This window comes from Cupriavidus consociatus (assembly GCF_017814975.1).
GTDB lineage: Bacteria > Pseudomonadota > Gammaproteobacteria > Burkholderiales > Burkholderiaceae > Cupriavidus > Cupriavidus consociatus.
The window spans coordinates 1-41393 of the sequence record NZ_JAGIQA010000041.1 but is presented as its reverse complement, the minus strand read 5'-3'; the positions used below and the strand labels follow the sequence as shown (position 1 = coordinate 41393).

Annotated in this window: 34 protein-coding genes; 13 read left to right on the top strand and 21 right to left on the bottom strand. The window is 68.1% G+C overall.

What is annotated here, in order from left to right:
• Nucleotides 1–184 precede the first annotated feature (184 nt).
• Entirely contained in the window at nt 185–1591 is a 1407-nt protein-coding gene (locus J8I82_RS34130; RefSeq protein ID WP_209764131.1) for an SLC13 family permease, read from the bottom strand.
• 467 nt (nt 1592–2058) lie between these two features.
• Between J8I82_RS34130 and J8I82_RS34125 the strand changes: the two genes are divergently transcribed.
• On the top strand, nt 2059–3672 hold the full coding sequence (locus tag J8I82_RS34125; protein WP_209764128.1) for an alkaline phosphatase D family protein: 1614 nt from the start codon (nt 2059–2061) through the stop codon (nt 3670–3672).
• Nucleotides 3673–3800: 128 nt separating this feature from the next.
• Here J8I82_RS34125 and J8I82_RS34120 read toward each other — a convergent pair whose 3' ends face one another.
• Genes J8I82_RS34120 through J8I82_RS34100 form a run of 5 tightly spaced genes read right to left on the bottom strand, consistent with a single transcriptional unit; the run spans nt 3801 to nt 10071 of the window.
• Entirely contained in the window at nt 3801–5531 is a 1731-nt protein-coding gene (locus J8I82_RS34120) for an acetyl/propionyl/methylcrotonyl-CoA carboxylase subunit alpha (RefSeq protein ID WP_209764123.1), read from the bottom strand.
• Nucleotides 5532–5536: 5 nt separating this feature from the next.
• Nucleotides 5537–7141, bottom strand: a complete 1605-nt coding sequence (locus J8I82_RS34115; RefSeq protein WP_209764121.1) for a 5-oxoprolinase subunit B/C family protein — start codon at nt 7139–7141, stop codon at nt 5537–5539.
• Between the two features lie 38 nt (nt 7142–7179).
• Nucleotides 7180–7992: a putative hydro-lyase gene (locus tag J8I82_RS34110; protein ID WP_209764120.1), complete on the bottom strand. Its 813-nt coding sequence runs from the start codon at nt 7990–7992 to the stop codon at nt 7180–7182.
• Nucleotides 7993–8024: 32 nt separating this feature from the next.
• Entirely contained in the window at nt 8025–8780 is a 756-nt protein-coding gene (locus tag J8I82_RS34105; protein ID WP_209764119.1) for a LamB/YcsF family protein, read from the bottom strand.
• A 4-nt stretch (nt 8781–8784) separates the two neighbouring features.
• The gene (locus J8I82_RS34100) at nt 8785–10071 is read right to left on the bottom strand and encodes an MFS transporter (RefSeq protein ID WP_209764118.1); all 1287 of its coding nucleotides are present in this window, start codon (nt 10069–10071) and stop codon (nt 8785–8787) included.
• A gap of 300 nt (nt 10072–10371) precedes the next feature.
• Here J8I82_RS34100 and J8I82_RS34095 point away from each other — a divergent pair, with 300 nt between their 5' ends.
• The 3 genes from J8I82_RS34095 (at nt 10372) to J8I82_RS34085 (ending at nt 12536) form a co-directional block, all read left to right on the top strand.
• On the top strand, nt 10372–11040 hold the full coding sequence (locus J8I82_RS34095) for a GntR family transcriptional regulator (protein ID WP_063239015.1): 669 nt from the start codon (nt 10372–10374) through the stop codon (nt 11038–11040).
• A gap of 162 nt (nt 11041–11202) precedes the next feature.
• Nucleotides 11203–11793 carry a helix-turn-helix transcriptional regulator gene (locus tag J8I82_RS34090; protein WP_209764117.1) on the top strand — a complete coding sequence of 197 codons (591 nt, stop codon included), beginning with the start codon at nt 11203–11205 and terminating at the stop codon, nt 11791–11793.
• 59 nt (nt 11794–11852) lie between these two features.
• The gene (locus J8I82_RS34085) at nt 11853–12536 is read left to right on the top strand and encodes a ProQ/FinO family protein (protein WP_209764116.1); all 684 of its coding nucleotides are present in this window, start codon (nt 11853–11855) and stop codon (nt 12534–12536) included.
• Between the two features lie 66 nt (nt 12537–12602).
• On the opposite strand, the gene J8I82_RS34080 is transcribed toward J8I82_RS34085, so the two are convergent.
• The gene (locus tag J8I82_RS34080) at nt 12603–13448 is read right to left on the bottom strand and encodes a class II glutamine amidotransferase (RefSeq protein WP_209764115.1); all 846 of its coding nucleotides are present in this window, start codon (nt 13446–13448) and stop codon (nt 12603–12605) included.
• Nucleotides 13449–13963: 515 nt separating this feature from the next.
• Between J8I82_RS34080 and J8I82_RS34075 the strand changes: the two genes are divergently transcribed.
• Complete coding sequence (locus tag J8I82_RS34075; RefSeq protein WP_209764114.1) at nt 13964–14269, top strand: DUF2188 domain-containing protein; 306 nt, start codon at nt 13964–13966, stop codon at nt 14267–14269.
• 29 nt (nt 14270–14298) lie between these two features.
• Here the strand turns inward: J8I82_RS34075 and J8I82_RS34070 are convergent, their stop codons facing one another.
• From J8I82_RS34070 to araD, 8 genes are all read right to left on the bottom strand, one after another.
• Nucleotides 14299–15609, bottom strand: coding sequence for an NAD(P)/FAD-dependent oxidoreductase (locus J8I82_RS34070; protein WP_209764113.1), 1311 nt, complete (start codon nt 15607–15609; stop codon nt 14299–14301).
• Between the two features lie 44 nt (nt 15610–15653).
• Complete coding sequence (locus J8I82_RS34065; protein WP_209764111.1) at nt 15654–17081, bottom strand: homospermidine synthase; 1428 nt, start codon at nt 17079–17081, stop codon at nt 15654–15656.
• Between the two features lie 307 nt (nt 17082–17388).
• Nucleotides 17389–18330, bottom strand: a complete 942-nt coding sequence (locus J8I82_RS34060; RefSeq protein ID WP_209764109.1) for a 2-hydroxyacid dehydrogenase — start codon at nt 18328–18330, stop codon at nt 17389–17391.
• A gap of 33 nt (nt 18331–18363) precedes the next feature.
• Complete coding sequence (locus J8I82_RS34055) at nt 18364–19365, bottom strand: Bug family tripartite tricarboxylate transporter substrate binding protein (protein ID WP_209764107.1); 1002 nt, start codon at nt 19363–19365, stop codon at nt 18364–18366.
• Between the two features lie 44 nt (nt 19366–19409).
• On the bottom strand, nt 19410–20417 hold the full coding sequence (locus J8I82_RS34050) for a tripartite tricarboxylate transporter substrate binding protein (protein WP_209764105.1): 1008 nt from the start codon (nt 20415–20417) through the stop codon (nt 19410–19412).
• 137 nt (nt 20418–20554) lie between these two features.
• Nucleotides 20555–21556, bottom strand: coding sequence for a Bug family tripartite tricarboxylate transporter substrate binding protein (locus J8I82_RS34045; protein WP_209764103.1), 1002 nt, complete (start codon nt 21554–21556; stop codon nt 20555–20557).
• A 71-nt stretch (nt 21557–21627) separates the two neighbouring features.
• On the bottom strand, nt 21628–22347 hold the full coding sequence (locus J8I82_RS34040) for a ribonuclease activity regulator RraA (protein WP_029049079.1): 720 nt from the start codon (nt 22345–22347) through the stop codon (nt 21628–21630).
• Between the two features lie 25 nt (nt 22348–22372).
• Nucleotides 22373–24112, bottom strand: coding sequence for an L-arabinonate dehydratase (gene araD, locus J8I82_RS34035; protein WP_209764101.1), 1740 nt, complete (start codon nt 24110–24112; stop codon nt 22373–22375).
• A 187-nt stretch (nt 24113–24299) separates the two neighbouring features.
• Between araD and J8I82_RS34030 the strand changes: the two genes are divergently transcribed.
• Entirely contained in the window at nt 24300–25001 is a 702-nt protein-coding gene (locus J8I82_RS34030) for a GntR family transcriptional regulator (protein ID WP_209764099.1), read from the top strand.
• Between the two features lie 37 nt (nt 25002–25038).
• On the opposite strand, the gene J8I82_RS34025 is transcribed toward J8I82_RS34030, so the two are convergent.
• Entirely contained in the window at nt 25039–26748 is a 1710-nt protein-coding gene (locus J8I82_RS34025) for a thiamine pyrophosphate-binding protein (RefSeq protein WP_209764098.1), read from the bottom strand.
• A gap of 207 nt (nt 26749–26955) precedes the next feature.
• On the opposite strand from J8I82_RS34025, the gene J8I82_RS34020 reads away from it, so the two are divergent.
• Nucleotides 26956–28047, top strand: a complete 1092-nt coding sequence (locus tag J8I82_RS34020; RefSeq protein WP_209764096.1) for a malate/lactate/ureidoglycolate dehydrogenase — start codon at nt 26956–26958, stop codon at nt 28045–28047.
• 38 nt (nt 28048–28085) lie between these two features.
• Nucleotides 28086–28880, top strand: a complete 795-nt coding sequence (gene garL, locus J8I82_RS34015) for a 2-dehydro-3-deoxyglucarate aldolase (RefSeq protein WP_209764095.1) — start codon at nt 28086–28088, stop codon at nt 28878–28880.
• A 25-nt stretch (nt 28881–28905) separates the two neighbouring features.
• Here garL and J8I82_RS34010 read toward each other — a convergent pair whose 3' ends face one another.
• Genes J8I82_RS34010 through J8I82_RS34000 form a run of 3 tightly spaced genes read right to left on the bottom strand, consistent with a single transcriptional unit; the run spans nt 28906 to nt 31088 of the window.
• On the bottom strand, nt 28906–29856 hold the full coding sequence (locus tag J8I82_RS34010; RefSeq protein WP_284183243.1) for a LysR family transcriptional regulator: 951 nt from the start codon (nt 29854–29856) through the stop codon (nt 28906–28908).
• Nucleotides 29853–30830: a pseudouridine-5'-phosphate glycosidase gene (locus J8I82_RS34005; RefSeq protein WP_209764093.1), complete on the bottom strand. Its 978-nt coding sequence runs from the start codon at nt 30828–30830 to the stop codon at nt 29853–29855. Before J8I82_RS34005 ends, J8I82_RS34010 begins: the two co-directional genes overlap by 4 nt.
• Nucleotides 30831–30860: 30 nt before the next feature.
• Nucleotides 30861–31088: a hypothetical protein gene (locus J8I82_RS34000; RefSeq protein ID WP_209764091.1), complete on the bottom strand. Its 228-nt coding sequence runs from the start codon at nt 31086–31088 to the stop codon at nt 30861–30863.
• Nucleotides 31089–31505: 417 nt separating this feature from the next.
• On the opposite strand from J8I82_RS34000, the gene rpoD reads away from it, so the two are divergent.
• The 5 genes from rpoD to J8I82_RS33975 all read left to right on the top strand — a co-directional run bounded on the left by rpoD (nt 31506) and on the right by J8I82_RS33975 (nt 39424).
• Entirely contained in the window at nt 31506–33482 is a 1977-nt protein-coding gene (gene rpoD / locus J8I82_RS33995) for an RNA polymerase sigma factor RpoD (protein WP_209764089.1), read from the top strand.
• Nucleotides 33483–33617: 135 nt separating this feature from the next.
• Nucleotides 33618–34193 carry a DUF2760 domain-containing protein gene (locus tag J8I82_RS33990; protein ID WP_209764088.1) on the top strand — a complete coding sequence of 192 codons (576 nt, stop codon included), beginning with the start codon at nt 33618–33620 and terminating at the stop codon, nt 34191–34193.
• Nucleotides 34190–36037 (top strand): Hsp70 family protein, encoded by a 1848-nt coding sequence (locus tag J8I82_RS33985; protein WP_209764087.1) that lies wholly within the window; start codon nt 34190–34192, stop codon nt 36035–36037. Before J8I82_RS33990 ends, J8I82_RS33985 begins: the two co-directional genes overlap by 4 nt.
• Nucleotides 36030–38837 carry an Hsp70 family protein gene (locus tag J8I82_RS33980; protein WP_209764086.1) on the top strand — a complete coding sequence of 936 codons (2808 nt, stop codon included), beginning with the start codon at nt 36030–36032 and terminating at the stop codon, nt 38835–38837. The genes J8I82_RS33985 and J8I82_RS33980 overlap by 8 nt, the downstream gene beginning before the upstream one ends.
• Before the next feature lie 149 nt (nt 38838–38986).
• On the top strand, nt 38987–39424 hold the full coding sequence (locus J8I82_RS33975) for a YciI family protein (RefSeq protein ID WP_209764085.1): 438 nt from the start codon (nt 38987–38989) through the stop codon (nt 39422–39424).
• A 6-nt stretch (nt 39425–39430) separates the two neighbouring features.
• Here the strand turns inward: J8I82_RS33975 and J8I82_RS33970 are convergent, their stop codons facing one another.
• On the bottom strand, nt 39431–40450 hold the full coding sequence (locus tag J8I82_RS33970; RefSeq protein ID WP_209764084.1) for an FUSC family protein: 1020 nt from the start codon (nt 40448–40450) through the stop codon (nt 39431–39433).
• 584 nt (nt 40451–41034) lie between these two features.
• Nucleotides 41035–41393, bottom strand: a 359-nt coding sequence (locus J8I82_RS33965) for a hypothetical protein (RefSeq protein WP_209764082.1), incomplete at its 5' end; no start/stop codon positions are given.

Genomic DNA, 41393 nt, shown 5'->3' with positions numbered 1-41393 from the left:
CGGGCGTGGCGCGCCCAGAAGCCTTCGTAGTCGCGTTCGGCTTCGTCGCACAGCGCCTGGTAGGCCTCCATGCTGGGGATCGCGGCCTGGCTGGCCGGGACCCGCGCCGGCCGGATGGCCTGCTGGGCGGGCATGACGGATTCAAGCAGTTTCATGGTGAGTAGTCAGGTAGCGGCAACAGTAATCAAAGCACGACGAAGACGAACCACAGCACGACCGGTGCGATCACGGTGACCAGCGCGCCATAGATCAGCAGCGTGCGGAAGAAGGCCTGCCGGTCCACGCCCTGCGCGTTGGCGAGCACCAGCGCGCCGTTGGTCGAGAACGGGCTGACGTCGACGATGGTCGAGGACACCGCCATCGCGGCGATAAAGCCGATGGCGCTCACGTCCGAGCCTTGCTGCAGGAACGGCACGGCCAGCGGGATCAGCGAACCCAGCACGGCTGTGGACGAGGCGAACGCCGACACTACTGCCCCGACCACGCACAGCAGCAGCGCGGCCATCAGCGGCGAAGTCAGGCCGGCCACGCTGTGGCCGACAAAATCGATGGTGCCCATCTTGTCCATCACCCCGACGAAGGTGCTGACGCCGACGATCAGCATGATCTCGGGCCATGACACCTGGCTCAGCGCCCGCTTCTGCAGCTCCGGCGCCATCAGCGTGAGCAGCAGCGCGATGGTCAGCGAGACAAAGCCGATATCGAGCTTGAAATAGAGCGTCAGCACCGCCAGCGCGGCCAGGCCGACCACGGTCAGGTACTGGTAGAGCCCGGCAGGGGCTTCGGCGGCAGCTTCCGGTTCGCTGCCGAGCAGTGAAGCGCGGTCGCGCGCCATCGTCTTCTGCTCTTCCATGCCGGCCTCGGCCTCCGCATCGCCGTAGATCTGCGCCCCCTGTGCCGGCACGGTGCGCGCACCAAACGGCGCACCCATGGCCAGCGCGCCGCCGGCAACCGGTTGCGGCGCGGCCACCGCCGGTGCCGATTGCCGCATCAGGCGCAGCCCGCCCAGCGCAACGAAGAGGCCGGCAGCCACGGCCAGGTTCACGCCCAGGCTGGCGAACGCCGTCGCCATCTCGTTGAGCGGAAGCCCTGCCTTCTGCACGATCTTGTTGGTAATGCCGCCATAGATGCTGATCGGCGAGAAACCGCCACCCTGCGCGCCGTGGATGACCATCAGGCCCATCAGCAGCGGGTTGATGCCGTAGCGCGCGGCAAAGCCCAGCGCAATCGGCGCGATGATGGCCACCGCCGCCGGGCTGACCGCACCGACCGACGTCAGCAGCGCCGCGATCATGAACATGATCCAGGGAATGGCGGCGATCCTGCCGCCCACGGCCCGCACCGCTAGCCGCACCAGCCAGTCGATGGTGCCGTTGTTCTGCGCCACGGCGAACAGGTAGGTGATGCCGACCAGGGTCAGGAACAGGTCGGCGGGAAAGCCGGCAAGGATCGCCTTGGCCGGCATGGCCGCGACCAGGGTGCCGACCAGGAAGGCACCGACAAAGGCAAGTGCGCCCATGTTGATAGGAAGGACCGTGGCGATGACAAACATCAGCCCGAGTACCGAGATGGAAATGACGTGTGACGACATAACGGCTCCGTCGCGGCATGCGCGCGTCTGCGCACGCCGCCTGGCAAGGAAATCAGGGGAATCCGGCAGCACTGGTGCCTGGCCGGAGATACGGATCTGCCGCTATGGCAACGTCTGGAAGGGATGGGCCATGATGTCTTGTCTCCTTGTTTGTGAGGCCGCATGGGAACGGCACCGGTCTTTGTTGGTTTGGCTGAACGATATGGCGCCGGCGCGCGGCCATCAATTAAGCGCTCGGGCCGATCCTTACGGAAAGCGGAAAACAGGCGCTCACGAAAGCGGTGGCCGGTCAGCAGAACGACGGATGCCTTGCCCCGGAAGGCCATTGACTGCACGGCCGTGATCTGCCCCCAAGGCCGGCCAGGTGCACCCAAGACGACTTCTGAATAGCCGAAACCGGCTGACCCGTTTCGCTATAGTTCTGCACATCGACAGCGCGTCACGAACTCCGAGATCCCGGAACCGGCATGCAAAGAAGAACCTTCCTGAAGCTGGCAGCGGCCTCCGCCCTTGCCTCCCAGTTGCCCCGCTGGGCCCTTTCCGCCACGCTGCGCGAGCGCGACCTGTTCTCGCTGGGCGTGGCCAGCGGCGCGCCGGCGCCGGACGGATTTGTGCTGTGGACGCGCCTGCTCGGCGGCGCGATCCCTGGCACGCCGCAGGCCGACGCCCATGGCACCAGGCCGCTGCAGGGACCGCTGACCGTCCAGTGGGAAGTCGCCGAGGACGAAGCATTCCGGCGCATCGTGCGCCGCGGACACGCGCAGGCGCTGCCCGAGCTGGGGCATTCCGTTCATGTGGAAGTCGATGGGCTGCGCCCCGACGGCTGGTACTTCTACCGTTTCATGCACGGCGACGCAGTTACCACCCCGGCGCGCACACGCACCGCGCCGGCGTCCGACACGCTGGCGCCGCGCGTGCGCTTTGCCTTTGCCTCCTGCCAGCGCTGGGAGCAAGGCCACTACGCCGCGTACCGGCAGATGCGGCAGGAAGACCTGGACCTGGTGGTATTCCTGGGTGACTACATCTACGAAGCCGCGGTGCCAGCCAACGCGCGCGCGCGCCTGCCGCGCACGCACAGCCTGCCCACCGCGACCAGCCTGCAGGACTTCCGCGACCGCTACGCGCTGTACAAGAGCGACCCGCTGCTGCAGGCCATGCATGCCGCGTGCCCCTGGCTGGCAACGTGGGACGACCATGAAGTGCAGAACGACTATGCGGGACGCGCGGGCAGCGAGCCAGCGGCCGCGTTTCTCGCGCGGCGGACGGCCGGCTACCAGGCGTTCTATGAAAACATGCCGATCCGCGCGAGCGCGCTGGTGCATGGCATGGCGGGCCTGGGCACGCCGGATGCGCTGAGCATCCACGCGCGCCACCGCTGGGGCCGGCTGGTCGATTTCCATCTGCTGGACGATCGCCAGTATCGCGATATCCAGCCCTGCCGCGAACCGGGGCAATTACGCAAAGGCTCCGTGTCCCCCGGCGATTGCAGCGCGCTCGGCGACCCGCGCCGCACCATGCTGGGCAGCGCGCAGGAACAATGGCTGGCACAGGGACTGGTGCAGGACCAGCGCGACCAGACGCGCTGGAGCGCGATTGCGCAGCAGACCATCTTCTCGCGGCGCAACTACAAGGCGCCGCCGCAGGAAGCCTTCCACAGCGACACCTGGGACGGCTATCCGGCCGCGCGCCAGCGCCTGCTCGACAGCATCGCGGCGGCGGCGCCGCGCAATACCGTGTTCATCGGCGGCGATATCCACCAGAACTACGCCTGCAATGTGCTGGCGGACTTCAGCGATCCGTCATCCCGCGTGATCGCCAGCGAGTTCTGCACCACCTCCATCGCCTCGGCCTCGGGCAGCAGCGAGCAGAGTGCCGCAGAAATCATGGCCCGCAATCCGCATATCTTGCATGCGCGGCCGGACCAGCGCGGCTACACGGTGGTCGAGGCCACGCCGGCACGTTGGGCCACCACGTTGCGCGCCGTGGAAGACGTGACGCGCGCGGACAGCATGGTCGGCACGCAGGCGGCGTTCGTGGTGGAGGACCGGCGCCCCGGCGTACAGCGGACCGGGGCTGGCTAGGCTGGCGAAGGCCGAAGCTGCGCCTTGCGGCAAGTGCCGGCGCGTGGCGCTTGCCCCTGGAAGATGGCTCCGGGCACTGCCAGGCATTGCATGCAGTGATCCGTGGGTTTAGCGGCGCCTGGCCGCGCTCACTCCACGCTGGCCAGCCGCGCGCCTGCAGCCAGGAACACCCCCGATTCAGCCTGCCATGCGACACGGCCGCTGCGATGGGCGTGGACCTGCATCTCCATCTTCATCGCTTCCATCACGGCGATCAGGTCGCCTTCGTTGACCTCGTCACCGACGTTGACCTTCCAGGCCTGCACCGTGCCGGCGATCGGCGAGGGCAGGTCGGCGTCATTCGCAGTGGCAGCCGGCGCGGCGGCGACCGCACCGCCCTGCCCCGGCGCTTCGGCCAGGCCGCGCAGCAGTTGCGCGGGCAGGCCCAGCACCATGCGGCGGCCGTCGATCTCGATCGCGGTGCGCAGCAGGCTGCCATCCGGCTGCGGCTCGGCGCGCACGGCGGCGGCCAGCGGCTCGGTGAAATCGGACTCGATCCAGCGCGTATGGACCTTGAAGCCGTCGGCGCCAAGGAAATCGGCATGATCGATCACGGCGCGGTGGAACGGCAGCACCGAGGCCACGCCCTCGATCCGGAACTCGCGCAGCGCGCGGCGCGCACGCGCCAGCGCCTGCTCGCGCGTGGCGCCGGTCACGATCAGCTTGGCCATCAGCGAGTCGAAAGTGCCGGGCACCACCGAGCCGGTCTGCACGCCCGAATCGACGCGCACACCCGGGCCCGACGGGGCGTCGAAGCGCTGCACCGGGCCCGGGGTGGGCAGGAAGCCGCGGCCAACATCTTCCGCGTTGATGCGGAATTCGATCGAATGGCCCAGCGGCGCCGGCGTTTCGGTGATCGACAGCGGCAGGCCGTCGGCCACGCGCAGCTGCTCGACCACCAGGTCGACGCCGGTGGTCTGCTCGGTCACCGGGTGCTCGACCTGCAGGCGGGTGTTGACCTCCAGGAACGAGATCGCGCCGCCGGCGCTGAGCAGGAATTCGACGGTGCCGGCGCTGGTGTAGCCCGCGGCGGCGCAGATGTCGCGCGCGGCGGCGTGGATGCGGGCGCGCTGCTCGTCACTCAGGAACGGCGCCGGGGCCTCTTCCACCAGCTTCTGGTTGCGCCGCTGCAGCGAGCAGTCGCGCGTGCCGAGCACCACCACGTTGCCATGCTTGTCGGCCAGAACCTGGGCTTCGATATGGCGCGGCTTGTCGAGGAACTGCTCGACGAAGCATTCGCCGCGGCCAAAGGCGGTGACCGCCTCGCGCACGGCCGATGCGTACAGCTCTTCGACCTCATCCATGCGCCAGGCTATCTTCATGCCACGGCCGCCGCCGCCGAACGCCGCCTTGATGATGATGGGCAGGCCATGGCGCTCGGCAAAGGCCAGCACTTCGTTGGCATCGGTCACCGGGTCGGGCGTGCCGGCCACCAGCGGCGCGCCCACCTGCAGCGCGATCTTGCGGGCTTCCACCTTGTCGCCCAGCCGCGCGATGGTTTCCGGCGACGGGCCGATCCAGGTCAGGCCGGCATCGATCACCGCCCGGGCGAAGGCTTCGCTTTCCGACAGGAAGCCATAGCCCGGGTGCACGGCGTCGGCGCCGCTGCGGCGCGCGATCTCGAGCAGCTTGGGGATATTCAGGTAGGTGTCCGCCGGGCGGTCGCCGTCGAGGCCGTAGGCTTCGTCGGCCAGGCGCGCGTGGATCGCGTCGATATCGGCATTGGCATAGACGGCGACGGAGGCCACGCCATAGTCGGCGCAGGCGCGGATGATGCGAACGGCGATCTCGCCACGGTTGGCAATCAGGACTTTCTTCATGGCAGTTACGGTTGCAGTTCTTCGAAGGCGCCTACGGGATGGAAGCGCAGCCAGGCACCGACCGGGATCTGTCCGGCGCGGTCGAGGTGATAAGGCGCCACGGCACCGATCACGGGATAGCCGCCGGTCAGCGGATGGTCGGCCAGGAACAGGACGGGCTGGCCGCTAGGCGGCACCTGCAGCGCCCCGAGCGCGGTGCCTTCGCTGGGCAGCTCGCCGGCGATGGCACGCTCCAGCGCCACTTCGCCGGCCAGGCGCAGGCCCACGCGGTTGGATTGCGGCGTGACCTGCCAGCGCTGCGCGGCCAGCCGTTGTACGGATTCGGCGGTGAACCAGTCGGTGCGGGGGCCGAGCACCACGTCCAGCACGACCTCCTGCTCGACCGAGGGCAGGTTCTCGGCGGGCATCGCGGGGGCGCCGACGACGGCACCGGCCGGAGCCTGCCGCAAGTCGATCACATCGCCCACCGCCAGCGGCTCGGGGCCAACCCTGGCCAGCGTGTCGGTGGCGCAGCTGCCCAGCACCGGCGCGACCGCAAACCCGCCGCGTGCGGCAACGTAGCAGCGCGCACCAGCCAGCGGCTGGCCGACGGCCAGCGTGTCGCCATCGGCCAGGGCCACGGCCTGGTGGTTCGGGATCTCCCATTGACGGCCATCGGCGGTGCGCACCGTCAGCGGCGCATCGGCGCCGGTGACCGCCAGCACGCTCTCGCCGACGCTCTGCAGCTGCAGGCCGCCGCCGATGGTCTCGAGCGCCGCGGCATCGCTGGCGTTGCCCACCAGCCGGTTGGCGGCCTTGAGCGCCGCCTGGTCCATCGCGCCCGAGGCCGAGACGCCCTGCCCCGCCTGGCCGTGCCGGCCCAGGTCCTGGAACAGGGTCTGCAGGCCAGTGCCCTTCACCTTCAACGACGCGGAAGCAGGCGCCTGGTCCGCCGGCTTTGCCGTGCGCTGCGGCGCGACGGCAGCAATGGCGCCGGTGGGATGCGCCACGCCATTGCGCCTCGCGATATCGACAAAGCGCACGCGATAGCCGGGCTGCAGCAGCGCGGGCTGCTCGCGATCCAGGTCCCACATCGGCACCGGCGTCACGCCGATGATCTGCCAGCCACCGGGGCTGGCCTGGGGATACACGCCGCTGAAGGTGCCCGCCAGGCCGACGGCGCCGGCGGGAATACGCGTGCGCGGCGTACTGCGGCGCGGCACATCGAAGCTGGGATGGCCGCCGCTCAGGTAGGCAAAGCCCGGGGCAAAGCCGGTAAAGGCCACCGTGTATTCGCTGCCAGTGTGGCGGCGCACGACTTCCTCCGGCGTGATGCCGAGCAGCCCGGCGACCTCGGCCAGGTCCTCGCCGTCATAGTGCACGGGGATCTCGACCAGGATATCGCTGCGCTCGACGCGCTGCGACAGGTCGCGCGCGGCGATGGCCCGCACCAGCGCGGTGGCGCTGGTCGCCGACGGGCGGAAGTGAACGAGGATGGTGCGCGCGGCGGGCACCAGCTCGGCCACGCCATGCAGCGGATCGCGCTGCAGCGAGGCCAGCAGGGCCAGGGCCTGGTCGAGATCGGCCAGCTCTACCAGCAGGGCATTCGAGGTGACGGGCAGGAAACGCAAGACTAGCTCCGCAAAAGACCCGGCGAGACCCGGCGGTCTCAGACGTGGTACGTGCTGTCCGGCACGTCGGTGATGAACATATGGCCCGGCGCGTGGGTCACGGCGAACGGCACGCCGGACGCCATCACGGCCGCCTGGGGCGTCACGCCACAAGCCCAGAACACGGGGATCTCGCCCGGCTCGATGCGCACGGCGTCGCCGAAGTCCGGCTTGCCGATGTCGGCGATGCCCAGCGCGGCCGGATCGCCCACGTGGACCGGCGCGCCGTGCACCGAGGGAAAACGCCCGCTGATGGAAACGGCATCGGCAACGCGGTGCGCGGGGATGGGCCGCATCGACACCACCAGCTCGCCATGCAGGCGGCCGGCGGGACGGCACTGGCGGCTGGTGCGGTACATCGGCACATTGGAGCCGTCGGCGATGTGGCGCACCTCGATGCCGGCCTCTTGCAGCGGCGTCTCGAAGGTGAAGCTGCAGCCGATCAGGAAGGTGACCAGGTCCGGATGCTCGGCCCACAGCGGCGTGGCATCGGCCACCTCTTCCACCAGCCTGCCGTCGCGCCAGACGCGGTACAGCGGGATGTCGGTGCGCACGTCCGCGCCTTCGGCCAGCATGGTCTGGTGCGCGCCCGCCTCGATCACGTCGAGCACGGGGCAGGCCTTGGGATTGCGCTGCGCGTACAGCAGGAAATCCCAGGCCCAGTCGCGCGGCAAGGCGATCATGTTGGCCTGCGTCATGCCCGGCGCAATGCCGGCGGTCGGCTGCACGCTGCCGGCGCGATAGCTCGCGCGCGCTTCGCGGGCGGCGTTCACCGCAGCGATGCGGGCGCGTTCCAGTGCGGATGCTTGCATGTGTTTCTCCAGTGAGTTCAGTGCCGGGCGGCTCAGGCGAAGGCGCGAATCGCGATGCCGTCGCGCTCCAGCGTGGCGCGCACGGCGCGCGCCATCTCGAGCGCGCCGTCGCTGTCGCCATGCACGCAGATCGATTGCGCTTCCACGCGCGCCACGCTGCCGTCAATGGCCTGCACCGTGCCTTCGCGCACCAGGCGCAGCATGCGCTGCGCCACGTCGGCGGCATCGTGCAGGACCGCGCCCTTCTCGCGGCGCGACACCAGGGTGCCCTGCGGCGTGTAGGCGCGGTCGGCGAACGCTTCGGCAACGACGCGCAGCCCGGCCTCGCGCGCCCAGCCCACCAGCGGCGAGCCCGCCAGCGCCACCAGCGCCAGCTCCGGGTTCACCGCGCGGATCGCGGCGATCACGTCGCGCGCCTGGCGTTCGTCGCTGGCAATGGTGTTGTAGAGCGCGCCGTGCGGCTTGACATAGCGCACCTTGGTGCCGACGGTAGCGGCCATGCCCGACAGCGCACTGATCTGGTAGATCACGTCGGCCACCAGGTCGGCGCTGGCCACATCCATGTTGCGGCGGCCGAAGCCCTGCAGGTCGGGGTACGAAACGTGCGCGCCCACGGCGACGCCGCGCGCCGCCGCGGCCTTCAGCGTCTGCAGGATGCCTGCCGGATCGCCGGCGTGGAAGCCGCAGGCCACGTTGGCGCTGCTGACGATATCCAGCATGGCGGCATCGTTGCCCATGCTCCAGGCGCCGAAGCTCTCGCCGAGGTCGCTGTTCAGATCGATATGCATGGCGTCAGGCTGCCGTCCGCGAAGTTGCTGCGCCAGCCGGTCCTTCCGTGCCAGCCTCGGTCTGGCCGAGTAGTTCGCGTCCCTGTGTTTCCGGCAACAGCAGGCACGCGATAACGACCAGCCCATAGGCGCCCGCGGCAAGATAGCCGATGGCCACGCCCAGCGACATCGATGCGCTCATGTGCCCGATCATGGCCGGGAACACCGAGCCGACCGCGCGCCCGAAGTTGTAGGTAAAGCCTTGTCCTGAGCCACGGATATGGCTCGGGTACAGCTCCGTCAGGTAAGCGCCCATGCCCGAAAAGATGCCAGACAGGAAGAATCCCAGGGGGAAGCCAAGCAGCAGCATCGCCGAGTCGGTGATCGGCAGCTGCGTATAGCAGATCACGAGGATGGCTGCGCTCACTGCGAACAGCATGAAGCAGCGCCGGCGTCCCAGGCGATCGGACAGCCAGGCGCTGGTCAGATAGCCGGCAAACGAGCCTGCGATCAGCACCATCAGATAGCCGCTGGTATTGAGCACGGACAGGTTGCGCTCCATCTTGAGATAGGTCGGCAGCCAGGTCGTCACCGAATAGTAGGCACCTTGCATGCCAGTCGCGAGCAGGCTGGCCAGCACCGTGGTGCGCAGCACGCCGGGCTTGAAGATCAGCATGAAGTTATTGCTTTGCCCGGTGCGGGCCAGCTTGGCCTTGGTTTCCTGATACACCTCGGGTTCTGCGATATTGCGGCGGATGTAGAGGATAAAGATCGCCGGCAGCACGCCGATCCAGAACAGCACTCGCCATGCGTATTGCTGCTCGAACGCGGCATAGACCGCCCAGAACGCGATCGCCGAAAGTCCCCAGCCGACCGCCCAGCTGCTTTGCACCAGCCCGACGGCCTTGCCGCGGTGGCGGGCGCGGATCATCTCCGCGATCAGCACCGAGCCGACCGACCATTCGCCGCCGAAGCCCAGGCCTTGCAGCATGCGCGTGACGAACAGCTGCTCGGGAGAATTGGTGAACCCGCTCAGGAAGGTGAAGAAGCTGAACCACAGCACGGTCAGCTGCAGGATCCGCACGCGGCCGTACTTGTCGGCAAGGATGCCGGCCAGCCAGCCGCCGACGGCCGAGCTGATCAGCGCGCCGGTCGCGATATAGCCGGCTTCGGCCTTGGTCATGCCCCACACGAGAATGAACGTGGGGATCATGAAGGTGTAGATCATGTAGTCGAAGGCATCGACGCCATAGCCGACGAAGGCGGCAAAGAGCGTCTTGCGCTCTGCTCCGGTAGTTTCTTTAAGCCACATGGTTGCGCTCACTAGGACAAGGACAAAGCGTGGGAAAAAGCTCGTCGCACTGACTCGCGACGATTTCGTTTTCATCGGCGTTGTTTAGCAAATCGCATGCCATGTTGACCTATCGGCACGTATCACTCAACCACCGCACTAGTATTGTTGAACAATCTTTGGCGTTGATCGATCATGGTATACACCTAAGGCACAATGGCGGCCATCGAGCGCACCAATCCAGTGCAAATTGTTGAACAAAGTGCGTTAACATTCAGTCACGGGCCCCACCGGAATGAGCCGGTGCCCGATCCAGCCACCATGTCTTCAACACCTGACGTCAAGAACCTTGCCGAGCGGGTCACGGAACAGATCCGCCAGCGCATCGTGCATGGCGAGTTCGAGCCGGGACAGCGCCTGTCGGAAGCGGCGCTGAGCGAAAGCCTGCAGATTTCCCGCAACACCCTGCGCGAGACCTTCCGCGTGCTGACCAAGGAAGGCCTGCTCAAGCACGAGCCCAACCGGGGCGTGTCGGTGGCGATTCCGAGCATTGCGTCGATCATCGACATCTATCGGGTGCGCCGGCTGATCGAATGCCAGGCCATCGCCCAGGCCTATCCCAGCCATCCGGCCCGCAAGCACCTGCGCGCAGCGGTGGAGACAGGGCTGCGCTGCCGCGACAGCGGCGACTGGCAGGGCGCGGGCACCGCCAATATGGAATTCCACATGGCGATCGTGGAGCTGGCCGACAGCGAGCGCCTGAACGTGATGTTCTCCCACCTGCTCGCGGAACTGCGCCTGGCGTTCGGCATGCTGCATGACCCGGAATTCCTGCACGGCCCTTACGTCGAGATGAACCAGCACATCCTGGAGCTGTTCGAGGCGGGCAAGCTGGCCGAATGCGCGGTGGCGCTGAACGATTACCTGACGCAGTCCGAGCGCATCGTGCTCTCGGTGTGCGCGCGGCACCCGGTGTTCAAGGGGCGCTGAAGCAGCGGCCTTTGTCGCCCTCCGGCCCTTCCCCGGACCGCTTCCTGCCCCATTGGCGTTATTTACAGGGGCGACGACGTCGTCTAGTCTTCACCTCCATGGGAACCCGGCGGCACGCGGGTCGGCGCTGCGCCGCAGCAGCGGTATTTTTTCCAGACTGCCATGGGGAACGAGATCGGGAAGGGCCGCACGGAATTCGCGGATCATATGCTGGATGCCATGTTCCTGGTCGATACCAGCGGCCGCATCCAGTACGTCAGCGCGGCCTGCGAGGGCATCCTTGGCTACACGCCAAAGGAAATCACCGGCCAGTCCATCATCGACCTGGTGGTGCAGGACGACCGCGACCGCACCCTTCTCGAGGCCAAGGAAGTCATGGCCGGCAAGAAGCGGATCGGCTTCGAGAACCGCTACCGGCACAAGGGCGGCAACGAGGTCCATATCATGTGGTCGGCTGGCTGGCTGCAATCGGAACGGATGCGCGTCGGCGTCGCGCGCGATGTCACGGCATTGCGGCAGAAGAGCATGGTCGAGCTCGGGCTGGCCCTGTCGCCGGTGCCGCTCGCGCCCCATGAGCAGAAGGTCCTGCAGCTGCTGCTGACCGACGCTTCCGAGAAGCAGATCGCCCAGCGCCTGGGGCTCGCGGTCTCCACCACCCATTCCTACGTCACCACGATCTTCCGCAAATTCGGCGTCAGGGGCCGGGCCGGGCTGATGAGCCTGTGGCTCGAAAACCTGTCGCGCGAGCGCTGATGCCGTGATCCAGGACGGCTCCCTGATACAATGCCGCCACGTTTACATGTCTTGAGAAAATGGGCTTCGAACAACTGGCGGCGCTGAAGGCAAAACTCGTGCAACAGGCTAAGGCCGAAAAGGCGGCCGAGTCTGCAAAGCGAACCAAGAGCACCAACGGCAACAAGGGTAGCAGCGGCACCAAGGCCACTAAAGGTTCCAGTGGCACCACTGGCACGCCTGGCACCAAGGGCGCCAGGGGCAACAAGCCGGCGCGCGCACGCGATGCCACGCCGGCCACGCCGGAAAAGCCGGTCGATCCGGTGATCCTCGCCATCTCCAGGCTGCAAAAGCGCTTCCCCGCCGTGTTCCCGAAGAACCCGGCGCCGAAAGTGCCGCTCAAGGTCGGCATCTTCCAGGACCTGGTGCAGCACGCGCAGGAACTGAAGCTGACCGAGGCCGAGCTGCGCGACGCGATCCGGACCTGGTGCCGCGGCGCTCGCTACTGGAACGGCATGGTGGAAGGCGCGGCACGCGTGGATCTTGCGGGCGAACCCGCGGGACAGGTCACCGAAGCCGATGCCCGGCGCGCGCGGCAATTGCAGCGCAGCCGTGCCGCCCGGCCGCAATCCAAGCAACCGGCGCCGCAGGCTCAGCAAGCACAGCAGGCTCAGCAAGCACAGCAGGCTCAGGAAGCACAGCAGGCTCAGCAGGAACAGCCGGCACAGGCGACGGAACCGTCGCCGGCCGACAAGACTGCCTGAGCATCGCCGCCCTGCCGGCAAGGCGCCTTTGTTTTCTGGCGCTGTCGCTGACGCTGACGTTGACGACTACGCGGACGCCTCGGGCAGCCTCGGTACAAAGCGCTTGTGCTCGATCTGGCCATCCCGGGCAACCAGGATGGTCGCTTCCGGGATCTCCTCCCAAACCCCCTGCACATCGATCAGCGGCTCCGACAACACCAGGAACGCATCGTCGCCGGCGGCGATGATGCGCGGGTCCTGCGGATAGAGCGCGCGCAGTTGCCGGAACGAGGTGCTGTGGAACAGCGAGCGCGACTCCGTCTCGCTCGAATAGCGCACCGCCACGACCTGCTGCCCATCCGTGACGCACACCGTCATATTGAGCGGGAACTGCACGTCGTAGCGATGGCCGACCTCCTCGATCAGCCCCGCCATCTGCTCCAGCGCGCCGCGCGGGTCGCGCTCCAGTCCGAAGCTAAGCGCGAGGAAGAACATCACCTCAGAGTCGGTCGATCCCTCGATCCAGCGGAACAGGTGCGGCGCCACGGCCATCATCAGGTCGCGCCGCAGCAGCGGATATTCACGAATCAGCCCGTTATGCACGAACAGCCAGCGTCCGAAGCGGAACGGATGGCAGTTGGTCTCCTGCGTAGGCGTACCGGTGGCCGCGCGCACATGGGCCAGGAACAGCGGCGCCCGCACCGCGCGCGCGGTCTCGCGCAGGTTGGTGTCGCTCCATGCCGGATGCAGGCAGCGGTAGCGGAACGGCACCTCGGAATGCCTGCCGTACCAGCCGACGCCAAAGCCGTCGCCATTGGTGGTGGTGTGGCCAAGCCTCGAATTCAGGCTCTGGTCGATCAATGAATGTTCCGGCTGGAACAGCACCGCTTCCAGAGGAACGGACCTGCCCGAGTACGCCAGCCAGCGGCACATGATGTGTCTCCTCGACAAGTGCGGCCCGGTGCCTTTCCGGCCCATTCTCCTGTTGTAGGACGGCATCGGCGGAACGGCAAAGGGCGGCTGGGCGCAACGCGGAAGCAGGGACGGGCCGGCAGTGCCGAATGCCGCTTGCGACACAGCTGGCAGCACCGCGTACAGCGCCCGGTCCAATGCGAAATTCCTACATGCGGCAGGGCAACAAATGCAAACTCTGCAAAGCTCGCCCGCCTGCGGAGATGCAGCGCCTGCCCCTTTCCCGGCACTTGGCCCTGTTGCAGGCCTTCCCCGCCGCAATCCGGGGTCCCAGAGGGCTGCGGGCGTGACGGCCAATCGACTCGTCGGGCCGGGTACGGCCCTTGCGAGTAGCTTCCAGACGGAAGTCTCGCTGCCGTGTGTACGAATCGCCCGAGTTCCGGTTGCCCCCGTTCGGGGCGGTCTCATGCTAGCTTGCGCCTACATCTACAATGTCTGAGGGGCCCGCAGGGCCCGATCCACTAAGGAAGCAATCGATGCCTGTTCAGAACTGCAATGTGCATGTTGTTTTCGATGGGCACTGGGCAATCGCAGCGGAGGGCGAAGGCCGCCTTCAGGTCGGGCTCGATCTGACCAGCGCGATCGCCCTCGCCACCTCGCTCGCGGTGGAGCGACAGGCGATGCTCTACGTGCATGACAAGAACGGCGATATCACCCAGCGTATCGACTGCTCCCGCGCCATGCCGCCGGCGGAATCCATGCCGCAGCCTGAGTGCGTCGATGATCCGCCGCTGCCGGCACAGCCGGCGAGTGCGGAAAAAGCCCGCAATACTCCGGTCTGAGCTGCCCGGCTGCGGCCTTCCGTGCAGGTTCAGAGCAGGTCGCGCAGCCTGTAGTACCACATTCCCAACACCAGCGCGGGCGTACGGAACAACGTCCCGCCCGGGAACTGGTGATGCCGGATGCGCGCGAATACGTCGAACCGCGACGCATCGCCGCTCATCGCTTCCGCGATCAGCTTGCCGGCCATGCCGGCGAACGACAGGCCGTGGCCCGAAAATCCCTGTGCGTAGTAAAGGCTTGAACCAATGCGCCCGAGGTCCGGTGCGCGGTTCATCGTGACATCGACAAAGCCGCCCCAGGCATAGTCGACATTGAGGTCCGCGGTCTGCGGAAACACCTGCACCATGCGCGCGCGGATGCGCTGCACCAGGTTCTGCGGCGGCCGCGCACTGAAGGTCTCGCCGGCGCCGAACAGCAGCCGGTTGTCCGCACTCAGGCGGAAATAGTCCACGATCAGGTTGTTGTCAGAGACGGCCACCCTGCCCGGTATCAGCGCGCTGGCGCGGCCGGCGTCCATGGGCTCGGTGGCGATCATGTAGGTGCCCACCGGCATGATGCGCGCGGCGATTTCCGGGGCCAGGTGGTCGCCGAATTCGCCAAGGTAGACATTGCCCGCCAGCACGACCTGCTCGCAGTGGATCTCGCCTTCCGCCGTTTTCACCACGGGCGCCTTGTCGCGCTCCACGCGATACGCCGGCGAATTCTCGAAGACCTTGACGCCCTGCCGGCGCGCCGCCTCGCCCAGCCCCAGGCAATACTTCAATGGATGCAGGTGGCCCGAGTGCGGATCGAAGGCACCGGCGACAAAACGGTCGCTGCAGACATAGCGCGGCAGCTGCGCGCGCTCGATCCATTCGAGCGGATAGCCATAGTGTTCGCGCATATGGCGCGTCCATCGGCGCAACCCTTCGACCTTGCGCTGCCCCGGCGCCAGCGTCATGTAGCCGCGCACATGGTCGCAGGCAATGGCGAAGGTGTCGATGCGCTGCTCCAGCAGGCGCATGCCTTCGACCGAGGCATTCCAGGCCGCGCGTGCCAGTTCCGCCGGGCATTGGCGTTCGATGGCGTCCTCGCCTTCCGATCCGAACCCCACGATTGCCTGCCCGCCGTTGCGTCCCGATGCGCCCCATCCGATCCGGTGCGCTTCCAGCAGCGCGACATCGAAGCCGAGCGCAGCCAGCTCCAGCGCACAGGACAAGCCGGCATAGCCGCCGCCCACCACGCACACCTGCGCGCGCAGGCGCCCGTGCAGCGGCTGGCTCGGCGGCGCGCGGACCACGCTCGCCTCGTAGTACGAGTTCTCGATGACACCCAGTTCCTTCTGCAGCAGCCCCGCCATCGTATTGGCTCCGTTCGGCCCGTCGGGTCCGGTTGGGCGAGGCCCTATGGCACGCGCGCGTTCACGAACTGCCAGGGGTCTTCATCGCTCGGCTCGGGGTAGAGGCCGGCCTGCTGCGCCAGCGGCGTCCATTCGCCATAGACACCAACCACTTCGCCCAGGTAAGGCCGCGCGATCCGAAGCATCGTCTCGAAATCGAGGTCTTCGGGCTCGACCACGCCGGCGCGCGGATGCTCCTGCGCCCATACGATGCCGCCCAGGATGCCGGCCACGACCTGCAGGCTGGTCGCGGTGTTGTGTTCCGCCAGCTGCCGCGCGTCTTCATGGGCAAGCCGCGAGCCATACCAGTACACGCCGCGCGCATTGCCCATCAGCAGCACGCCAAGTTCGTCCATGCCGCCAACGATATCGCCGCGCAGGATGCGCTGATTCGCCTGCCTGCGCCAGCCGTTGCCCGCCAGTTCGTCGATCGACAGCAGCGCGTCGTCACACGGGCGGTAGGCGTAGAGGACGGTCGGCCGGTAGACAACTTTGCCGTTCTCGCGCAGCGTCAGGTGGTCGGCAATGGAGATCGATTCGCCATGCGTGATCAGGAAACCCTGGTAAGGCCCGCCCAGCGGGGTCCAGCTGCGCACACGCGTCGCAAAACCTGGGCGCGTCAGGTAGACCGCCGCATCCGAGCCGAAGCCGTGGCGCCTCGCTTCATCGGGCCAGTGCCGCTCATGCGTGCCCCAGCCGAGTTCCGCGGGCTGCATGCCTTCCTCGACAAAGGCGTCGACCGACCAGGTGTTGACGAACTCGCCGATGGACTTGCGCTGCTCGCCAACCTGCGTGTCCTGTTCGGCCACGTGGATGGCGCGGATATCCAGCTGCCGGGCCAGCGCCGCCCAGTCTTCGAAGCATGCCGGCGGATCGTATTCGAGATCGTTGTCCGCCGCCATGTTGACCAGTGCCTGCTTGACGAAGGCCGACACCAGCCCCGGGTTGGCGCCCTGCGTCATGACCGCGGTAGGACCGTCGCGCTTGTCCAGGCGGAAGGCAAGCACGCCTTCCCGCAATGCATAGTTGCTGCGCCGCGATAGCGACGTATCGGGATCCACGCTAGTGCCCGCCCAGGGCTCGATCGACGTGTCCAGGTAGAGCACGCCGTGCTCCCAGCAATACCGCACCAATGCCTCGCTGGAAACGTTGACCGACAGGTTCAGCAGGAAGTCGCCCGGGCCGAGCAGCGGTTGCAGGACGTCCTTGTAGTTGGCCTCGGTCAGCGCTTTTTCCACCACGGGGATGCCGTACGAGGCTGCGAGCGAGATGTCGTTGCTGGCGGGGCAAACGACGGTGATCCGGTCGGGGGTGATGTCGAAATGGCGCAGCAGCAGCGGCACGGCTGAGCGTGCGATGCTGCCGAAGCCGACGATGAGGATGCGCCCCTTGAGTTCGCCGTATTTCTTGAAGTCGCTTGCCGGCGCGTCCATCGCATGCTCCAGAAAAATGCCCGCGGATTCTGCTCCCTCAATCCGTCTCAAGCAAGCGGTATGCCGGATGCTGCTGCCGTCGTCCGGCTTGCCGGCAGGACAATGCCTTTCCTTGTGCCCTCTCCCCTTTGCTGTGCTGTCAGGTAAGGATTGCAGCACGGCCGGCGCAAAGCTTGCAACGAGGTGCGCCGGACCATGCATCGCGGGCCTGGAACAGGCCTTGCGGAAGCCGGATTACCGACACAAGCAGGAGCGCGGGCTCGGGCCGGCGCTCGCCTCTTCTGCTTCAGGTCGGCAGTCTGTTGCTTCAGATCGCCGACTTCTTTACCGCGCCGGTCGCAAAGAACTGCTGCAGGTTCTCGAACACCAGCTCCGCCATCGCCTGACGCGTTTCATGCGTGGCGCTGGCGATATGCGGCAGCAGCACGACGTTGTCGAGCCCGAACAGCGCCTCGGGCACGTTTGGTTCGTCCTCGAACACGTCCAGCCCGGCGCCTGCGATGCGCCGTTGAGCCAGCGCTTCGACCAGCGCCGCCTCGTCCACCACCGTGCCGCGGGCGATATTGATCAGGAAGCCGCGGGGGCCCAGTGCGTCGAGCACGGCGGCCGATACCAGGTGGCGTGTCGAGGCGCCGCCGGCAGTGGCAACGACGAGGTAATCCGCCCAGCGCGCCAGCGCTTCCAGCGACGACTCGTAGGGATAGGGTGCGTCGCCGGCCGGATTGCGGCTGTGGTAACGCACTTCCATGTCGAAACCCACCGAGCGGTGCGCGATGACGCGGCCGATGCGGCCCATGCCGATGACGCCGAGCCGCTTGCCGCTGACGCGCGTCGCCAACGGGAACGGCTGCCCCTTGGGCCACTCGCCGCGGCGCACGAAGCGGTCGGCGGCGCTGACCTTGCGCGAGACGTCCAGCAGCAGCGCGAACGCGGTATCGGCAACGCAGTCGTTGAGCACGTCCGGTGTATAGCCCACGGCGATGCCGCGGCGGCGCGCGCTGTCGAGATCGAGCTTGTCCAGGCCGACGCCGAAGCTGGAGATCACGCGCAGCGACGGCAGCGCGGCCAGCAGCGCGGCATCGGCACCGATCGCGGCGCGCGTCGTCAGCGCGACGAACTCGCTGCCATGGCGGGCCAGGAAGCCGGCGGGATCGGCTTCGGTCCAGAACGGCTGGACGTCATAGTGCTCGGCCAGGCGCGCTTCGGTGGCTTCGGGCAGGCGGCCGTGCTGCAACAGGCGGGGTTTCATGCGCAAGGGGTCCTTTGAGGAAAGACGCGCGCGTCAGTCGGCGCGCAGCTTGTTGTCGGTGATGACCTTGGCGTAGCGCTTGCGGTCGGTGGCGATCAGTTCGGTGAACTGCTGCGGTGTGCTGCCGACGGGAATCGCGCCCTGCTCCACCAGCTGCTGGCGCACTTCGGGCAGCGCCACCACCTGCTTCACGCTCGCGGCGATCTTGTCGACGATATCCTTCGGCGTGCCGGCCGGCGCCAGCAAGCCTACCCATGAGCCGGACTCGGCCCCGGTGATGCCGGCCTGCGCCAGCGTCGGCACGTCTGGCAGCGCCGGCGAACGCACCGTGCCGGTGACCGCCAGCGCACGCAGCTTGCCCGCCTTGACGTGCCCGGCGGTTTCCAGCACCGAGGCAAACAGCATGTCGACATTGCCCGCCATCAGGTCGGTCATGGCCGCGCCGCCGCCCTTGTAGGGCACGTGCAGCAGGTCGGTGCCGGTCGCGGCCTTGAAGATCTCGCCCGACAGGTGCGGCGACCCGCCAGTGCCCGAACTGGCGAACGACAGCTTGCCCGGCTGGCCCTTGGCCAGCGTCACCAGTTCTTTCGCGGTCCTGGCGGGCAGCCTGGGCGTCACCACCAGCACGAACGGGAGCTCGGCCATCTCGGTGATCGGCACCAGGCGATTGGGGTCGTAGGACAGCTTGGTGTACAGCGTGGGGTTGATCGACTGCGTGCCGACATTGCCGGCCACCAGCGTGTAGCCGTCCGGCCTGGCGCGCGACGCCAGCTCCAGGCCGACATTGCCGGCCGCGCCGGGCCGGTTGTCCACCAGCACCGGCTGGCCCCACAGCTGCGACAGGCGCTGCGCCACCAGGCGCGTGGCAATGTCGGTGCCGCCGCCGGGCGTGAACGGCAGGATGATCGTGACCGGCCGCGCCGGCCAGCTGCCGCTGGCTTGCGCGTGGGCCGCCGGGGCAAGCAGCGGTGCGGCGGCGAGGCACAGGGCCAGCAGCGCCCGGCGCCGGGCGGTGGAGGGAATGCAGTCTGGCATGGCTGTCTCGTTCGGTTGGCGTTGTCGGGGGAGGCGTCGTCGTGTCATTCCGGCTGGATGCCGGCGTTTTTGGCCACCTTGGCCCACTTGACCATCTCGGTCTGGATATAGCCCGAGAACTGCGCGGGGCTGCCGCCGGCGGGCTCGATGCCTGCCGCAAGCAGGCGTTCGCGCACGTCCGGCGCGGCCAGCGCCTGGTTGATGCCGGCGTTGAGCTTGTCGATCACTGCCTTGGGCGTGCCGGCGGGCGCGAGCACGCCGCCCCAGGTGCTGGTGTCGTAGCCCGGCAGGCCCGCTTCCGCCATGGTCGGCAGCTGCGGCGCGATGGCCGCGTGCTTGGTGGTGGTGACCGCCAGCGCCCTCACCTTGCCGGCCTTGACCTGCGGGTTGATTGCGGCCACGGTGTCGAACATCAGCGAGACGCGTCCGCTGGTCAGGTCGGGATGCGCCAGCGTGCTGCCCTTGTAGGGGATGTGGACCATGTCGAGGCCGGCCATGCTCTTGAACAGTTCGCCCGAAAAATGCGGGGCGCCGCCCGAGCCGCTGGAGGCGAACGACAACTGGCCGGGATGCGCCTTGCCGTAGGCGATCAGCTCCTTGACCGACTTCGCCGGGATCGACGGCGATACCACCAGCATCAGCGGCACCACATGCGTCAGCGCCACCGGCTCGAAGCTCTTGATGGTGTCGAACGGCAGCTTGCGCACCATGCTGGGATTGATGGCGTGGCTGCTTGCCACCAGCGCCAGCGTACGACCGTCCGGGGCAGCCTTTGCCACCAGGTCGGTGCCGACGATGCCGGTGGCACCGCTGCGGTTGTCGACCACGACCGACTGGCCCCAGGCCTCGGTCAGCTTCTGGCCGACCAGGCGTGCAACGAGGTCGATGGCGCCGCCGGGCGAAGCCGGAACGACGATGGTGATGGGCTTGGTGGGGTAGGTTTGTGCGTGGGCGCCGGTGGGGGCGAAGGCGATGCCGAGGGCTACCGCGGAAAGCGCGGCGGCGATACGGGGAAAACGGGGGAAACGGGGCAAACGGGGCTTGATGTTCATAGTGTCTCCTGCCTGGATTTGTCTGCAGAACGGCTGGTTTGCTCCCCTCTCCCGCAAGCGGGAGAGGGGGCACCCAATTGGTCAACTGGCAACCTGCAGCTTTGCTACCGCTGGTCCGGTGTGGGGCTGACTCGCCCTCACTCCGCCTTCGCCCCCGATTTCTTCACCAACGCCGCCCAGCGCGGAATCTCCTTGTCCATCAGCGCCGCCAGCTCCGCGGGCGTGCTGCCCACGATCTCCATGCCCAGCTGCTGGCTCAACCGCTGCTGCACCGCGGGCTGCTTCAGTGCACGGACGACTTCGGCATTCAGACGCTGGACGATTTCCTTTGGCGTGCCATGCGGGGCATACAACGCCTGCCACGACACCATCTCGAAGCCGCTGACACCGGCCTCGGCCATGGTCGGCACTTTGGGCAGCAGCGCCGAGCGCTTCGGCGAGGTCACGGCCAGCGCGCGCAGCTTGCCGGCCTTGATCATGGCCTCGCCCGCGGTGAGCTGGTCGAACAGGAACGGCACCAGCCCAGCCGCCACGTCCTGCACGGCTTGCGGGCTGCCCTTGTATGGCACGTGGGTCATCGGCACATGGACCAGGTCGGCGAACAGCTCGCCGGCGAGATGGGTCGACGTGCCCGCGCCGGACGATGCGAAACTGAGGCCGTTTTTCTTCTTCGCGTAGGCGATCAGTTCCTGCACGTTGCTGACGGGCAACTCCGCGTTCACCATCAGCACGTTCGGCACATAGCCGACCAGGCTGACCGGCTCGAAGTCCTTGACCGGGTCGTACGACAGGTTCTTGTACAGGCTGGCGTTGATGGCGTGCGTGCTGATGGTGCCGCCGAACAGCGTGTAGCCGTCCGCCTTGGCACGCGCGACGTAGCCCGCCCCCACCGCCCCTGCTGCGCCGGGCCGGTTCTCCACCACCACCGGCTGGCCGAGGGCGCGCGAGACCTCCTGACCGATGGTGCGCGCGACGATATCGGTCGAGCCGCCCGCGGCAAAGGGCACTACCCAGGTGATCGGCCGCGACGGCCATTTGTCCTGCGCCTGCGCCGGCGCGCCCAGCGCGCCGAGGCCGAAAGCCACGCACGCGGCCAGCGTGCGGGCGCTGCGCCTTGCGGCTGCAATCCCTTGCTTCATGATGTCTCCTGCCATGGCCGGTCGTACCGGCCTGTGTTGTTGTCGTTGGCGTGTCAGGCGGGGCGAAGCGGCTAGCGCCCGTTGGCCTTGCGCCAGGCCACGAAATCCTCGCGCGCCTGCTCGCTGGTCGGCGGGTAGAGTCCGATGATCGAGCGGCCCTTGCTCACTTCCTCGGTGACAAAGTCCTCGAACGCCGTCATCTCCACGGCCTCGGCAGCGATTTCTTCGGCCAGGTGCGCCGGGATCACGATCACGCCCTCGCCGTCGCCGACCACCACGTCGCCCGGGAACACCGCGACATCACCGCAGCCGATCGGCACGTTGAACTCCAGCGCCTGGTGCAGCGTCAGGTTGGTCGGCGCCGAAGGCCGCTGGTGGTACGCCGGCATGGCCAGCCGCGCGATCTCGGGCGAATCGCGGAAGCCGCCATCGGTGACGATGCCGGCGCCGCCGCGCTGCATCAGCCGCGTGACCAGGATCGAGCCGGCCGAGGCCGCGCGCGCATCCTTGCGGCTGTCGATCACCAGCACCGCGCCCGGCGGGCATTGCTCGATCGCCTGCCGCTGCGGGTGCGCCGGGTCCTGGAATACGGTGATGGGGTTCAGGTCCTCGCGCGCCGGGATATAGCGCAGCGTGAAGGCCTCGCCCACCATGGTGCCGCCCTCCGGATTCAGCGGGCGTACGTCCTGGATAAACTGGTTGCGCAGGCCGCGCTTGAACAGCGCAGTGCACAGCGTTGCGGTGCTGACGGTCTTGAGCTGGTCCCGTACCGCGGGGCTGAGTCGGGTCATGGTGGTCCTTGCCGGTCTGGTGGCGTCAGTAGATGCTCGGTTCGCCGGTCGGCGCACCGAAGTCGGTTTGCAGGAAATCGAAATCGCAGCCTTCGTTGGCCTGGCGGATATGCTGGGAGAACATCCAGCCATAGCCGCGCCCGAAGCGCGGCGGCGGCGGCGTCCACTCCGCACGGCGGCGCGCCAGCTCTTCATCGGAGACTTCCAGGCGGATGCTGCGCCGTTCGATGTCGACCGAAATCAGGTCGCCGGTGCGCACCAGCGCGAACGGTCCGCCCACGTACGATTCGGGCGAGACATGGAGGATGCAGGCGCCGTAGCTGGTGCCGCTCATGCGCGCGTCGGACATGCGCAGCATGTCACGCACGCCCTGCTTCACCAGCTTCTTCGGGATCGGCAGCATGCCCCACTCCGGCATGCCGGGGCCGCCCTGCGGGCCGGCGTTGCGCAGGATCAGCACGTGGTCGGCGGTGACGTCGAGGTCGTCGCGCTCCACCGCTTCCTTCATCGACGGGTAGTCGTCGAACACCAGCGCCGGGCCGGTATGGCGGAAGAACCGTTTCTCGCACGCGCTGGGCTTGATCACGCAGCCGTCCGGCGCGATGTTGCCCTTCAGCACCGCCAGCGCGCCCTCCTGATACAGCGCGTTCTCCGGCGTGCGGATCACGTCGTCGTTGTAGACCTCGGCCTGGGCGATGGTTTCGCCCAGCGGCCGCCCGGTAATGGTGAGCGCGTCCAGGTGCAGGCGGTCGCTGATGCGCTGCATCAGCGCAGGCAGCCCGCCCGCGTAGAAGAAATCTTCCATCAGGTACTTGTCGCCGCTGGGCCGGATATTGGCGATCACCGGCACGCGCCGGCTGGCCGCATCGAAGTCTTCCAGGCCGATGTCATGGCCGGCGCGCCGGCCCATGGCGATGACGTGGATGATCGCGTTGGTCGAGCAACCCATGGCCATCGCCACGGCGATCGCGTTTTCATAGGCCTGTCGGGTCTGGATGCGCTGCGGCGTCAGGTCTTCCCACACCATGTCGACGATGCGGCGGCCGGCCTCGGAGCACATGCGGATATGGTTGGCGTCGGCCGCCGGGATCGACGAAGCGCCGGGCAGCGTCATGCCGATGGCTTCGGCGATGGCCGTCATCGTGCTGGCCGTGCCCATGGTCATGCAGGTGCCATGGCTGCGGGCGATGCCGGCCTCGATGCCGGTCCACTGCGCGTCGGTGATATTGCCGGCGCGGCGCTCGTCCCAGTATTTCCAGGCGTCCGAACCGGAGCCAAGCACGTTGCCCTTGTAGTTGCCGCGCAGCATTGGCCCGGCGGGGACGAAGATCGCCGGCACGCCGGCGCTGGTGGCGCCCATCAGCAGGCCAGGCGTGGTCTTGTCGCAGCCGCCCATCAGCACGGCGCCGTCGATCGGATGCGAGCGGATCAGTTCTTCCGCCTCCATCGCGAGGAAATTGCGATAGAGCATGGTGGTCGGCTTGACCGAGCTTTCCGACAGCGAGATCGCCGGCAGTTCGATCGGAAAGCCGCCGGCCTGGAGGATGCCGCGCTTGACGTCGTCGACGCGCTGCTTGAAGTGGGCGTGGCAGGGATTGATGTCCGACCACGTATTGATGATGGCGATGACCGGCTTGCCCATCCACTCGCCTGGCGAGTAGCCCATCTGCATGATCCGGGACCGATGCCCCGACGAACGCAGGTCATCGGGTGCGAACCAGCGCGCGCTGCGCAGCGCGTCCGGCGTCTTCTTGCGAGCCGTCATGTGTCTCTTCCACCTTGTTGTCTCGTGCCGGGCGGTCGCGCCGCCGGGCATCGTTCGAAAACATTAAAGCACTAATATATTAGTACGTCAATGCAAGAGATTGCGGGTGAAATCCCTTAGAATCCAGCGCATCAGCAACGCCTCGGCGCCACCGGTGTGGCGACCCAGGCATGCGCCGAGCTTTCTCATGCCATCCGCCACCGTTCCCGCCGCCGCCAAATTCCAGTTCGACCGCACGCGCCACGCGGCCCCGCAGGTGTTCGAACACATGCGCGACCAGATCATCTCGATGGCCCTGCCCCCGGGCACCGTGCTGTCGCGGCCCGAGCTGGCCGACCAGTACGGCATCAGCCAGACCCCCGTGCGCGACGCGCTGATCCGGCTGGGCGAAGAAGGCCTGGTCGACATCTTTCCGCAGCACGCCACCGTGGTCAGCCCGATCGACATCGCCCTGGTGACGCAGGCGCATTTCCTGCGCCGCTCGGTCGAGCTGGAAATCGTGCGCACGCTGGCGCAGCAGGCCGATCCGGTGCTGGTCGAGCGCCTGCGCGCCACGGTCGCGCGACAGCGCATGATGCTCGAGCTGCAGGACCTCGACGAATTCAACGTCAACGACCAGGCCTTCCACCGCGAACTCTACGAAGCGGCCCGGGTGCCCGACCTCTGGACGCTGGTGCGCCGGCAGAGCGGCCACCTCGACCGGCTGCGCCGCCTGCACCTGCCGATTCCCGGCAAGGCGACGGCGGTGCTGCGCGACCATGACGCCATCGTCGATGCGATCGCCGCCGGCGATCCGGCGCGTGCCGAGAGCGCGCTGCGCGCGCACCTGTCCGGCACGCTGGCCAATATCGACGAGATCCGCGGGCGCTTCACCGACTATTTCCGCTGACGGCACCGAGCTTCCCCGCAGCAAACTTCGCCGCACCTCACTCCTCCACCCACATTGCCGGCGTGATCTGGCGCGGATCGGTCACCAGTTCGATCACGGCCGGCGTGCCGGCGGCGCGGGCGCGTTCGAAGGCATCGGCAAACCCGTCGGCATGCTCCACCCGCTCGGCCCACGCACCGCAGGCGCGCGCCATGGCGACAAAGTCCGGGTTGCGGATGCCGGTGCCGCTGACGCGCCCCGGATAGCGCTTCGCCTGGTGCATGCGGATGGTCCCGTACATGCCGTTGTTGACCAGCACCACGATCACGTTGGCACCCGCCTCCGCCGCGGTCGCCAGCTCCTGCGGGTACATCTGGAAGCAGCCGTCGCCGGCGAAGCAGACCACGGTCCGCTGTGGCGCGCGCAGCTTGGCCGCGATGGCCGCCGGCAGGCCGTAGCCCATGGCGCCGCAGGTGGGGGCCAGCTCGGTGCGCGGCTGCCGGTAGGCGAAGAAGCGGTGCAGCCAGACGGTGTAGTTGCCGGCACCGTTGCTCAGGATGGCATCGTCCGGCAGCGTCTGGTCGAGGTGCTGCATCACCTCGCATAGATCGACGCCGCACGCCTGCGCGTTGGGCGCTACCGGGGCCGAGAAGGCGATATGGTCGGCACGCGCGGCACGGGTCCATTCCGGCCAGCGCGGCGAGGAAGGCGCCGCCAGCGCGGCCAGCATGCGCGCCCCCGGCCCGATGCCGGCCTGGATCGGCAGTTCCGCCTGGTAGACGCGTCCCAGCTCGGCGCTGTCGGCATGCACGTGCACCAGCCGCTGGCGCGGCCGCGGCGGTGTCAGCAGCTGGTAGCCGTCGGTGGCAATGTCGCCCAGGCGGGTGCCGAATGCCAGGATCAGGTCGGCGTCGCGCACGCGCTGCGCCAGCCGCGGGTTCATGCCCAGGCTCAGGTGGCCGGCATAGTGCGCGTCGCGGTTGTCGAAGACGTCCTGGCGGCGGAAGGCGCAGGCCACCGGCAGGTCCCAGGCCTTGACGAAGGCGGCAAAGTCCGCCGCAGCGGCGGCGCTCCAGCTGGCGCCGCCGGCAATCACCAGCGGGCGCTCGGCAGCGGCCAGCGCGGCGCGCAGCGCCTCGGCATCGTCCTGCGACGGCGCCGCCGAGACCGGCCGGCACGGCGCGGCATCGGCGCATTCGCACAGGCCGTCCAGCACGTCTTCAGGCAGCGCCAGCACCACCGGGCCGGGCCGGCCCGAGGTCGCGCACTGGAACGCCCGCGCAACCAGTTCCGGGATGCGCTCCGGATCATCGATCTGCGCCACCCACTTGGCCATGCCGCCGAACATCGCGGTGTAGTCGACTTCCTGGAACGCTTCGCGGCCCATGTGCTCGCGCGCGATCTGGCCGATGAACAGGATCATCGGCGTCGAATCCTGCGCCGCGATATGCACGCCGATGCTGGCATGGGTGGCGCCCGGCCCGCGCGTCACGAAGCAGATGCCAGGGCGCCCGGTCAGCTTGCCGTCGGCCTCGGCCATGTTGGCGGCAGCGCCCTCATGCTTGCATACCACCAGCTCGATGTCGGGCTGGTCGTGCAGCGCGTCCAGCACGTCGAGGAAACTCTCGCCCGGCACGCAGAAGATGCGGTCCGTGCCGTGCAGGCGCAAGGCGTCGACCAGCGCGCGGCCGCCGGTGCGGCGCGTTGGTGCGGCAGTCCGGGTGGCATGGGTCGCGTGGGCGTCGGGCAAGGCAGTAGCGGCAGGCATGGGGTTCATCAAGGTTCGGGAAAGGTACGGCGCCGATTGTTGTCCCGGGCCGGCCACGTCCGCCCGCGTCTTCCTGCATGCCTGCTTTGCAGGAAATGCAAGGCCGGGGTGGCCGCCGGCAGGTAGATTGCTGCCAGAATGTCCGCTCGCCCGGCCCGCGCCTTGCCATCGGGAAGGCGTGCCATCCAGGAACAAAGCGAGACAGACATGAGCGAACACCACATTTCCACGCCGGCCCTGCACCGATGGGTCACCGATCTCTGGCTGGCGGCGGGCTCCGATGCGCGCGAGGCGCGCCTGACCGCGGACCACCTGGTCGGCGCCAACCTGAGCGGGCACGATTCGCACGGCGTCGGCATGATCCCCAAGTACGTGCTGTCGTGGCAGGCCGACGAGCTGCAGCTGAACCGCAACGTCAGCGTGCTGCACGACGGCGGCAGCATGCTGAGCCTGGACGGCAACCGCGGCATGGGCCAGGCGGTGACCGAGGAAGCCATGGCGCTGGCGATCGGCCGGGCCAGGGAGCATGGCGTCTGCGTGATGGGACTGCGCCAGTCGCACCATCTTGGACGCGTCGGCCACTGGGCCGAGCAGGCGTGCGCGGCCGGCATGATCTCGATCCACTTCGTCAACGTGCTGTCCAGGCCCATCGTCGCCCCCCACGGCGGCAGCGAAGCGCGCTTCGGCACCAATCCCTTCACGATCGGCTTGCCATTGGCGGGCGCGGAGCCGCTGGTGCTCGACTTTGCCACCAGCGCGATCGCGCTCGGCAAGGTGCGCGTCGCCCACAACAAGGGGACCGAGGTGCCGGCCGGCTGCCTGATCGACGCCGACGGCGTGCCGACCACGCGGCCCGAGGTGATGTTCCCCGCCGACGGCATCGCGCAGGGCGCGCTGCAGGCGTTCGGCGAGCACAAGGGCTATGTGCTGGCGGTGATGTGCGAACTGCTGGGCGCCGCGGTGACCGGCGGCCACACCATCCGGCCCGAGACACTGATGCACCGCCACGCGGTGTGGAACAACATGCTGGCGATCGTGTTCGACCCGCAGCGGCTCGGCACCAGCACCAGCTTCGGCGGCGAGGTGCAGGCCTTTGCCGACTGGATCCGCTCGTCGCGGCAGCAGACCGGCCAGGCCGGCATCGCCCTGCCCGGCGAGCCCGAACGGCAACGCCGGCGCGAACGTGCCGAAGCCATCCCGGTGGACAGCGGCACGCTGGCCCAGCTTGACGACGCCGCAGCACGCGTGCAGTCGGTCCGTGGCACTTCGCCCGGGCCGCTGTCGCGGCTGGCGGCCTGAGCATTACCTCACACCCCGACCCAAAGGAAGCAGATCGCATGCCCTCGGCTAACCAACCCCGCGCCCCCTATTCGCCCCTGCCCAACACCTTCCGTGCCGCCGTGCTTGGCCAGCAGCGCCAGATCGGCTGCTGGTGCTCGCTGGCCAGCCCGGTGACCGCCGAGATCGTCGGCGTGGCCGGCTTCGACTGGCTGCTGCTCGATACCGAGCATGCCCCCAACGACCCGCTGACGCTGCTGCCGCAGCTGATGGCGCTGAAGGACAGCGTCAGCGCCCCCGTGGTGCGGCCGGCGTGGAACGACCCGATCCTGCTCAAGCGCCTGCTCGACCTGGGCTTCTACAACTTCCTGATCCCGTTCGTGGAAAGCGCCGAGCAGGCGCGCCAGGCAGTATCGGCGACCCGCTACCCGCCGCTGGGCACGCGCGGCGTGGCGATGACGCAGCGGAGCAACCGCTACGGCACCATGCCGGGCTATTTCGAGCAGATCAACGACAACCTGTGCGTGCTGGTGCAGATCGAGAGCCGGAAAGGCGTCGATGCCGCCGAGGAGATCTGCGCCGTCGCAGGCGTCGACGGCATCTTCATCGGCCCCAACGACCTGGCAGCCGCCTGTGGCCATCTCGGCAACCCCAACCACCCTGAAGTCCAGGCCGAAGTCGAGCGCATCTTCCGGGCCGCGCGGCAGGCCGGCAAGGCCGTCGGCACACTGACGCCGGTCGAGGCCGACGCGCGCCGCTACCTGGACATGGGCGCCAGCTTCGTGGCGGTCGGGCTGGACCACGTGCTGCTGCGCCAGGCCACTCAGGCGCTGCGCGAGCGGTTTGCCGACTGACGGCAACGGGCGGGGGATGCGCTGATCAGACCAGCCGGGCGCCCGGCCACGCACCCGACATCACGGTATTGCGCACCGACTGGCGCACGGTCTGCATGATGTCCCACAACTCCGGCACCGGCGGCCGGTTGCGCGCCGTGGCCAGCGCCACCTGGCGCGTCACCACCGGCTCGACCAGCCTGGCGCAGCGCAGCCGTCCCTGCGCCACGCGGTCCGCCACCGCGGCGAACGGCAGCAGCGTGGCGCCGCAGCCATCCTCGACCAGCCGCATCGACACGGTATTCGACGCATCGCATTCCAGCGCCAGCTGCAGCGACTTGCCGGCGCGCGCCACCAGGTTTTCGGCCAGCACGCGCAGCCCGTGGCCGGTGCTGGGCAGGATCAGCGGCACCTCGTCCAGGCTGGCGCAGCGGAATGTCGGCCCGATATGGCTCCAGGAGGTCGGCGTGACCAGCGTCAGGTCTTCTTCCAGCAGCACGTCGACCTTGAGCGCGCCGTGCTGGTCGGGCAGGTAGAGCAGCGCGACATCGACTTCGCCTTGCGCCAGCCAGGCCAGCAACGGACTGGCCAGCCCTTCGACAAAACGCACCCGGGTCGCCGGAAAGCGTTGCCTGACGGCCGTGCCGATGCTGGCGAACGCGGTGTTGGCGATGGTCGGCTGCGCCGCGATGATCAGCTGCGCCGGCCCTTGCGCGGCCGAGGCCCGGATCGCTTCGCGCGCCTCGGCCAGCGTGGCCGAGACCTGCCGCGCATAGCCAAGCAGGGTCTGGCCCGCCTCGGTCAGGATCATGCCGCGGCCGGTGCGATGGAACAGCCGGGTATCGAGGCTGGCTTCCAGGCGCGCGATCTGCCGGCTGACCGTGGACTGGTCGGCGCCCTGCTCCAGCGCTGCGCGCGAGATGCTGCCCGTGCCGGCCACGCAGACAAAGCAGGCCAGGTCGTCGGAACTCAGCGGTGCGGGGGCATTGGCGTTCACGGGTTGTCCGGCGGGTTGTCCGGCACATTGCCCGGATCGGCCAGCGGGCCGGTGGCCGCCAGCGCCAGGGCCAGCCGCGCGCCCACCTCGGCGTTGTGCCTGACCAGCGCGATATTGGTCGCCAGGCTGCGGCCGCCGGTCAGCGCCTTGATGCGGGCCAGCAGGAACGGCGTCACCGCCTTGCCGGTGATGCCTTGCGCGGCGGCCTCGGCCAGCGCCTGCGTGGTCAGGGCATCGATCTCGGCCGAGGGCATGGCCGCAGCTTCGGGCACCGGCGTGCTCAGCACCACGCCGCCCGCCAGGCCAAGCTCCCACTTGGCGCGGATAAAGCGCGCCTGCTGCGCCGGGTCATCCAGCCGGTAATCCGCGCGGAAGCCGCTGTCGCGCTTGTAGAACGCCGCCACGTTGTCCTGCCCGCAGCTGAGCACCGGCACGCCATGCGTCTCCAGGTATTCCAGCGTCAGGCCGATATCCAGCACCGACTTCGCCCCGGCGCAGACCACCGCCACCGAGGTTCTGGCCAGTTCCTGCAGGTCGGCCGAAATGTCGAAGGTTTCCTGCGCGCCGCGGTGCACGCCGCCGATACCGCCGGTGACGAAGACCTCGATGCCCGCCAGCGCGGCGCAGATCATCGTTCCCGCCACGGTGGTGGCGCCGAGCTGGCCGCTGGCCAGCACTGCCGGCAGGTCGCGCCGGCTGACCTTGTGCGCCTGCCCGGAGCGCCCCAGCAGTTCCAGTTCGTCGTCGGACAGGCCGATGCGGATGCGCCCGCCGATCACCGCGATCGTTGCCGGCTCTGCGCCGAGGCCGCGGATCAGCGCCTCCACCTCGTGGGCGGTGCGCACGTTCTCCGGGTATGGCATGCCGTGAGCGATGATCGTCGATTCGAGCGCGACCACTGGCCGCCCCGCCGCGCGCGCAGCGGCCACCGGCACGCTGAAGCTCAGCCAGGCCTGGGCGAGCCCGGCATTCATGTCAAGGGGTTGGCGAGCGGGCTGCACTGGCTAGTCGTTGCCCTTTACTGCATTTTTCGTCGCATGCCAGCCCTGCTTCGTCGCGGCGCCGACGGCATGGCCGGCTTCCTTGGCGCCGCGGCCGACGGCATGCGCCGCATCGCGCACCGCGTGGCCGCCCTGCTTGCCCGCCGCCTTGACGCTGTGCTTGAACGCGCGCGCGTCTGACGCAAGGCTTGCATAGGCAGGAACGCTGCATGCGGCCAGCAGCAGCGTCATCGTGATAACTCTCAGGTTCATGGGCATTCGGGGGCCTTTATCGACGCGGCAACCCACTGCGCCGCGCGCCTTATTTTAGCCGGGTCGCCTAAGCTATAACCGCGATCTGCCCCCGGAGCCGACATCGATGTGTCGCATGTTGCCCTCTCATGGCCTTCTGAGCACCCGAAAAAACGGGTCGGCGCATACACCGAATGCGCCGTTACGGCAAGTCGACAGTACCTTCCATGCGACTGCAAGGTGCTGCGACGCAGCAATGGCTGTACAATGTCGGACCCCGATTCGAAGGCCATGGCGCGCCCCTAATTGCGGCCCTCGCCATAGCGAACCCCCTCTTTAGCCTCGACAGCAGGATCCGTCGCACGCGAAGCGTGTGCGCTGCCGTCGAATTGCCATTCACGAAGGAAAAAGCAGTCAATGACAAGCGGCGCACAACGTACGGCAGCCAAATCACGAGATGCAGGAGCGATCAAGGGTCTAGGCCAGACCCCCGGCGGCTCTGCGGCACAGCTTGATCCCTCGGCCGAGGCTGCCGCGCGTAGCCAGCAATTGCGCGCCCTGATCCAGCTGGGCAAGCAGCGCGGGTACCTGACCCACGCCGACATCAGCGACCACCTGCCGGAGAATTTCGCGGACACGGCGGCGATGGAAAGCATCGTCAACACGTTCGCCGAAATGGGCGTGAAGATCTACGAGCAGACGCCTGATGCCGAAACGCTGCTGCTGAGCGACGGCCCGGTGGTCGCCTCCGACGACCAGGCCGAGGAAGAAGCCGAGGTGGCGCTGTCCACCGTCGACTCCGAATTCGGCCGCACCACCGACCCGGTGCGCATGTACATGCGCGAAATGAGCTCGGCCACGCTGCTGACGCGCAAGCAGGAAGTGGAGCTGGCCAAGCGCATCGAGGACGGCCTGAACAACATGATCCATGCGGTCTCGGCGTGCCCGTCGACGATCGCGACGATCCTGGAGCTGTCCGAGCGTGTGTCCACCAACGAGATGGCGATCGACGACCTGGTCGACGGCCTGAGCGATGAGAGCACTGCGGAAGCCGCCGCGGCCCCCGCTGCCGACGATGAGGTCGAAGACACCAGCGTCAGCGCCGATGACGAAGACGGCGACGAAGACGATGCCGACGAAGGCTCGACCCAGCAGGCCGGCGGCGCCGAGACCGACTCGGCGCAGCTGCGCGAGGAATGCCTGAAGCGGTTTGCGCGCGTGGCCGCGCAGTTCGAAGTGATGCGCAGCGAAGAGGCGGCCGACGGCACCCAGTCGCCGGCCTTCCTCGCCGCCCGTGACGCGGTGCGCGAAGAACTGCGCACGATCCGCTTCACCGCGAAGACCATCGAGCGCCTGTGCGCCGACGTGCAGTCGATGGTCGATGCCGTGCGCGCCGTCGAGCGCCAGGTGCTGCAGCTGCTGGTCGAGCGCTGCGGCATGCCGCGCGAGGACGTCGTGGCCCGCTTCCCCGGCAATGAAACCAACCTCGCCTGGGGCCAGGCACTGGTGGCGGAAAACCGCCCCTACAGTGCCGCCGTGGCGCGCGCCCTGCCCGACCTGGAGTCGCACCAGCAGAAGCTGATCGACATCCAGGCCCGCGCCACGCTGTCGCTGGCCGAGCTGAAGTCGGTCAACCGCAAGATGCTGGCCGCCGAGCGCCAGATGCGCCAGGCCAAGCACGAGATGACGCAGGCCAACCTGCGCCTGGTGATCTCGATCGCCAAGAAGTACACCAACCGCGGCCTGCTGTTCCTGGACCTGATCCAGGAAGGCAATATCGGCCTGATGAAGGCGGTGGACAAGTTCGAGTACCGCCGCGGCTGGAAATTCTCCACCTACGCGACCTGGTGGGTGCGCCAGGCCGTCACGCGCGCCATCGCCGACCAGGCCCGGACCATCCGCGTGCCGGTGCACATGATCGAGCAGATCAACAAGCTCAACCGCCTCTCGCGCGAGATCATGCAGCAGACCGGCAAGGAGCCGGATCCGGCGGTGCTGGCCGAGCGCATGGACATGCCGGAGGAGAAGATCCGCTCGATCATGAAGATCGCCAAGGAGCCGGTGTCGATGGAAACGCCGGTGGGCGAGGACGGCGACACCAGCCTGGGCGACATGATCGCCGACTCGGACAACGCCACGCCGGCCGATGCCGCGCTGCAAGCGGGCCTGCGTGCGGTCGTGCGCGAAATGCTGGATGAGCTGACTCCGCGTGAGGCCAAGGTGCTGCGCATGCGCTTCGGCATCGACATGGCCAGCGACCATACGCTGGAAGAAGTCGGCAAGCAGTTCGACGTCACGCGCGAGCGGATCCGCCAGATCGAGAGCAAGGCCATGAAGAAGCTCAAGCACCCCAGCCGCGCCGACCGGCTGATGACCTACCTGCGGGACGCTTGATCTCCGGCCGGCCGGCGAACACCGGGCGGCGCATGGGAAGCTGCCGTGCCGGTTCGTCGCAATGTGGCCGGCTGACACACTTGTTAGGGCAAAATCCCGGTCTGGGTGGCCCGACGGGGCCACGGGAGCTTTTTCATGACTGACTCGAACCTATCTTTCTTCGGCAGGGTTTCGCTTGCCGTGGGCACCTTCTTCGCCATCCTCGGCGACGGCCAGCTCGCGTCCGGCATCAAGCGGCTGCGCAGCGGCGAGAGCGCCGCGCGGGCAGCGCCGGCCCCCGTCGCCGCGCCGGTCCCGGCAGCGACGCCCGAGGCCCCCACGCTGAAAGAGGCCAGCCCGGTGGCGGCACTGCAGCTGCTGGGCCTGCTGCAGCGCGACGCCCGCTTCGTCGACTTCGTCGAGGAAGACATTGCCCGCTATTCCGACGCGGAAATCGGCGCCGCCGCGCGCCTGGTGCACGACGGTTGCCGCGCGGTGCTGCGCGAGCACTTCACCATCCGCCCGGTGCGCGAGGAAGCCGAAGGCAGCCGCGTGACGGTGGCCGACGGCTTCGATGCCACCGCCATCCGCCTGACCGGCAACGTGGTCGGCAGCGCGCCGTTCCACGGCAGCATCAGCCACCGCGGCTGGAAGGTCGAGGAAGTGCGCCTGCCGCGCGTGGCCGAGCGCCATGACGCCACCGTGATCGCCCCGGCCGAGGTCGAGCTATGAGCGAAGCCCGCTACGCCATCGGCATTGACCTGGGCACCACCCACAGCGCACTGTCCTACGTCGACCTGGCCGCCAGCGATGGCGAGAAGACCAGCCAGGACGTGCAGGCCATCGCGCAGCTGACCGCGCCGGGCGCCGTCGAGGATCTCGACCTGCTGCCCTCCTTCCTGTACCTGCCGCACGCGAGCGAGCTGTCGCCCGGCGACCTGGCGCTGCCATGGACCGCCGAGCGCGATTTCGCCGTGGGCGAGATGGCGCGCACCCGCGGCGCGGCCACCCCGATCCGGCTGGTGTCGAGCGCGAAAAGCTGGCTGTGCCACCCCGGCGTCGACCGCCGCGCGCAGATCCTGCCCGCCGACGCGCCGCCGGAAGTGTCGCGCGTGTCACCGCTGGAGGCATCGGTGCGCTACCTGAGCCACCTGCGCGAGGCCTGGGACCAGGCCCATCCCGACGCGCCGTTCGGCGAGCAGGACATCACGGTCACGATCCCCGCATCGTTCGACCCCGCCGCGCGCGAGCTGACCGCCGAAGCGGCAGCCGCGGCCGGCTATGCCCGCATGACCCTGCTGGAGGAACCGCAGGCCGCGCTGTACAGCTGGATCCAGAAAAGCGGCGGCCAGTGGCGCAAGCAGGTGAAGGTCGGCGACATCATCCTGGTCGTCGACGTCGGCGGCGGCACCACCGACCTGTCGCTGATCGCGGTGATCGAGCGCGACGGCAACCTGGAGCTGCACCGTGTCGCCGTGGGCGACCATATCCTGCTTGGCGGCGACAACATGGACCTGGCGCTGGCCCACGTGGTGGCGCGCAAGCTGGCCGCGCAAGGCACGCAGGCCGATCCGTGGCAGCTGCGCGCGCTGACCTACGCCTGCCGCCCGGCGAAGGAAACGCTGCTGACCGACCCCACCACCGACACCGTGCCGCTGGTCGTGCCGAGCCGCGGCTCCAAGCTGATCGGCGGCTCGATCCGCACCGACCTGACCCGCGCCGAGCTGACGCAGACCATCCTGGAAGGCTTCTTCCCGCAGGTCGAGGCCTCGGCGCGGCCGGTCAGCCGAGCGCGCGCCGGCCTGACACAGCTAGGCCTGCCGTATGCGCAGGACGCGGCCATCACGCGCCACCTGGCCGCATTCCTGGGCCGTCAGGTAGCCGCGCTGGCCGAACTGGAAGGCTTCCAGGGCGCGCAGCCGGAAGGCGCGACCTTGCTGCATCCGACCGCGGTGCTGTTCAACGGCGGCGTGTTCAAGTCGGAACTGCTGGCCAAGCGCATCCTGCAGACCCTCAACGGCTGGCTCGCCGGCGAAGGCGCCGCGCCCGCGCGGCTGCTGGGCGGCGCCGAGCTGGACCTGGCCGTGGCGCGCGGCGCGGCCTACTACGGCTACGTGCGGCGCGGCAAGGGCGTGCGCATCCGTGGCGGTACCGCGCGTTCCTACTATGTCGCGGTGGAATCGTCGATGCCGGCCGTGCCTGGCTTCGAGCCGCCGATCCAGGCGCTGTGCGTGGCGCCTTTCGGCATGGAAGAAGGCACCGATGCCGCGCTGCCGCCGCAGGAATTTGGCCTGGTGGTGGGCGAGCCGGTGCATTTCCGCTTCTTCGGTTCGTCGGTGCGCCGCCAGGACCAGGTCGGCACTTTGCTCGACTTCTGGGGTCCGGAAGAACTGCAGGAGCTGGAAGAAATCCAGGCAACCCTGCCCGCCGAAGGCCGCACCGCCGGTGAAGTCGTGCCGGTCAGGCTGCATGCGCGCGTGACCGAGGCCGGCACGCTGGAGCTGGAAGCCGTGCCGCGCGGCAACGGCGAGCGCTGGAAGGTCGAGTTCGACGTGCGCGGCAGCGCCGATGCCTGAGGCAGCGCCCGCGCCGGCGAAGCCGTACGTCGTCGGCATCGACCTGGGCACCAGCAATACGGTCGTCGCCTACGCAAAGGCCGGGTCGGACGATATCCGTGTGTTCGATATCGACCAGCTGGTCAGCCCCGGCGAGGTCGCGGCGCGCCCGCTGCTGCCGTCGGTGCGCTACCACGCGGCGCCGGGCGAGCTCAGCGGGGACGATTTGCAGCTGCCCTGGCAGACTGCCGCCAGCGCCGCCGCGCGCCGGACAGTGTTCGGCCGGCTCGCGGCAACGCTGGGCGCGCAGGTACCCGGCCGGCTCGTCGCCAGCGCCAAGAGCTGGCTGTCGCACGCATCGGTCGACCGCACCGCGCCCATCCTGCCGTGGGGCGGGCCTGACGACGCCGACAAGATCTCGCCGGTGGTCGCCAGCGCCAGTTACCTGGGTTACGTTGCCGCGGCCTGGAACCACCGTTTTCCCGACGCGCCGCTCGAGCAGCAGGACGTGGTGCTTACCGTGCCTGCCTCGTTCGACGAAGGCGCGCGCGCGCTGACGCTCGAGGCCGCGCGGCTGGCGGGGTTGCCCGCGCTGCGGCTGCTCGAGGAACCGCAGGCTGCGCTCTACGACTGGCTGTTCCATCATCGCCAGACGCTGGATACCGACCTCGCGCAGACACGCCTGGTGCTGATCTGCGACGTCGGAGGGGGCACCACCGACCTCACGCTGATCCGGGTGGAGATGCAGGACGGGCAGCCGCAGTTGGCACCGCAGTTGACACGCATTGGTGTCGGCAACCACTTGATGCTCGGCGGCGACAACATGGACCTGGCGCTGGCGCACCTGGTCGAAGCGCGCCTCGGCGCGGGGCAGCGGCTGTCGGCCTCCAGCCTGTCGCAACTGGTGGCTCGCAGCCGCGCCGCCAAGGAACAGCTGCTCAGTGCGCAGGCGCCGGATTCCGTCACGGTCACGCTGCTCGGTGCGGGTTCGAAGCTGGTCGGCGGCGCGCGATCGGTGGAGGTGACGCGGCAGGAAGTCGAGCAACTCGTTGTCGACGGGTTCTTTCCCAAGGTTGCATCCGCCGAACGGCCCGGCCGCGCGCGTGGCGCCATCGTCGAGTTCGGCCTGCCCTATGCGTCCGACCCGGCCGTGACGCGGCACGTCGCCGGCTTCCTGTCGCAGCACGCCGCGCAGTCGCGCATGGCGCTGGAGGCTCCGCCCGCACAGGACGATGCCCTGCCCGTTCCCGACACGCTGTTGCTGAACGGCGGCGTGTTCCGCGCGCAAGCGCTGGCAGGCCGCATCGCCGAGATGCTGGGCGCGTGGCGCGGCGCGCCGCTGCACGTGCTGCACAACGCCGATCCCGACATCGCGGTGGCACGCGGCGCGGTCGCCTATGCAAGGGCCCGCAGCGGCCAGGCACCGCGCATCGGTGGCGGTTCGCCGCGCAGCTACTTCCTCGTCCTCGACGACGGTGCGACGGGCCAGCAAGGCATCTGCCTGCTGCCCAAGGGCACCGAGGAAGGCCATGAGGTCCACCTCAGCGACCGTACTTTTGCGCTGCGGGTCGGGCATCCGGTGCAATTCCACCTGGTGTCGTCCGTCGCCGATACCGTCTACCCGCCAGGCAAGCTGGTCGACCTGTCGGCAGGCGACTTCGTGCGGCTGCCGCCGATCGCCACCGTCGTTCCGGCGCGCGGCGCCCGCGGTCCGCGCGAGACGCCGGTGCAGATCAGCACATCGCTGACCGAGGTGGGCACGCTCGAAGTCCACTGCATCGATATCGCCGATGCCGCGCAACGCTGGCGGCTGGAGTTCCAGCTGCGCGGCAACGACGCCCCGGCGGAAACGCCCGCACCCGCGACGGCGCATCCGGCGCTGCCGCAAGCCATCGAGGCCATCGACCGCACCTTCGGCGCCCGTTCGCAGGACGTCGGCCCCAAGGAGGTCAAGCGCCTGCGCGCGCAACTGGAGCAGGTGCTAGGCCTGCGCGATCAATGGGACAGCGCCCTGCTGCGCGAGCTGTTCGGTGCGTTCTGGGAACGCGCCAAGCGACGCCGCCGCAGCGCCGACCATGAACGCCTGTGGCTGAACCTGGCAGGCTATTGCGTGCGCCCGGGCTTCGGCTATCCGCTGGACGAATGGCGCGTCGAGCAGCTCTGGTCGCAGTACGACCAGGGCATCCAGTATGTCAACGAAACCCAGAACTGGTCGGAGTGGTGGACGCTATGGCGTCGCGCCGCCGGCGGTCTCGATGAAAGCGCGCAACTGCGCTTGTTCGAGGACATGGCGTTCTACCTGCAGCCGCCCGGCAGCGGACACTACAAGAAGCCTGCCGGTCCCACGCGCGGCGGCTATGCCGACATGGTGCGCCTGGCCGGATCGCTGGAACGCCTGTCGGCCGACACCAAGGTCGAGCTTGCCGGCTGGCTGCTGACGCGGCTGCGCAAGCCATCGGAAAACAACCTCGCCTGGTGGGCAGTGGGCCGCATCGGCGCGCGCATGCCGTTCTATGGCAGCGCGCACAGCGTCGTGCCGGCGGAGATCGCCACGCAATGGATCGACGCCATCCTCGCGCTCGACTGGAAGAAGGTCGAGCCCGCCGCGTTCGCCGCGGTGCAGATCGCGCGCATGACCGGCGACCGCACCCGCGACCTCCCTGACGAGACCCGGGCCAGTGTAGTGCGCCGGCTCGAAGCCGCCAACGCGCCGCAAAGCTGGATCGCCATGGTCCGCGAAGTCGTCGAGCTCAATGCCGCTGACGAAGGGCGGGTCTTCGGCGAGGCGCTGCCCGCCGGGCTCAAGCTGATCGCGCAGTAATGGCCGGGGCCTGTTGCAAATGGCCCCGCTCCTTCCTGTCTCACGACTTCCCATGCGCCCGTAGCGTCATTTGAAGGTGGCGTGAATTTCACCTATTCTGACTTGCTCCTGCTGCCGTGGCGGTAGCCAGGACTTCAAGGAGCAAGACAATGCGCGTCATGGTGATCGTCAAGGCAACGAGCGATTCCGAAGCCGGCAAGATGCCGAGCACTGAATTGCTGACGGCAATGGGCAACTTCAACGAAGAACTGGTCAAGGCCGGCATCATGCTCGCCGGCGAGGGCCTGCATCCGAGCGTAAAGGGCAAGCGCGTACGCTTCTCCGGCAAGGAGCGGACCGTGACGGACGGCCCCTTTGCGCAGACCAATGAACTCATCGCGGGATTCTGGCTGTGGCAGGTCAGGTCGATGGACGAGGCCATCGCATGGGTCAAGCGCTGTCCCAATCCCATGGAGGGCGAATCGGAGATCGAGATCCGCCCGGTGTTTGAAGCCGAGGATTTCGGCGCCGAATTCACGCCTGAATTGCGCGAACAGGAAGAGCGGCTGCGCGCCCAGGTTGACAAGCAAGCCGACCAGCCGCGCTGACAAGGGCTAAAGGCGCGGCGCGGCGTATGGAAAGCCATACTCCCTGCTGAGCCGGTCAAGCCTGGTGCGCAGGCTTGCCAGCTCGCCGGCAAGCCGCCGCGCCATGATCGGCAGCGGGCCGGGCTCCAGTTCCGCCACGACGACTCCTGGTGCGGACGCCGGCAATGGCGCCTGGCCGGTCTCCAGTGCATCGGCCATGGCCAGCAGTGCGGCGTCGATGCCGGGATCGTTGCCTTCGCGCAAGCCATCTTCAAATTCGATCGTGGCCATCAGTTCCAGCGCGCTGATACAGACGCGCGCGCCATGCTGGATTTCCTCGAACTCTGCGGCTGGCACGCCCGTCTCCTTGGCTACCGAAGGGATCAGCCCGCGCAGCGGGATCAGCTTCGCTCCCAGCTCCACCATGGCCGCGCGCAGCTCGGCAGAATCGGCAAAGCCATGCTGCATCCGCGTATGGACCGCCATGCTGGCGCGCAGCAGCCCGGCCAGCCTGATGCGCCATGAATAGGAGGCATAGGCTGGCAACGCAAAGGAAAACACCAGCGCGATCGCGGTACCGATAAACACGTCGGCGGTGCGCCAGAACGCGTCGGCGATATTCTGTTCGCCATGGCCGGCGGTGATCACCACGGTAATCGCCGCCAGCAGCGCGATATAGCCGCCCTGGCCGATGGCATGGTAGGCGCAATAACCGCAGATCAGCGCCAGCAGCGCGTAAGTCAGTAATGGCTGGCCAAAGAATGACTGCTGCACGATCAGCGCCAGGCCGATGAGCGCCCCGATCAGGGTACCGATCCCACGTTCCGCGGCGCGGCGGCGGATGTTGCCGTGGTGCTGGAGCCCGCCGATCACGACCAGCACCGTGATGGTGGCCCACTCGCCGTGCGGGATGTCGATGCCGGTGGTCAGGGCAATTGACGCCAGCAATGCCAGCGCGACACGCGTGGCGTGGAACAGCCTGGCTTGCCGAAAGCGACGGTTTGTGTCGAACAGCGCGTCGGTGGTTTTGCGCAGGATTGCTAGCATGGTTTTGCTTGGCTTGGCGGGGATTGCCAAGTTTATGGTACCGGAGGTTTTTTTAGCTGTGTCTCGGTGACACGCTGTCGGTTGTCTAAGCGCCTGCTTTCGCTGTTGATGACGTGCTGTCGAGCGGCAGAAAGTCACCAAAAAGCGCGTTTACGGCCCTGCGGGCGGCCACTCTTATCGTAGTCGGCGGCGGCTTTCGTACGGGGCTTGGCTTCGTTGCAGGGCAGGACTGCCTGACGCCGTGGTGCGCCACGGTGGCTCGGGATTGATGCGGGGATTGAACGAGCCCAGAGCTGTGGGTGGCCCCCCTGCTCCTGGCGGCATGGTAGGAACGCCTTCGGCTGCGCTGCACGCCGGCCCTAAAGGCGGGGCTGCCGCCACCGGCCGCCTGGCTTAGGACCCGCCAAATCGGGCAATGGCGCTGTGCGAGCGCAGCGACGCACTCCGTGCCCGCGCCGCCGACCTGCGATACTGAGCGCGCGCAGCGCAGCCGCAGGCGTTCCTGCGGTGACGCCGGCAGCAGGCGGCCTACGCCCTGCATGGGGATCGTTCAAAAGTGGGGCGACGCAGCCACGATCTCCAACTCACCTGGCGTAGCAGGTTCGAACCACTACCCACATCGAACGGCAATCACCATCGCCCGAACCACCCACGCCGCCAAATTGATAGCCAGCCGCTAAGGCGACGCGCTTTTTGGTTACTTTTTGTCGCTCGGACAAAAAGTGACCCGCCCAGCAGGGCGGAACCAGCGGTTCAACGGCCGACAGCATGTCATCAAAGCGACAGCTAAGCGTCAAAGGCCGACAGCATGTCACCAGCCGCGCCAGCATGGTCGCCAACCACCTTGCAGCAAAATTCAAAATCCGAAAAAGCAAAAACCCCTCGCAGCACACGCTGTCGAGGGGTTTTGCACAATAAGAGCCTGGCGATGACCTACTTTCAC

Excerpts from the sequence above, each read along its gene's own strand:
- J8I82_RS34130 (WP_209764131.1), bottom strand. The coding sequence starts at position 1,591 with ATGTCGTCACACGTCATTTCCATCTCGGTACTCGGGCTGATGTTTGTC.
- J8I82_RS34125 (WP_209764128.1), top strand. The coding sequence starts at position 2,059 with ATGCAAAGAAGAACCTTCCTGAAGCTGGCAGCGGCCTCCGCCCTTGCC.
- J8I82_RS34120 (WP_209764123.1), bottom strand. The coding sequence starts at position 5,531 with ATGAAGAAAGTCCTGATTGCCAACCGTGGCGAGATCGCCGTTCGCATC.
- J8I82_RS34110 (WP_209764120.1), bottom strand. The coding sequence starts at position 7,992 with ATGCAAGCATCCGCACTGGAACGCGCCCGCATCGCTGCGGTGAACGCC.
- J8I82_RS34105 (WP_209764119.1), bottom strand. The coding sequence starts at position 8,780 with ATGCATATCGATCTGAACAGCGACCTCGGCGAGAGCTTCGGCGCCTGG.
- J8I82_RS34100 (WP_209764118.1), bottom strand. The coding sequence starts at position 10,071 with ATGTGGCTTAAAGAAACTACCGGAGCAGAGCGCAAGACGCTCTTTGCC.
- J8I82_RS34095 (WP_063239015.1), top strand. The coding sequence starts at position 10,372 with ATGTCTTCAACACCTGACGTCAAGAACCTTGCCGAGCGGGTCACGGAA.
- J8I82_RS34090 (WP_209764117.1), top strand. The coding sequence starts at position 11,203 with ATGGGGAACGAGATCGGGAAGGGCCGCACGGAATTCGCGGATCATATG.
- J8I82_RS34085 (WP_209764116.1), top strand. The coding sequence starts at position 11,853 with ATGGGCTTCGAACAACTGGCGGCGCTGAAGGCAAAACTCGTGCAACAG.
- J8I82_RS34080 (WP_209764115.1), bottom strand. The coding sequence starts at position 13,448 with ATGTGCCGCTGGCTGGCGTACTCGGGCAGGTCCGTTCCTCTGGAAGCG.
- J8I82_RS34075 (WP_209764114.1), top strand. The coding sequence starts at position 13,964 with ATGCCTGTTCAGAACTGCAATGTGCATGTTGTTTTCGATGGGCACTGG.
- J8I82_RS34070 (WP_209764113.1), bottom strand. The coding sequence starts at position 15,609 with ATGGCGGGGCTGCTGCAGAAGGAACTGGGTGTCATCGAGAACTCGTAC.
- J8I82_RS34065 (WP_209764111.1), bottom strand. The coding sequence starts at position 17,081 with ATGGACGCGCCGGCAAGCGACTTCAAGAAATACGGCGAACTCAAGGGG.
- J8I82_RS34060 (WP_209764109.1), bottom strand. The coding sequence starts at position 18,330 with ATGAAACCCCGCCTGTTGCAGCACGGCCGCCTGCCCGAAGCCACCGAA.
- J8I82_RS34055 (WP_209764107.1), bottom strand. The coding sequence starts at position 19,365 with ATGCCAGACTGCATTCCCTCCACCGCCCGGCGCCGGGCGCTGCTGGCC.
- J8I82_RS34050 (WP_209764105.1), bottom strand. The coding sequence starts at position 20,417 with ATGAACATCAAGCCCCGTTTGCCCCGTTTCCCCCGTTTTCCCCGTATC.
- J8I82_RS34045 (WP_209764103.1), bottom strand. The coding sequence starts at position 21,556 with ATGAAGCAAGGGATTGCAGCCGCAAGGCGCAGCGCCCGCACGCTGGCC.
- J8I82_RS34040 (WP_029049079.1), bottom strand. The coding sequence starts at position 22,347 with ATGACCCGACTCAGCCCCGCGGTACGGGACCAGCTCAAGACCGTCAGC.
- araD (WP_209764101.1), bottom strand. The coding sequence starts at position 24,112 with ATGACGGCTCGCAAGAAGACGCCGGACGCGCTGCGCAGCGCGCGCTGG.
- J8I82_RS34030 (WP_209764099.1), top strand. The coding sequence starts at position 24,300 with ATGCCATCCGCCACCGTTCCCGCCGCCGCCAAATTCCAGTTCGACCGC.
- J8I82_RS34025 (WP_209764098.1), bottom strand. The coding sequence starts at position 26,748 with ATGCCTGCCGCTACTGCCTTGCCCGACGCCCACGCGACCCATGCCACC.
- J8I82_RS34020 (WP_209764096.1), top strand. The coding sequence starts at position 26,956 with ATGAGCGAACACCACATTTCCACGCCGGCCCTGCACCGATGGGTCACC.
- garL (WP_209764095.1), top strand. The coding sequence starts at position 28,086 with ATGCCCTCGGCTAACCAACCCCGCGCCCCCTATTCGCCCCTGCCCAAC.
- J8I82_RS34005 (WP_209764093.1), bottom strand. The coding sequence starts at position 30,830 with ATGAATGCCGGGCTCGCCCAGGCCTGGCTGAGCTTCAGCGTGCCGGTG.
- J8I82_RS34000 (WP_209764091.1), bottom strand. The coding sequence starts at position 31,088 with ATGACGCTGCTGCTGGCCGCATGCAGCGTTCCTGCCTATGCAAGCCTT.
- rpoD (WP_209764089.1), top strand. The coding sequence starts at position 31,506 with ATGACAAGCGGCGCACAACGTACGGCAGCCAAATCACGAGATGCAGGA.
- J8I82_RS33990 (WP_209764088.1), top strand. The coding sequence starts at position 33,618 with ATGACTGACTCGAACCTATCTTTCTTCGGCAGGGTTTCGCTTGCCGTG.
- J8I82_RS33985 (WP_209764087.1), top strand. The coding sequence starts at position 34,190 with ATGAGCGAAGCCCGCTACGCCATCGGCATTGACCTGGGCACCACCCAC.
- J8I82_RS33980 (WP_209764086.1), top strand. The coding sequence starts at position 36,030 with ATGCCTGAGGCAGCGCCCGCGCCGGCGAAGCCGTACGTCGTCGGCATC.
- J8I82_RS33975 (WP_209764085.1), top strand. The coding sequence starts at position 38,987 with ATGCGCGTCATGGTGATCGTCAAGGCAACGAGCGATTCCGAAGCCGGC.
- J8I82_RS33970 (WP_209764084.1), bottom strand. The coding sequence starts at position 40,450 with ATGCTAGCAATCCTGCGCAAAACCACCGACGCGCTGTTCGACACAAAC.